54 protein-coding genes are annotated in these 57671 nt (G+C 53.3%); 30 read left to right on the top strand and 24 right to left on the bottom strand.

What is annotated here, in order from left to right:
- The first annotated feature begins 233 nt into the window (after window positions 1-233).
- From rimP to pnp, 7 genes are all read left to right on the top strand, one after another.
- Window positions 234-695 (top strand): ribosome maturation factor RimP, encoded by a 462-nt coding sequence (rimP, locus tag ACSV5M_RS15770; RefSeq protein ID WP_439177256.1) that lies wholly within the window; start codon window positions 234-236, stop codon window positions 693-695.
- A gap of 134 nt (window positions 696-829) precedes the next feature.
- The gene (nusA, locus tag ACSV5M_RS15765) at window positions 830-2311 is read left to right on the top strand and encodes a transcription termination factor NusA (RefSeq protein WP_439177255.1); all 1482 of its coding nucleotides are present in this window, start codon (window positions 830-832) and stop codon (window positions 2309-2311) included.
- 53 nt (window positions 2312-2364) lie between these two features.
- A complete protein-coding gene (infB, locus tag ACSV5M_RS15760) occupies window positions 2365-5091 on the top strand; it encodes a translation initiation factor IF-2 (protein ID WP_439177253.1) in 2727 nt (908 codons plus the stop codon).
- 108 nt (window positions 5092-5199) lie between these two features.
- Entirely contained in the window at window positions 5200-5619 is a 420-nt protein-coding gene (rbfA, locus tag ACSV5M_RS15755; RefSeq protein WP_439177252.1) for a 30S ribosome-binding factor RbfA, read from the top strand.
- Window positions 5619-6581: a tRNA pseudouridine(55) synthase TruB gene (gene truB / locus ACSV5M_RS15750; protein ID WP_439177250.1), complete on the top strand. Its 963-nt coding sequence runs from the start codon at window positions 5619-5621 to the stop codon at window positions 6579-6581. The genes rbfA and truB overlap by 1 nt, the downstream gene beginning before the upstream one ends.
- Window positions 6582-6731: 150 nt before the next feature.
- The gene (rpsO, locus tag ACSV5M_RS15745; protein ID WP_439177248.1) at window positions 6732-7001 is read left to right on the top strand and encodes a 30S ribosomal protein S15; all 270 of its coding nucleotides are present in this window, start codon (window positions 6732-6734) and stop codon (window positions 6999-7001) included.
- 190 nt (window positions 7002-7191) lie between these two features.
- The gene (pnp, locus tag ACSV5M_RS15740) at window positions 7192-9318 is read left to right on the top strand and encodes a polyribonucleotide nucleotidyltransferase (RefSeq protein WP_439177246.1); all 2127 of its coding nucleotides are present in this window, start codon (window positions 7192-7194) and stop codon (window positions 9316-9318) included.
- 76 nt (window positions 9319-9394) lie between these two features.
- On the opposite strand, the gene ACSV5M_RS15735 is transcribed toward pnp, so the two are convergent.
- Both ACSV5M_RS15735 and ACSV5M_RS15730 read right to left on the bottom strand, forming a co-directional pair.
- Window positions 9395-10066, bottom strand: a complete 672-nt coding sequence (locus ACSV5M_RS15735) for a ChrR family anti-sigma-E factor (RefSeq protein ID WP_439177244.1) — start codon at window positions 10064-10066, stop codon at window positions 9395-9397.
- On the bottom strand, window positions 10063-10644 hold the full coding sequence (locus tag ACSV5M_RS15730; RefSeq protein WP_439177242.1) for a sigma-70 family RNA polymerase sigma factor: 582 nt from the start codon (window positions 10642-10644) through the stop codon (window positions 10063-10065). Before ACSV5M_RS15730 ends, ACSV5M_RS15735 begins: the two co-directional genes overlap by 4 nt.
- A gap of 328 nt (window positions 10645-10972) precedes the next feature.
- On the opposite strand from ACSV5M_RS15730, the gene ACSV5M_RS15725 reads away from it, so the two are divergent.
- From ACSV5M_RS15725 to ACSV5M_RS15700, 6 genes are all read left to right on the top strand, one after another.
- The gene (locus ACSV5M_RS15725; protein ID WP_439177241.1) at window positions 10973-13792 is read left to right on the top strand and encodes a DUF4397 domain-containing protein; all 2820 of its coding nucleotides are present in this window, start codon (window positions 10973-10975) and stop codon (window positions 13790-13792) included.
- 170 nt (window positions 13793-13962) lie between these two features.
- On the top strand, window positions 13963-14802 hold the full coding sequence (locus tag ACSV5M_RS15720; protein WP_439177240.1) for a lysostaphin resistance A-like protein: 840 nt from the start codon (window positions 13963-13965) through the stop codon (window positions 14800-14802).
- A 15-nt stretch (window positions 14803-14817) separates the two neighbouring features.
- Window positions 14818-15219, top strand: a complete 402-nt coding sequence (locus ACSV5M_RS15715) for a GntR family transcriptional regulator (protein WP_439177239.1) — start codon at window positions 14818-14820, stop codon at window positions 15217-15219.
- On the top strand, window positions 15210-16721 hold the full coding sequence (locus tag ACSV5M_RS15710; RefSeq protein ID WP_439177237.1) for an alpha/beta fold hydrolase: 1512 nt from the start codon (window positions 15210-15212) through the stop codon (window positions 16719-16721). The genes ACSV5M_RS15715 and ACSV5M_RS15710 overlap by 10 nt, the downstream gene beginning before the upstream one ends.
- Complete coding sequence (locus ACSV5M_RS15705) at window positions 16718-17461, top strand: ABC transporter ATP-binding protein (RefSeq protein WP_439177235.1); 744 nt, start codon at window positions 16718-16720, stop codon at window positions 17459-17461. Before ACSV5M_RS15710 ends, ACSV5M_RS15705 begins: the two co-directional genes overlap by 4 nt.
- Window positions 17451-18647, top strand: a complete 1197-nt coding sequence (locus tag ACSV5M_RS15700; protein WP_439177234.1) for an ABC transporter permease — start codon at window positions 17451-17453, stop codon at window positions 18645-18647. Before ACSV5M_RS15705 ends, ACSV5M_RS15700 begins: the two co-directional genes overlap by 11 nt.
- Window positions 18648-18662: 15 nt before the next feature.
- Here the strand turns inward: ACSV5M_RS15700 and ACSV5M_RS15695 are convergent, their stop codons facing one another.
- Window positions 18663-19220, bottom strand: coding sequence for a glutathione S-transferase family protein (locus tag ACSV5M_RS15695; protein ID WP_439177232.1), 558 nt, complete (start codon window positions 19218-19220; stop codon window positions 18663-18665).
- A 125-nt stretch (window positions 19221-19345) separates the two neighbouring features.
- On the bottom strand, window positions 19346-19768 hold the full coding sequence (locus ACSV5M_RS15690) for a nuclear transport factor 2 family protein (RefSeq protein ID WP_439177230.1): 423 nt from the start codon (window positions 19766-19768) through the stop codon (window positions 19346-19348).
- Window positions 19769-19978: 210 nt separating this feature from the next.
- Between ACSV5M_RS15690 and ACSV5M_RS15685 the strand changes: the two genes are divergently transcribed.
- Both ACSV5M_RS15685 and ACSV5M_RS15680 read left to right on the top strand, forming a co-directional pair.
- Window positions 19979-20497 (top strand): hypothetical protein, encoded by a 519-nt coding sequence (locus ACSV5M_RS15685; RefSeq protein WP_439177228.1) that lies wholly within the window; start codon window positions 19979-19981, stop codon window positions 20495-20497.
- Between the two features lie 77 nt (window positions 20498-20574).
- The gene (locus tag ACSV5M_RS15680) at window positions 20575-21267 is read left to right on the top strand and encodes a YceH family protein (RefSeq protein ID WP_439177226.1); all 693 of its coding nucleotides are present in this window, start codon (window positions 20575-20577) and stop codon (window positions 21265-21267) included.
- Here the strand turns inward: ACSV5M_RS15680 and ACSV5M_RS15675 are convergent.
- Both ACSV5M_RS15675 and ACSV5M_RS15670 read right to left on the bottom strand, forming a co-directional pair.
- A complete protein-coding gene (locus ACSV5M_RS15675; RefSeq protein WP_439177224.1) occupies window positions 21233-21754 on the bottom strand; it encodes an MOSC domain-containing protein in 522 nt (173 codons plus the stop codon). The genes ACSV5M_RS15680 and ACSV5M_RS15675 overlap by 35 nt on opposite strands.
- A gap of 50 nt (window positions 21755-21804) precedes the next feature.
- Window positions 21805-22341 carry a hypothetical protein gene (locus ACSV5M_RS15670; protein ID WP_439177222.1) on the bottom strand — a complete coding sequence of 179 codons (537 nt, stop codon included), beginning with the start codon at window positions 22339-22341 and terminating at the stop codon, window positions 21805-21807.
- Between the two features lie 990 nt (window positions 22342-23331).
- Between ACSV5M_RS15670 and ACSV5M_RS15665 the strand changes: the two genes are divergently transcribed.
- The 4 genes from ACSV5M_RS15665 (at window position 23332) to ACSV5M_RS15650 (ending at window position 28101) form a co-directional block, all read left to right on the top strand.
- The gene (locus tag ACSV5M_RS15665; RefSeq protein WP_439177220.1) at window positions 23332-24786 is read left to right on the top strand and encodes an undecaprenyl-phosphate glucose phosphotransferase; all 1455 of its coding nucleotides are present in this window, start codon (window positions 23332-23334) and stop codon (window positions 24784-24786) included.
- Window positions 24787-24803: 17 nt separating this feature from the next.
- The gene (locus ACSV5M_RS15660; RefSeq protein ID WP_439177219.1) at window positions 24804-25970 is read left to right on the top strand and encodes an outer membrane beta-barrel protein; all 1167 of its coding nucleotides are present in this window, start codon (window positions 24804-24806) and stop codon (window positions 25968-25970) included.
- 54 nt (window positions 25971-26024) lie between these two features.
- Entirely contained in the window at window positions 26025-26849 is an 825-nt protein-coding gene (locus ACSV5M_RS15655) for a polysaccharide pyruvyl transferase family protein (RefSeq protein ID WP_439177218.1), read from the top strand.
- A 64-nt stretch (window positions 26850-26913) separates the two neighbouring features.
- The gene (locus ACSV5M_RS15650; RefSeq protein WP_439177216.1) at window positions 26914-28101 is read left to right on the top strand and encodes a polysaccharide pyruvyl transferase family protein; all 1188 of its coding nucleotides are present in this window, start codon (window positions 26914-26916) and stop codon (window positions 28099-28101) included.
- Window positions 28102-28163: 62 nt separating this feature from the next.
- Here the strand turns inward: ACSV5M_RS15650 and ACSV5M_RS15645 are convergent, their stop codons facing one another.
- From ACSV5M_RS15645 to ACSV5M_RS15565, 17 genes are all read right to left on the bottom strand, one after another.
- Window positions 28164-29651: a lipopolysaccharide biosynthesis protein gene (locus tag ACSV5M_RS15645; protein ID WP_439177215.1), complete on the bottom strand. Its 1488-nt coding sequence runs from the start codon at window positions 29649-29651 to the stop codon at window positions 28164-28166.
- 48 nt (window positions 29652-29699) lie between these two features.
- A complete protein-coding gene (locus ACSV5M_RS15640) occupies window positions 29700-30791 on the bottom strand; it encodes a glycosyltransferase (RefSeq protein WP_439177213.1) in 1092 nt (363 codons plus the stop codon).
- A gap of 2 nt (window positions 30792-30793) precedes the next feature.
- Window positions 30794-31567 (bottom strand): WecB/TagA/CpsF family glycosyltransferase, encoded by a 774-nt coding sequence (locus ACSV5M_RS15635; protein WP_439177212.1) that lies wholly within the window; start codon window positions 31565-31567, stop codon window positions 30794-30796.
- Window positions 31564-32724, bottom strand: coding sequence for a GumK N-terminal domain-containing glycosyltransferase (locus ACSV5M_RS15630; RefSeq protein ID WP_439177210.1), 1161 nt, complete (start codon window positions 32722-32724; stop codon window positions 31564-31566). The genes ACSV5M_RS15635 and ACSV5M_RS15630 overlap by 4 nt, the downstream gene beginning before the upstream one ends.
- A 27-nt stretch (window positions 32725-32751) precedes the next feature.
- Complete coding sequence (locus ACSV5M_RS15625; RefSeq protein WP_439177208.1) at window positions 32752-33804, bottom strand: glycoside hydrolase family 5 protein; 1053 nt, start codon at window positions 33802-33804, stop codon at window positions 32752-32754.
- Window positions 33801-34937: a glycosyltransferase family 4 protein gene (locus tag ACSV5M_RS15620; protein ID WP_439177206.1), complete on the bottom strand. Its 1137-nt coding sequence runs from the start codon at window positions 34935-34937 to the stop codon at window positions 33801-33803. Before ACSV5M_RS15620 ends, ACSV5M_RS15625 begins: the two co-directional genes overlap by 4 nt.
- The gene (locus tag ACSV5M_RS15615) at window positions 34927-36291 is read right to left on the bottom strand and encodes a polysaccharide biosynthesis protein GumE (RefSeq protein WP_439177204.1); all 1365 of its coding nucleotides are present in this window, start codon (window positions 36289-36291) and stop codon (window positions 34927-34929) included. The genes ACSV5M_RS15620 and ACSV5M_RS15615 overlap by 11 nt, the downstream gene beginning before the upstream one ends.
- 22 nt (window positions 36292-36313) lie before the next feature.
- Window positions 36314-37213, bottom strand: a complete 900-nt coding sequence (locus ACSV5M_RS15610; RefSeq protein WP_439177202.1) for a chain-length determining protein — start codon at window positions 37211-37213, stop codon at window positions 36314-36316.
- Entirely contained in the window at window positions 37186-38565 is a 1380-nt protein-coding gene (gene epsF / locus ACSV5M_RS15605; RefSeq protein ID WP_439177200.1) for a chain length determinant protein EpsF, read from the bottom strand. Before epsF ends, ACSV5M_RS15610 begins: the two co-directional genes overlap by 28 nt.
- 12 nt (window positions 38566-38577) lie before the next feature.
- Window positions 38578-39378, bottom strand: coding sequence for an SLBB domain-containing protein (locus tag ACSV5M_RS15600; protein WP_439177198.1), 801 nt, complete (start codon window positions 39376-39378; stop codon window positions 38578-38580).
- 466 nt (window positions 39379-39844) lie between these two features.
- Window positions 39845-41776, bottom strand: coding sequence for a hybrid sensor histidine kinase/response regulator (locus tag ACSV5M_RS15595; RefSeq protein WP_439177197.1), 1932 nt, complete (start codon window positions 41774-41776; stop codon window positions 39845-39847).
- A complete protein-coding gene (locus ACSV5M_RS15590) occupies window positions 41773-42303 on the bottom strand; it encodes a YfiR family protein (protein WP_439177196.1) in 531 nt (176 codons plus the stop codon). The genes ACSV5M_RS15595 and ACSV5M_RS15590 overlap by 4 nt, the downstream gene beginning before the upstream one ends.
- An 82-nt stretch (window positions 42304-42385) precedes the next feature.
- Window positions 42386-44332: a TonB-dependent receptor plug domain-containing protein gene (locus tag ACSV5M_RS15585; RefSeq protein ID WP_439177194.1), complete on the bottom strand. Its 1947-nt coding sequence runs from the start codon at window positions 44330-44332 to the stop codon at window positions 42386-42388.
- A 917-nt stretch (window positions 44333-45249) separates the two neighbouring features.
- Window positions 45250-45744 (bottom strand): IS3 family transposase, encoded by a 495-nt coding sequence (locus ACSV5M_RS15580; protein WP_439177193.1) that lies wholly within the window; start codon window positions 45742-45744, stop codon window positions 45250-45252.
- Window positions 45745-46352: 608 nt separating this feature from the next.
- Window positions 46353-46712, bottom strand: coding sequence for a hypothetical protein (locus ACSV5M_RS15575; protein ID WP_439177191.1), 360 nt, complete (start codon window positions 46710-46712; stop codon window positions 46353-46355).
- A gap of 107 nt (window positions 46713-46819) precedes the next feature.
- The gene (locus ACSV5M_RS15570) at window positions 46820-47149 is read right to left on the bottom strand and encodes a hypothetical protein (RefSeq protein WP_439177190.1); all 330 of its coding nucleotides are present in this window, start codon (window positions 47147-47149) and stop codon (window positions 46820-46822) included.
- A 37-nt stretch (window positions 47150-47186) separates the two neighbouring features.
- The gene (locus ACSV5M_RS15565) at window positions 47187-47534 is read right to left on the bottom strand and encodes a hypothetical protein (protein WP_439177189.1); all 348 of its coding nucleotides are present in this window, start codon (window positions 47532-47534) and stop codon (window positions 47187-47189) included.
- A 508-nt stretch (window positions 47535-48042) separates the two neighbouring features.
- Between ACSV5M_RS15565 and ACSV5M_RS15560 the strand changes: the two genes are divergently transcribed.
- Window positions 48043-48327, top strand: coding sequence for a hypothetical protein (locus ACSV5M_RS15560; protein WP_439177187.1), 285 nt, complete (start codon window positions 48043-48045; stop codon window positions 48325-48327).
- Here the strand turns inward: ACSV5M_RS15560 and ACSV5M_RS15555 are convergent.
- Window positions 48322-48651, bottom strand: coding sequence for a hypothetical protein (locus tag ACSV5M_RS15555; RefSeq protein WP_439177185.1), 330 nt, complete (start codon window positions 48649-48651; stop codon window positions 48322-48324). The two genes, ACSV5M_RS15560 and ACSV5M_RS15555, sit on opposite strands and share 6 nt — an antisense overlap.
- A gap of 225 nt (window positions 48652-48876) precedes the next feature.
- On the opposite strand from ACSV5M_RS15555, the gene ACSV5M_RS15550 reads away from it, so the two are divergent.
- The 10 genes from ACSV5M_RS15550 (at window position 48877) to ACSV5M_RS15505 (ending at window position 57431) form a co-directional block, all read left to right on the top strand.
- Window positions 48877-49725: a ParA family protein gene (locus ACSV5M_RS15550; protein ID WP_439177184.1), complete on the top strand. Its 849-nt coding sequence runs from the start codon at window positions 48877-48879 to the stop codon at window positions 49723-49725.
- Window positions 49726-49964: 239 nt separating this feature from the next.
- Complete coding sequence (locus ACSV5M_RS15545) at window positions 49965-50393, top strand: hypothetical protein (protein WP_439177183.1); 429 nt, start codon at window positions 49965-49967, stop codon at window positions 50391-50393.
- Window positions 50390-52060, top strand: a complete 1671-nt coding sequence (locus ACSV5M_RS15540; protein ID WP_439177182.1) for a ParB family protein — start codon at window positions 50390-50392, stop codon at window positions 52058-52060. The genes ACSV5M_RS15545 and ACSV5M_RS15540 overlap by 4 nt, the downstream gene beginning before the upstream one ends.
- 39 nt (window positions 52061-52099) lie before the next feature.
- On the top strand, window positions 52100-52666 hold the full coding sequence (locus ACSV5M_RS15535; protein WP_439177181.1) for an STY4526/YPO1902 family pathogenicity island replication protein: 567 nt from the start codon (window positions 52100-52102) through the stop codon (window positions 52664-52666).
- Entirely contained in the window at window positions 52666-54036 is a 1371-nt protein-coding gene (locus tag ACSV5M_RS15530; RefSeq protein WP_439177179.1) for a hypothetical protein, read from the top strand. The genes ACSV5M_RS15535 and ACSV5M_RS15530 overlap by 1 nt, the downstream gene beginning before the upstream one ends.
- 410 nt (window positions 54037-54446) lie before the next feature.
- Window positions 54447-54920, top strand: coding sequence for a hypothetical protein (locus ACSV5M_RS15525; RefSeq protein WP_439177178.1), 474 nt, complete (start codon window positions 54447-54449; stop codon window positions 54918-54920).
- Window positions 54921-54978: 58 nt separating this feature from the next.
- The gene (locus ACSV5M_RS15520) at window positions 54979-55665 is read left to right on the top strand and encodes a DUF2786 domain-containing protein (RefSeq protein WP_439177176.1); all 687 of its coding nucleotides are present in this window, start codon (window positions 54979-54981) and stop codon (window positions 55663-55665) included.
- Window positions 55662-55931, top strand: coding sequence for a hypothetical protein (locus tag ACSV5M_RS15515; RefSeq protein ID WP_439177174.1), 270 nt, complete (start codon window positions 55662-55664; stop codon window positions 55929-55931). The genes ACSV5M_RS15520 and ACSV5M_RS15515 overlap by 4 nt, the downstream gene beginning before the upstream one ends.
- Window positions 55932-55961: 30 nt before the next feature.
- Window positions 55962-56789: a PFL_4669 family integrating conjugative element protein gene (locus tag ACSV5M_RS15510; RefSeq protein ID WP_439177173.1), complete on the top strand. Its 828-nt coding sequence runs from the start codon at window positions 55962-55964 to the stop codon at window positions 56787-56789.
- A gap of 165 nt (window positions 56790-56954) precedes the next feature.
- Complete coding sequence (locus ACSV5M_RS15505) at window positions 56955-57431, top strand: hypothetical protein (RefSeq protein WP_439177172.1); 477 nt, start codon at window positions 56955-56957, stop codon at window positions 57429-57431.
- Window positions 57432-57671 lie beyond the last annotated feature (240 nt).

Raw genomic sequence — 57671 nt, 5'->3', positions numbered from 1 at the left:
AAACCGACGCAGGCTTCTTCTCCAGCAGCCTCGTATCAGAGTCAAACAGGCAGCCGCAGAAGTTGCTTGTCATCGATAAGCCCCTATATGGGGCTTTTTTGTATTTGTTTTTTTGTCACAGGGGGCCGCCCCCAGCTACAGAGGCCTGTAGTGTTGCGAAGTTGTTGCGAATGGGCCTTGAGCCCATTTTTTATTTGTGGGCTTTCGCTCGCTGAGCACAAAAAGGTGTTGTCATGGCGTCCAAACAAGAACAGTTACACGCATTGATTGCCCCGGTTGCCGCGTCCTTGGGCTGCGAGCTCTGGGGGCTGGAGTATTTGACCCAGGGCCGCTACACCACGCTGCGAATTTATATTGATCGGCAAGAAGGCGGCGTGTCCCTGGAGGACTGTGAAAAAGTCAGTCGCCAGGTCAGCAGTGTGATGGACGTGGAAGACCCCATCGACGGTGAATATACGCTGGAAGTGTCCTCCCCCGGTATGGATCGTCCTTTATATACGCTGGAACAATATGCGCGCTACATCGGCGAGCAGATCAATGTTCGGCTGCGTATTGCGCGCGACGGGCGCCGCAAATTCAAGGGCACCATCCTGGCAGTAGAAGGCGATGAAGTGCGCCTTGGTGTCGATGACAAAGAATATGTTTTACACCTGGATGCTATCGACAAAGCGAATATCATTCCGCGCTTTGATTGAGTGTTCAGGCAGAGATTAGTGATTTAAACCACATAATGTGCGCACGGTGAAAATCAGTTGTGCGCAACCTGAGTTCCACGTTACCGGCGCAGTGGTTTGCGGTGTCGGGTTGAGGAGTTAACAGAGGCAAAGAGATGAACAAAGAAATTTTGCTGGTCGCTGATGCAGTTTCCAATGAGAAAGGTGTCGACAAGGAACTGATCTTCGAAGCCATTGAAACCGCGCTGGCTACGGCCACGAAAAAACGTTTTGACGAGGACTCAACCATTGATGTCATCATCAATCGCGCCACTGGCGACTATGAAACCTTCCGCACATGGGATGTGGTTGCTGATGATGTGGTCGCAGAGTTGGGTACGCAATTTACCCTCGAAGAAGCACATGAAAAAGACCCTGCCTTAAAGGCTGGCGATACCTATCGCGAAAAAATCGAGAATGTTGAGTTCGGCCGTATTGCCGCACAAACAGCCAAGCAAGTGATCGTACAAAAAGTGCGTGAAGCTGAGCGCGCGCAAATGGTGGAAGAATACCGGGACCGCATGGGCGAATTGATCAGCGGCAGCGTCAAGAAAGTGACCCGTGACAGCATTATTGTGGACCTGGGCAATAACGCAGAAGGGTTGTTGCCACGCGATCAATTGGTAGGCCGTGAAATTTTTCGTGTCGGTGATCGTATTCGCGCCTTGTTGTTGGATGTGCGTACCGAAGCGCGCGGGCCGCAATTGTTTTTGAGCCGTTCATGTCCGCAGATGTTGATTGAGTTGTTCAAGATCGAAGTGCCGGAGATTGCGGAAGAAGTTATTGAAATTAAAGGCGCAGCCCGCGACCCGGGCTCACGTGCGAAAATTGCCGTAAAAACCAATGATGGTCGTATTGATCCGGTAGGTGCCTGCGTCGGTATGCGCGGTTCGCGTGTGCAAGCGGTGTCCAACGAGTTGGGGAATGAGCGTGTTGATATCGTGTTGTGGGACGATAACCCGGCCCAATTCGTTATCAACGCCATGTCACCCGCCGAAATCGAATCCATCGTGGTGGATGAAGATGCAGGTTCAATGGATGTTGCGGTGAGCGAAGATAACCTCGCCATGGCCATCGGTCGCGGCGGCCAGAATGTGCGTTTGGCCTGTGAATTGACTGGCTGGGATATCAACGTGATGAGCGTGCCCGAGTGGCAAGCCAAGCAGCAAGCGGAATCCGGCAGTTACATCCAGGTGTTTATGAACGCGCTGGATGTGGATGAAGATGTAGCCGCCGTGCTGGTGGAAGAAGGCTTCACCACGTTGGAAGAAGTTGCCTATGTACCGCTGGAAGAAATGCTGGCAATTGATGGCTTCGATGAAGACATCGCGGAAGAATTGCGCGCGCGCGCCAAAGATGCGCTCCTCACCCAAGCCCTGGCATCGGAAGAGCGCCTGGAAGGTGCTGCTCCGGCAGAAGATCTGCTGACAATGGAGGGTATGGATGACACATTGGCTGCGAATCTGGCGCGCCGCGGCATTGTGACGATGGAAGATTTGGCCGAGCAAGCTATCGATGATCTTCTGGATATCGATGGTATGGACGAAACCCGTGCAGCTGCACTGATTATGAAAGCCCGCGAGCCCTGGTTTGCATGAGTGCTGCCAAGGTGTGAATCGTCGCGGGTAATGAACAGAACTGAGGAAAAGCAATGGCAGAAGTAACAGTAAGCGAACTCGCCAAGTCCGTGGGTGCCCCGGTTGAGCGACTGCTGAAACAAATGCAGGAAGCCGGGCTGAAACAAAAAACCGCTGACGCGGTGGTGTCTGATGAAGAAAAGCAGAAGCTGCTGGACTTTTTAAAGACCAGCCATGGCGAAGTGAGTGGCGAGCCAAAGAAGATTACCTTGCAGCGCAAGACCACAACCACGTTGAAGATGGGTTCTGGCAGCGCACGTAAAACCGTTAACGTCGAGGTGCGTAAAAAGCGTACCTACGTTAAACGTGAAGAAGTGGAAGAGCAGGCTGGCGCAGAGCTGGATGCTGTTCAGGACAACGAAGAACTGCAGGTACAGGAACCACAATCCGTGGTAGAAGTGCCGGCAGAAGAGCCGGCACCCGCTCCTGAGCCCGAGCCGGAAGTCATCGAAGACGCACCGGTGGTAGAAGCTGCTCAACCGGACGCGGAAGCGACAACGGGCCGCTCCTCCTTTACTGATGGTATTGAGGAGAAGCGCCGCGCTGCACAAGAACGACGTATGGCGGAAGAGGCTCAGCGCAAGGCGGAGGCCGCTGCGCGTGAGGAAGCCAAGCGTCTGGAGCAACAGGCACGCACAACAGAAGCGAAACCGGCCGCCAAGGCCGCAGAAGATGCTACTCGCCCTGCGCGACCCAAGCCGGCAGCAGCAACGGCAACGGCAGCAACGCCAGCCGCCGAGCGTGACGATAAACACGGTCGCAAGCGCGAAACCCGTCGTGAAGAAGATTTTGATGAAGAAGACAAGCACCGCAAGCGTGCCGGTAAAGCGACCAAGAAAGTAGGCTTGCCCAAGAAGGGCGCCAAGGTCGATCTGCTGGAGCTGGAAGGTGACGATGGTGAGGATCTGGATTTGTTAGCGCGCCGTCGCAGCGTGCGGGCAAACCACAAAGCGTCCAACAAACACGCCTTCAAAAAACCAACCACCAAGATTGTGCATCAGGTGGATGTGCCCGAAACCATCGTGGTATCCGAGCTGGCCCAACGTCTGACGGTCAAAGTGGGCGAGCTGATCAAGCGCCTCATGAAGATGGGTGTTATGGCATCCATGAACGAAGCTATTGATCAGGATACGGCGGTACTAATTGTGGAAGAGTTGGGGCACCAGGCTAACCTGGTCAGTGAGAACGATATCGAGCACGCGCTGGAGAAATCCCTGGAAACAGAGGGTGAGCTGTTACCTCGCGCACCGGTGGTGACCGTTATGGGTCACGTTGACCACGGTAAAACCTCGTTGCTTGACTATATTCGCGAAGCCAAGGTGGCTGCCGGAGAAGCGGGTGGTATTACCCAGCACATCGGTGCCTATCGCGTGGCCACCAGCCGTGGTGAAATCACCTTCCTGGATACGCCCGGTCACGCCGCGTTTACCGCGATGCGCGCCCGTGGTGCCAAGGCAACAGACGTGGTGATCCTGGTTGTTGCGGCCGATGACGGTGTCATGCCGCAGACCGAAGAGGCCATCATGCATGCCCGCGCAGCGGAAGTGCCTTTGGTTGTGGCCATCAACAAGTGCGATAAGCCCAGTGCTGATCCGGATCGCGTCAAGAACGAACTGGTAGCCAAAGGTGTGATTCCGGAAGCCTGGGGTGGTGATACCCAGTTTGTGGAAGTATCCGCCCACACTGGTCAAGGTATCGATGAACTGCTGGAAGCTATTTCGCTGCAAGCGGAAGTGCTGGAACTCACCGCAGTGGTGGATGCCGCCGCTAAAGGTGTGGTCATTGAATCCCGTATGGACAAAGGTCGTGGCGTTGTTGCTACCCTGCTGATCCAGCAGGGCACGCTCAAGCATGGCGACCTTGTACTGGCTGGCCAGAGCTATGGTCGCGTGCGGGCCATGAGTAACGAGCGCGGTCAGCAGGTAAAAGATGCTGGGCCGTCAACACCGGTGGAAATCCTGGGGCTGGATACCACGCCCAGTGCCGGTGATGACTTTGTTGTCCTGATGGACGAGCGCAAAGCTCGCGAAGTGGCGCAGTTCCGTGCCGAGAAAGAGCGGAAGGACAAGCTGGCCCGTCAACAGGCGTCCAAACTGGAGAATATGTTTGCCGGGATGGATGCCGGGCAGAAGAAGACCTTGTCTGTGGTTGTCAAAGCCGACGTGCGTGGCTCGTTGGAAGCGATCCTGTCTTCCCTGGCCGATATTGGTAACGAAGAAGTGCAGGTCAACGTGGTCTCGTCCGGTGTCGGCGGTATCACCGAGAATGATGTCAACCTGGCCTTGACCACCGGTGCCATCATCGTGGGCTTTAATGTCCGCGCTGACGCGGCGACCCGTCGGGTAGCCGAGACCGAAGGTGTGGACATTCGTTACTACAGCATCATTTACCAATTGCTGGATGAGATCAAAGCGGCCCTCAGCGGTATGCTTGATCCGGAGCGGGTTGAAACCATCGTGGGTATCGCCAACGTGCGCGAAGTCTTTACCTCACCGAAATTCGGCCAGGTGGCCGGTTGTATGGTGGTGGAAGGTACGGTCTACCGCAGCAAGCCGATCCGTGTACTGCGTGACAACGTGGTGATCTTCGAAGGCGAGCTGGAGTCTCTGCGTCGCTTTAAAGACGATGTCAACGAAGTGCGCAACGGTCTCGAATGCGGCATCGGCGTGAAGAACTACGATGTTAAAGTCGGCGACCAGATCGAAGTCTATGAAGTTAAAGAGGTGGCGCGTCAGCTGTAATAGCTGATTGCCTGCATCCGCCCCGAACAGCCATTCCGGTGTTCGGGGCGTTGTTATTTTTGTCGACCGCGTATTGGCGTAGGAATCGGCAAATGGAGGTTTAGGGCTATGCCTAGAGAATTTACGCGTTCCGACCGGGTGTCGGATGCTATCCAGCGGCTGCTGGGACAATTGATCCCGCAAGAGATCCGCGATCCCCGGGTGGGGATGGTCAATATCAATGGCGTGACCGTAACCCGTGATATGGCCTACGCCAAGGTGTATGTCACCTTCGTCGGCATGCAGGATGAGCAAGCCAGCCTTGATGCGGCGGCCGTGCTTAACAAGGCGTCGGGTTTTCTGCGTACGTTTCTGGCGAAAGAGCTGAGCATGCGCACGGTACCCAAGTTGCAATTTATCTATGACAAATCAGCGATTCGTGGACAGGAGTTGTCGTTCCTGATTGATCGGGCGATTGCCGAAGATCGTGAACATCATCAGGATGATGATGCTGCAGAACGTGACGATGATGAGGCCGGTAAGAACTGATGGCCCGTAGAAAAGGCCGTCCGGTGGATGGCGTATTGTTGTTGCATAAACCGGCGGGGATGACCTCCAATCGTGCCCTGCAGATTGCCAAACGCTTATATTTTGCCGAGAAGGCCGGCCATACGGGCAGTCTCGATCCGCTGGCCACCGGTGTGCTGCCGCTCTGTTTCGGCGAAGCAACCAAGTTTTCCCAGTTTTTATTGGATGCAGACAAAGGTTACCGCAGCACATTTCGCCTGGGGATTCGCACCACCACCAGTGATGCGGATGGCGAAGTTCTGGCAGAGGTGTCGACAGAAGGCATTAGTCGCGCCCAGGTAGAGCAGGCGCTGACAGCTTTTGTTGGCGACATCCAACAGATACCGTCGATGTACTCGGCGCTCAAACACGAAGGGCAACCACTGTACAAGATGGCGCGCCAGGGGGTAGAGATCGAGCGTCAACCGCGCCAGGTCAGAATCCATAGCCTGACCGTACTGGACTTCCGGCCTGGCCCGGCGGCCGAGGTTGATGTGGATGTACGTTGCAGCAAAGGCACTTATATCCGTTCCATTGCGGAAGACCTGGGCGTTGCTCTGGGCTGTGGAGCCCACGTGAAGACCTTGCATCGTTCGGCAGCGGGGCTTTTTGATGAAACGCGCACCCTGACACTGGAGGCGCTGGAGGCGGCGAGCGAGCAGGGCGGTTACCCTGCACTGGATGCTCTGTTGCTTCCGCCGGACGCACCGGTAGTCAGCTTGCCCGCGTTGGAATTGCCGCAGAACAGCGGTTATTACTTCTGCCAGGGCAACCCGGTGATGGACCCGCAGGTCTATCGCATAGGGGATCAAGGTGATATTGTACGCGTCTTTTTATCTGCTTCGGCGGAGTTGCCGGCCCGGTTTCTGGGGTTGGGCGAACTGACCGAAGACGGCCGCGTAGCGCCGAAACGTATTATTGCCAACCGCACAGCATCAGCCTGATGCGGATGGCGTGAAATTTGTCGAGGCGGTTATCGTCACGGCAAAACCAGCGGCACTGGAATGAATCTCGTCCCTGTTGCCATAGCCCACCTGTAAATATGCACGGGTGCGGCCGTAATATCTGTCGCATATTAATTTGAGGAAAACATCATGGCACTGAGTGCTGCTGAAAAAGCTGCTGTAGTAAAAGAGTATCAACAAGCTGAAGGTGATACCGGTTCACCGGAAGTGCAAGTAGCGCTGTTGACAGTCAACATCAACAAGCTGCAAGACCACTTTGCTGGTCACAAGCACGATCACCATTCCCGTCGTGGATTGATCCGCATGGTTAACCAGCGTCGTAAATTGTTGGACTACCTGAAGAGCAAGAACACTGATCGTTACTCAGCACTGATTCAAAAATTGGGTCTGCGCCGTTAAGTTTGTCCCGTGCCCGCCTAGTGCGGGCACTTTTTTATTTTTTTATTCAGTTCGCAGGACGCGGCGACAGCGGTATCCGGGTTTTGACATATCGCCTTGGCAGGGAGCAATGACACTACTGTGTATTTTTAAAAAGACATGTTTTTATTACAGGCGCGTGAAAAGTTAACGCAAAAGAAAGGATAGAAGAGTGAATCCGATTATTAAAAAATTCCAATACGGCAACCAAACTGTCACCCTGGAAACCGGCCGCGTCGCGCGTCAGGCTACTGGTGCGGTCGTGGTTACCATGGGAGAGACTGCCGTTTTATGTACCGTTGTGGGCGCAAAAGAAGCATCGCCCGGGCAGGATTTCTTCCCGTTATCCGTACACTATATTGAGAAAGCTTACGCCGCAGGAAAAATTCCCGGTGGTTTTTTCAAGCGCGAAGGCCGTCCCTCCGAAAAAGAAACTCTGACCTCTCGCTTGATCGACCGTCCTATCCGTCCGCTGTTTCCCGAAGGTTTTCTGAACGAAGTCCAGGTTGTTTGTACCGTTCTGTCCACTGACAAAGTCAGCGATCCGGACATTGCGGCCATGATCGGTACCTCTGCCGCTCTTACGGTGTCAGGCATTCCCTTTAATGGTCCCATCGGCGGCGCCCGCGTGGGTTACACCACTGAGCAAGGCTACCTGTTGAATCCTACCTATAAAGAGCTTGAAACCTCTGAATTGGACATGGTTGTGGCGGGCACTAAAGACGCGGTGTTGATGGTTGAATCCGAAGCAAAAGAATTGCCGGAAGACATCATGCTCGGCGCGGTGCTGTACGCACACCAGGAAATGCAAGTGGTGATCCAGGCGTGTGTGGAACTGGCGCGTGATGCAGGCAAGGCGCGTTGGGATTGGCAGGCACCGGTTGTGAATGCGGATTTGAAAGCGGCGGTAGAAAAGCATTTTGCGGATTCTATTGGTGTTGCTTACCGCATCACGGATAAAGCCAAGCGTTACGATCGTTTGTCAGAACTGCGCACCCAGGCTGTGGCAGAGCTGGTTAACGAAGAAGCCGGTGTATCCGCTGAAGATGTAAAAGATATGTTCGGTCGCGTAGAGTCGAATATTGTGCGTTCGCGCATCGTTGCCGGTGAGCCGCGTATTGATGGTCGCGACAACAAAACCGTTCGCCCGATTGAAGTGGAAGTCGGTGTGCTGCCGCGTGTTCACGGCTCCGCGCTGTTTACCCGTGGCGAAACCCAGGCGCTGGTTGTGGCAACCCTGGGCAATGCGCGCGATGTACAGATCATTGATGCTCTGGAAGGTGAACGTAAAGATCCTTTCATGTTGCACTACAACTTCCCGCCGTACTCGGTTGGTGAATGCGGGCGCATGGGCTCAACCGGTCGTCGTGAAATCGGCCACGGTCGTTTGGCGCGTCGCGGTGTTGCGGCTATGTTGCCAAGTCAGGAAAGTTTCCCTTACACCATTCGCGTGGTGAGTGAAATTACCGAATCCAACGGTTCCAGCTCTATGGCATCGGTGTGTGGTTCCAGCCTGGCGCTGATGGATGCCGGTGTACCCCTGAAGGCGCCGGTTGCCGGTATCGCCATGGGCCTGGTGAAAGAAGACAACGGCTTTGCCGTATTGACCGATATCCTCGGCGACGAAGATCACCTGGGTGATATGGACTTTAAAGTGGCCGGTACCACCAGCGGCGTTACCGCGTTGCAAATGGATATCAAGATCGAAGGGATCACCGAAGAGATCATGGAGATCGCCCTCGAGCAGGCATTGCATGCGCGTTTGCATATCCTGGCCGAGATGAACAAGGTTATCTCCAAGGCGCGTTCCAGCATCAGCGATACGGCCCCGCGTTTTGAAACCATCAAGATTCATCCGGACAAGATCCGCGACATCATCGGTAAGGGCGGTGCGACTATCCGTGCTATCACCGAAGAAACCGGCTCATCTATCGACATCGATGACGATGGTACCGTTAAGATTTATGCCGACAATGGTGACAACCTGAAAGCAGCGATCCTGCGTATCGAAAGCATCGTGGCGGAGGCAGAGATCGGTGCGATCTACGAAGGTACCGTTGTGCGTATCGTAGATTTCGGTGCATTCGTCAACTTCCTGCCGGGCAAAGATGGCCTGGTGCACATTTCGCAGATCGCCGACGAGCGTGTTAACAACGTCAGCGATTACCTGAAAGAAGGTCAGGTTGTGAAGGTGAAGTGTCTGGATGTGGATCAGCGCGGTCGTATCAAGTTGTCAATCAAGGAAGCCTTGGCTGACGAGAATGGTTCTGCATCAAACGCTGAAGAAGCTGCCGAGTAATTCGGTAGCTTTTGCAAGTGAAATAAAAACGCCCGCTGTTGCGGGCGTTTTTATTGGTGAGCCAGGTTAAAACGTTTTAATGCCACGCCATAAACGGATTAAAGATACGTTGCCAACCGGTAAACTTGATCGGCGCATCCAATATGGTCAGGCAAATACAATCTTCATTTTGCAGGGCAGTCGGGCTGTGTTTGTGGCTGCCGTCCCGCGCAATAAAATCACCCGCATGGTAAACCCCCAGCTCATCAGAAAAACCGCCGTGTAATATCACGGTCAACTCATGGCCTTTGTGGGTATGCACCGGCACCTTTGCGCCGGCAGCAATTTTTTGTAACGCCACTTGAAAGCCGCGGACGTTGATGATGCCGGTTAAATCGTATTTGCTGATTTCCCGCGTTTGCTGCTGCCAGGGCAGATTGTGTAGCGGGGCGGGCAGATAGGCCAACAGCGGATTGGTGATGTCTGTTTTCGCTTCTAATGACGGACTTTCTTTAACAGCGGTGGCTGTTTTTCCTTTAGTGTCATCGCTTTCCAGCTGCGCCATTAATTGATCAAAAGCGTCATCTTCCAGGCTGGCCGGTTTGGTGTTTTCCAGCAGCACGCCACCGATGCTGTTCAGCTTTTTCAGTTGATTGCGGCAGTGACTGCAAAAACACAGGTGGACGGATATGGCCAGCGCGTACGGTAGCGATAAACTACCGGCTGCATAATCCAGCAAAACCATATCGTCAGGGTGATGCGCGCTCATAACTCTGTTGCCTCTAACATAACGCGTAATTTTTTCAGCGAAAGGCGTAAACGGCCTTTCAATGTGCCCAAAGGTATATTCAGTTCTTCTGCCACCTCCTGATGGGTTTTTCCTTCGTAGTACACCTTGCGCACGGCAATCATTTGCTCTTCCGGCAAGGTGTCGATAGATTCGCGAATACATTTTTCCGTCGATGCATTCTGGATGGAACGTACGGTGGTGTCTTCCATCGGAATTTGCCACAACTCTTCCGTTTCGATCACGACTTCCGCTTTGGTACGGTTCATCTTGCGCAGCAGATCAATTCGCTGGTTGCGCGAGATGGTGAAGATCCAGGTGGAAACGGAGGCGAGGGATTCGCTGTACTTATCGGCATTGCGCCAGACGTTGGTCATCACTTCCTGGACTAATACCTCAGCGTGCTGACCGAAACCCTGGTTGATGGCGTAGGCTTTAATCCGTGGAGCAAAATAACTGTAAATCTTACGAAAGGCTTCTTTGTCCCCGTGTTGCGCGACCTGGGCGAGCAGGGCAGGCCAATCCTGGTCGTCGGCCTTGGTTGCATTCCTCTCGTTCATTGGCTTTGCCTTGATGGTTAACATGCAATGCCTCGATTATCGCTGATTGGTTGGAGTTAAACACCCGTTAAGGTCAATAAATAACTGCCTAGGTACGCATTGTCTTTCCTTATGGATCAATCAGCCGCCAGCAAAATCATGATTTTTTTGATTATCGGTTAAATTTTTACATAACGTTTTTTTTTACCTTCCTCTTTGTGATCTGCAAAAAAAACTGCACCGTAAATGGCCCAGTCAGTTAATCGGGATGCGCAGCCTGAAGTATTCCATCCCCCGTCTCCCCACCGATCAATGCACTTGTTGATCACCAGCACTTGAGGAAAGGAAAATGAACATAAGAGCGCTATTCAGTGTGTTGTTGATGTGCGTGTTCATGGTCGCCTGCTCCGGCGATGATGACCCACGCGTTAGAGTCAGTATTTCACCGACCACAGCTTCTGTGGTGACGGGCGGAACGCAAACCTTCACCGCATCTGTGACCGGTACCAGTAACCGTGCAGTAACCTGGTCTGTTAGAGAATCCGGCGGTGGCAGCATCTCCGCCAGCGGTGTGTATACCGCCCCAATGGCAGCCGGCACTTACACGGTTGTTGCAACCAGCGCGGCGGATGACAGACGCTCTGCCAGCGCAACCGTTACCGTGACAGCACCGCCGCCGGAAAACGCCATGGTGCGGGTATTCCATGCATCTTCCAATGCACCCAAGGTTAATATCTGGGTGAATGGCGAGGTGGCCGCCGAGATGGTCGACTATCAGGAATCCACCGGCTATCTGACCGTGCCGGAAGATACTTATGAAGTCGCCGTAGAGGGCATTATTCCCGGTGGCAACGCCGTTGTGATCGGCCCGGTTGATCTGGAGTTCATGGGCAGCACCGACTACGACATCATTGCAGTGAACAGTGTCGATGCCATCGAGCCGCTGGTATTAAGCGATACCGGCAGTCTGAGCGATGCGTCAATGGTACGGGTGCGCGTGGCACACCTGGCCTACGCCGCGCCGGAAGTGAAAGTCTTTGTCACTGCCCCGGATGCCGAGCTTGCCGGTGCGGACGCCTTGGGCAGTTTTATGTTCAAAGACGCCCTCGGCCCGGTTGAAGTCGCTGCCGGTGACTACCGTATCCGTGTAACGCTGATGGATGATACCTTGGTGTATGACTCAGGCACTGTGTCTCTGGCTGCAGGTAAAGACCTGTTGATCGGTGCAGTACCGAATGTTGGCACCGGTGATTCCCCCATTGAGCTGGCCGTGCTGGACGGCGGCGAAGTAGCGATACTGTCTGACGCCTCTGCCGGTGCTGACCTGCGTGTGGTCCACGCATCCGCCGATGCGCCTGCTGTCGATGTTACCGCCAATGATGGCGACACACCGGCTATCGCCAACCTGGCCTTCCCCAATACCACCAATTATCTGAATCTCCCTGGCGGTGATTACAACTTCAAGGTAACGCCCAATGCAGCATCCGAGCCGGTGGTTATCGATGCGGATCTCACCCTGGCGAACGGCGCTGCCTATACCCTGCTGGCGGTTGGTGCGCTGGCCGATATCGAACCCCTCGTGTTGACTGATGACAACCGCTCGGTGGCGACTGAAGCCAAGGTGCGCTTGGTACACGGCTCTACCTTGGCGGGCAATGTGGACATTTATGTCTTGCCGGAAGGCACACCTATTGGCACCAATGCACCGGCGTTTGCCAACGTACCTTTCAAGGCTGATACCGGTTATGTCTCCCTGGCAGCGGGTGCTTACGATGTGATCATCACGCCAGCTGGTGTGCCGGAAACCCAGGCCATCATGGCTACCCTGGATCTGGAAGCCGGTGGCGTTTACACCGCTGTGGCCCGTGATGGTGCTGGCTTGACCACGCCGCTGGATGTGATTGCTTTGGATGGGCTGGCACCCATGCAGGCGATGGTTCGGGTATTCCATGCCTCCGCCGATGCACCCATGGTCAACCTCTGGGTTGATGGCGCTGTCGCGGTAGAAGAACTGGATTACCAGGAATCTACCGGCTACCTCGCCCTGGATGAAGGCACCTACGAAATTGCTGTAGAAGGGATTATCCCCGGTGGCAATGCCGTGGTGATTGGCCCGGCCAATCTCGATTTCATGACCGACATGAACTACGACGTCATCGCGGTTAATACCGTGACGGATATCGAACCCCTGGTATTGGAAGATGACGGCAAGTTGATGGACGGCAGCAAAGTGCGCGTGCGAGTCGCTCACCTGGCCGCTGCCGCGCCGGAAGTGAAAGTCTTCGTGACCGCGCCTGGCGCTGACCTTGCCGGCGCGACCGAGCTGGGTAGCTTCGTCTTCAAGGAAACCCTTGGCCCGGTAGAGGTGGATGCAGGCACTTACCAGATCCGGGTCACCCTGGCGGACAACACTGTGGTGTTTGATTCCGGTGAGGTGCCCTTGATGGGCGGTAAGGACTTGTTGATTGGCGCGGTACCGAATGTCGGTACCGGTGACTCACCGATCCAACTGGCGGTATTGGATGGCGACGATGTAGCGATTCTTTCCGATGCCATGGCCGGTGCCGACCTGCGCGTAGTACATGCGTCAGCCGATGCGCCTGCGGTTGATGTGATCGTTAACGATGCCGGTTCAGCGGCTATCAGCAATCTGGCATTCCCGGATGCGACCGACTACGTCAACCTCGGTGCCGATACCTACAACTTCAAAGTGACTGCTACCGGCACCCTCACGCCGGCGGTAATCGATGCTGATGTGCCTCTGGCAAACGGCATGGCCTACAGCTTGTTGGCCATGGGTGCCCTGGCGGATATCGAGCCGCTGTTGCTGACCGATAACAACCGTTCCGTGGCTACCGAGGCACGCGTGCGTCTGGTTCACGGTTCTACCCTGGCCGGTAACGTGGATATTTATGTGGTGCCTGCCGGTACTGCTATTACCTCCGCCGAGCCGGCGTTTGCCGATGTGCCCTTCAAAGCCGAGACCGGTTATGTCTCCCTGGCCGCCGGTGAATATGATGTGGTGATTACACCCACCGGCACCACCACAGCGGCGATCAGCGCGACACTCGACTTTGCCGCCGGCGGTATCTACACCGCTATCGCTCGCGATGGTGCAGGGCTTACAGCACCGCTGGGGGTTATTGGCCTGGATGGTCTTGCGCCCTGATTTTTTCCTGGAATAACGTCTCCTCTTGGCCCGGCTTTATGCCGGGCTTTTTTATTTCGGGGCAAATAACATTTTGCATTACCCGCTTATGTGTATTAGTGTTCTGATACGCCTGAGCAGGCGTGATCGGTTAAGACCATTTCCAACCATAATTTGTCAGGGACTCGCTTATGAATGACTCATCGCTCGACATCATCAATCCAGACTCCACCTCTGCAAACGCCTCTGAACCTGCCCTTGCACCGCAAGCGCCGGCTTCTCCATCGGCGCCGCAACATTTGCCGCGTTTAGGGCCATCATTTGGCTGGCTGATGCTTTTTCTGGTGCTGTTTTTTGCTTCCGCCGTGTTTTATGTGGTGGGGTATGGCGCGGTGCTCGGTTACCAGTCTGCGGTGCAAGGTGTCGCTTTACCCGAACAGGCGCAAATCGAAGTGATGATCCAAAAACATCTGGGCGAGCCCGACGGTTTAGCGGGTTTGTATCTGTTGCAGTGCCTGATCCTCTTACCTGTTATCGCGGCTGTGGCCCACTTTCGCACGCAGCATTGGTCTGTCACCTTGGGCTTCAGACGCTTTGCCCTGCAAAGCCTGGCGGTATGGATGCTCGTCTGGCTTGCCTATCTCGCCATCACCTATGTGATCAATTTATTGGCGCAAGTGGACCCGGGCGATTTTATGCGTTCCCTCAATGGCAGCAAACATATAGGTGCGGCATTGGTATTAGTCATTGGTGCGCCGCTATTGGAAGAAGTAATCTTTCGCGGATATCTGTTTAAAGCCTGGCGCCACAGTCGCCTGGGGTTATCCGGCACACTCCTGTTAACCTCGCTACTATTTACCGCGTTGCACCTCAGCCAATACAACTGGACTTACCTTTCAATGATTTTCGCGCTGTCGCTTATCCTCGGTCTGGCGCGCGAGAAATCCGGCTCCATCTGGGTACCTCTGGCGATTCACGCCGCCAATAATCTGGTTGCTACTGTCACGATTATTTATTTGGGCATGCTCTGAGGCGGAACCACCATCATGTTCATCCTTGATCTGCAATCCGACATTCCGATTTATCGACAACTGGTCGAACAGATCAAGCGCATGATCGCCAGTGGACAGTTGCAAAAAGGCGATGCCTTGCCATCGGTGCGTGATCTTGCCGTCACGCACTCGGTAAATCCCATGACCATCTCCAAGGCTTATGGGGTATTGCAGCGCGACGGTTTGTTGGTACGGCAGCAGGGTAAACCTATGCAGGTTGCGGCGCTGAAAACCCGAGAGACCATCAGTAAGCGTATCGAACGTCTTGCACCGCAACTGGAACAACTCATTTTAGCGGCGCGACAATTGGAGGTATCTGACCACATGCTATTGGATGCGTTAAACAAACAACTTTTAAAATCATCATCAAAACACAAGGAAGGTTTATGCGAATAATACCTGCCGCCCTTTTGGGCATCCTGTTGGCGAGTTGCCATAATCAGTCAACCGAACAGACACCGGTAACGCAAGCGTTGCTGAATGCATGCCCGGATTTTTCGGAAGCCGGAAAACCGCCGATTGTGCAAAATGCACAGTGTGGTGTCTTGCACGTAAAAGAAAATCCTGCGGATGCAAACAGCCGCGAGATCGGCTTGAATATCCTGCGGTTACCCGCGATTAATCCCACGCCGCAACCTGATCCACTGTTTATCATTGCTGGCGGTCCCGGCCAGTCAGCAGTGGGTATTGCGGAACATATTTTCTACACCTTCAATGAGGTGAGAAAAAATCGCGATATTATTTTTGTCGATCAACGCGGAACGGGAAAATCCAACCCATTGGAATGCCCGTCGTTTGACGATGTGCATTACCAGTTATCGCTGCTTGAGCAGCAACAACGCCTGAAAGCAACAGTGCAGGATTGTGCAGAAAATCTGGGCGAGCAATTACAGTTTTACACCACGCCTTACGCCGTACAGGATCTTGACACGGTGCGACAGGCATTGGGTTATGAACGCATTAATCTGTGGGGCGTTTCCTACGGCACGCGCGTCGCCCTGGCGTATATGCGCCGTTATCCGGAAGCGACGCGCAGCAGTATCCTGGATGGTGTGGCGCCGGTAACGATTGCCTTGCCCTGGCATGGTGGAGAAGATGCGCTCGCGTCCTTGCGCTTGTTGAGCGAACAATGCACGGCGATGGAAGACTGCGTAAACGCTTACGGCAATATCTTGCAGAACGCACAAGCCATTGCGCAGCGATTGGCTGCCCAGCCGGTGGACGTCACGATTGCTCACCCGCGCACCCAGGTGCCGCTTACCTTGTCGATGAATCACCAGATCTTTGCTTCCATGATTCGCATGGCGTTATATACGCGCGATTTGTCTACACTCGTGCCCCTGGCGATTACGAATGCGCACCAGGGTGATTATGATTTGTTGGCATCGCTGATTGCTATGGCGGGCGAGCAAACGGAATTGATAGGTATCAGTTACGGTATGCATTTCTCGGTGTTGTGTAACGAAGATTATCCGCAATACCAGATGCGCACTGACGCCTCGGTGGATTTTTTATCGGCCAATCTGGCTACCGCGTTTGCTGATGTTTGTGAGATCTGGCCGCGTTATCCATTAAACGAGGATTATTTCGCACCGGTGGAAAGCGCTGTGCCTACCTTGATGTTGTCCGGCCGGCGCGACCCGGTTACGCCGCCGCGCTGGGCCGAGCAGGCCGGCGAGCATCTGTCACAGGCGCGCCATTTGATTGCGCCCGGCGGCCATCATTCCATTACCCACGACGGCTGTGTTGCACAACTGATTGCGCAATTTATCCAGCGCGCTGATGGAACAACGCTGGATGCCGCCTGTGTTCAGCACATCCAGCCACTTGCACCTTATCTTGCTTTTGACCCGGACACGGACGTGAACAGTGATGCATCAGGGGAGTCAGCACCATGATTCAGATCGAACATATCAGTAAACAATTTGGAACAATCAACGCCCTGAAAGACGTCAACTTCACCCTGAATGATGGCGAAATTACCGGCTTGCTCGGCGTCAATGGCGCGGGTAAGACAACGCTGATGCGTTTGATTTATGGCTTGCTGCAACCCAACGCCGGCCGCGTTCTGGTGGACGGCATCGACGTGTCGCGGGAGCCGGGTCTTGCGCGACAACGCCTGGGTGTTCTGCCGGACGACACCGGTTTATACAAACGACTGACAGCGCGCGAAAACATTCGTTACTTTGGCGAGCTGCACCATTTGTCACCGTCGGACTTGACCGCGCATTGCGAGGCATTAATTGAGCTGCTCGGCATGCACAATATTGCTGATCGTCGCGCGGAAGGTTTTTCGTTGGGTGAGCGCATGAAGACAGCCCTGGCGCGCGCCATTGTCCATCAACCGCAACACATCATGCTCGATGAACCCACCAACGGCCTGGATGTTATTACCACGCGCGCCGTGCGGCGCATGTTATATGCGCTGCGCGACCAGGGGCGCTGCGTGTTGTTCTCCAGCCATTTAATGCATGAAGTGACCGGCTTGTGTGATCGCATTATTATCATTGCCCAGGGCCGCATCGTGGCTGATGGTACGGTAGCGGCGGTCATCGAACAGACCCAAACAGCGTCACTGGAGGAAGCCTTTATTTATTTATCGGAATTGTCTGCACAGGAAGTTGCCCATGTTGAATAAATTATTCTGGCGCTCTGCTGCCATTGTCCTGCGTAAAGAAATTAAAGATGCCGTGCGCGATAAACGCACCATGCGCCTGGCATTTTTGCCCGCGCTGTATTTCGTCGGCATGTTTGCCGCGGGTGTGTTGTTTGCCATCAACATGCAAAAAGATCATCAACAGGATGGCTTGTTGAATGTGCCCGTCGCTATTTCCGGTGGGGAATATTTACCGGAGTTAACCCAATGGCTGACCGAGCGCGGCGCTGAACTTAAACCGGTAACCGGCGATGCCTACCAGCAAGTAAAAGATAAAACCCTGGATTCTGTGCTCATCATTCCACCCTCGGCGCAGGAAGAGCGCGCACAGGGAAAACCGGCAACTTTATGGCTGGTTTATGACGCGGCGAATCCCAAGGTGCATTCCGGTGTGGGTTTTGTGCGTGGCCAGATTCACGCCTGGAGTGCAAAAACCGGGAGCCTGCAATTAATGGCGCGCGGCGTATCGCCCGAGTTGCGCAACACGGTTAACCTGCGCGAAAGCAATGTGGCCAGCGATCAGAAGATGGGTGTGTATATCCTCGGCAGTTTGCCCATGTTGTTATTACTCAGCGCGTTTATAGGCAGCGTGGGATTTTCTGCCGATATGACCGCCGGTGAACGCGAACGCCGTTCGCTGGAATCGCTGCTCATTACACCGACGACGTCCATGGCCATCATGCTGGGCAAATGGTGTACGTCAGTGCTGATTACCATTGCGGTACTGTTGGTTACCATGTCGTTGCTGGGGGTGGCGTTAAATCTTTTACCGTTTAACCAGTTGGGGTTGAGGGTTGATGTCAGTGTGCTGGATATGGTCTACGTATTTTGCTGCTTGTTGCCAGTGATCTTTTTTGCGGTGGCCTTGCAATTGCTGGTGGCGGTTTTTGCGCGCTCATTCAAGGACGCACAGACCTACATCGGCCTGCTGGTGTTTTTGCCGATGGTGCCGATCCTGTACAGCATTTTTAATCCCGGTGTGTATTACGACTGGTTTTTATGGGTGCCGGTATTGGGCCAGCAGGTGGCGATCAAGGAATTATTTCTGGGGGGCGAGCTGGCGCCTTTCGCGCTGGTAAAATTTTGGCTGGTTGCCGCAGTGCTGTGGCTCATCTGCTTGCCGCTGGCCGCAAAACAATTGCGTCGTCCGCGCATTGTTTACGGCTAGGGCTGCAGTGCGAGGTTATCCGTGCGGAATCGTTTGAGTAAACGGTTGGTAAGCGCGTGCACCGGCGAGAAAGGCGGTGAGGTTAGGGTACTCGTCAAAGGTAAAGCGCTTGCGGAATAACACCCAGTCCAGGTAACACAGCAAGCGCAACTCTGCATCATTATAAGGACCGGCAGAAGGCCAGCGCATCTCATTGAGCGTCGCAAGACCCGATTGGATGCGCGCCACATGGCGTTGCAGATAAGCGCTCTGCGCGGGCAGGATGCCGTCTTTCTCCAACATAAATAAATTTACTGTGGCTTCGAGCAAGGTATTCACTAGACAGAAGCGATCGTATTCAATCGCTGTGAAGCAAAATGCCTGCATATTTTTTTCGCGCAGGTACTTCACAATGGAACAGGAATCGGTCAGGAATAATTCACCGTCTTCCAGAAAAGGCACTTTCTTGGTGGGCGACCTGGCCGCACTGGCGACGCCGTCGGTCACAATGAATTCACAGGGCAAACCGCTTTCCAATAATAAAATGCGACAGTGGCGCACGAAAGGTGAGGTGTAGCTGCCGTAAAGTTTCATTGTGTCTCCCGTTGATCATGCCCGGTTTCATACGTGGATGGTGAACCACCTGTCGGTGGTTCACCGGGTATTGTTAACCATAGGTCAAAAAAAGCGTACATACCTAATTGTTTGTTGTTCCGCTGTTACAACTTGAACGCCTGGCGCGCAAGCAGTTTCCATTCACCGTGTTGTTTTTGCCACACCATCATGACACCGATGCGAACGCTGCCGGCTTTGCCGCTGTCGTTGGTGTCGCCAGTCAGGATGTGGCGCACGATAGCGACATCATTAATCAGGCTGATCGTCTGGTCCTGCAGGTCAATGGTGACAAAATCCGAGGAGCCATTGGCCAGGTTAGCGATAAAGGTTTTCTGGTCTTCCACCCGCCCGCTGGAGTGGCCGTAGTTCAAGGCGGAGGCTGTCAGCGACAGCAGGGCTTTGGTGTCGGCATCGATCATGGCTTGACTCAAGGCATTGATGCGTTGTTCAAGCTCAGCGGCAGGTGAGTCGGCCAGCACGCCGTGTGATGCCCACAGAATAAAGAGGAATGACAGTATTTTTTTCATCGTGAGGGTTTCCAGATAACAGGTTGATAGGAAAGCGGGTTCCGTTGCTTTTTCATCAGGCTATCCCTGGTCACCCGGATTCTAACCTGTCCCCGTTATTTTCATAACCCGCACCAGGGATGTGAGGAAGTGTTAACTGGCGCTAATTCAGGTGGCATTCAGTTGATACGTCCTAATCTGGCGCCAGGATCTATTTTGGAGGTGCAGGTTATGAACAAGTTAGCACTCGGTCTGGTGATCATGGCGAGTCTCGTGATTGTGGGATGTGGCGGCGGCAGTAGTTCGGCAGCGCCTGACCCCTCCTATAACTACACGCCGGCTTTGGACAGCTACCACATATTCGACAGCTATGACACAGACACCGCCTATTCCAACGCGCCCCTGGCATTGAACCCTTACCTCTACTACGGACTGTTTGAAATTTACTGGGCCGCCAACAGCCTGGAAGACTATCGCGTGCGTGTATCGATCAATGACCGCCCAAGCTTGTCCGACAGCGTGGAGATTCACAACGAGCGCTGCGGCGCCGGCTTGCGGTGTGACCAGGGCGGTAGTCTGTTGTGCGAGTACGGTGCAGATTTAACGCTTTCCTGCGATACCAGTCTCGAGCCGGTGGACATCAGTTATCTTTTTTACACCATTCCTGAAGATCTTTATTTATTTCTGGAAGTCTGCGATATCGATTCGCCCTACTGCGAGTACGACTATTACCCGGTGACGATGGAATAAACCAGCGTCCGCAAAAGGGGATGCAATCTTCACACGGGAGGCATACTCTATGCCTCCCGCCAGTGTGGAGAATATGCATGAGCCAGATCGACCCCAATACTGAAACCGAGCAAACCGAACCCCTGTTAAACGAGGTGGAAGCGCGCATCCTGGGCGCACTGATGGAGAAGCAACTGGCTACGCCGGATGCTTATCCTTTGACGCTCAATAGCCTGGTGTTGGCCTGCAACCAAAAAACCAGCCGTGAGCCCATCACCCACCTGGAAGCCGGCGAAGTCCAGCGCTGCCTCAGCCAAATGCAAGACAGAAAACTGATCGAAGTGGATTACGGCTCCCGCGCCAATCGCTACGACCAACGCCTGACACGCGTGCTCGGTCTGGATAAAGCCACCCAGGCACTCCTGAATGTCATACTACTGCGCGGCCCGCAAACCCTGGTGGAATTGTTAACGCGCACGCAACGCATGTTTGACTTTGCCTCACCGGAAAACCTACAGGAAAAACTGGATCAACTCTGCGCAAAGACGCATCCCATCATTCTGCGGATTCCGCGGCAAGCGGGGCAACGGGAAGATCGCTACATGCACCTGTTGTGTGGCAAACCCGACCTTTCGACCATCGCCGCCATGGGCAGCAGTGCGAAAAAAACCGCTGCACCGGAATTGGAAGAGCGCATCGAAAAACTGGAGGCCCAGGTGGAACAACTGCATAAACTGGTGGAAAAATTGCTCGATCTCAACGGTGTAAGTCTTGAGGATCTTTGTCAATGAGTGGAACGCCTGACACGCGTACATTATCACCCACACGAATGACACCACTCTCAATAACGCGCGCCGTGATGCCACCGTGGCCGCGCACGGCGTTGTAACCACCAGGGCCAAAACGCGTTTCCATTTGTGAGCAGGGATGACACAAACCGGTGTACTCCAATAGCGCATCGCCAATAACAAATTGTTTATTCTTCAGTGCCAGTAAATTTAATCCGGCCACGACTATGTTGCGACGCAATAATTCCGGAGCAACGGCCTCCTGGCCGAGTAAGCTGCCAATGACGGCAAGATGTTCCCACTGGATCAAGGTGACCTGCCGTTTGCCGTTGCGGCTGGCGTAGCGATCACCGCGCAAACCTGCTCCGGCCACCGCGTCTACTTCTGCACGAATTTCCATCGCGGCACCGCGTGCCGGACGCGTTGCTATCCAGCGCACCGCGCCGATCTGGGGCAGGGTATCCAACAGGGTTTGCAGTGAATCGCTCATCGTGTCCGCTCGTTCATCAAATGACCGAGGATTTTAAAGACACGCCACGTTTATTGCCAGTCAGGCTCGCGTTTTCCCGCCATGCAATCGCGTACGTCGTCGTCAAGCAAGTTGTCGGGCTTAATGCATTCTTGCAGCGAGCGTTGACGCTGTGTGTTATGTGCAAGGTCGGGCGGATCACGTTGCGCATCGTCCAGTGCGCGGCACGCCGTATCGCGGTAGGTTTTATTCTCCGGCGATGGCTGGCGGTTGTAGCTGTTGATCCAGAAATTGCAGGTCGCCAACAATTTCTGCACGACCGGATGATCGCTTTCAACATTGCGCAATTTTTGCGTATCGGGTTTGCTGCGCTCGCGCGATGCGGTTCCGGTGGCCCGATGCATAACCGGTTGTCCACGCAGACATTCGCGATACCGCTCAGAATAGGTTTTGCGTTGTGCCTGCCAGCGATTCATTTGCTTGGCGCTACCGCCGGCGCGCTTCAATTGCGTGTAGCGGTCTACCTTGGCTTGCAGATGTTCACAGGCGTGGGATGTCAGGGGGATCAGCAGGCAGGCTGCCAGCCAACAGAGGGTGAGATAGCGCATAAATTCTTCCTTGAGTGGTGAATCCTTGATACTGGTGCTGGCAATACCTGCCGCAGCCGGTTCGTTTCCGAAGGCGAACCTTAAACCAGTCAGTAAAAAAATGCCAGACCTGCAAGAGCCCGGACTTTTTACTTTCGGCGTCTCGGAGATCATAGAGGCATTCAGGAAATAGCCCGCCAACTAAAAACCTGAACGAAAATTTTCTCACAAAGAATCTTTGGTGCCAGCGATTGTGACGCATATCCTGTTTTGCGTCACGGCAATTTGCATTAAAGCCGTTCATCAAAAAAGTCGAAGAAAAATAGTCACGCATTCATCAGTTGGACATGATTCAGCGTTTTAATCCGCTGTGCATCTGGTTCACAGATTAACTTTTCTCTTGCGTTAGTGAGTGGAAGCGAACAGAAGGCGCTAAGCCGTGAATGCAAGCTAGGCTCCACCAATCGATCTGGCGATCAGGTAAGCGCGGTGTAAAAAATACTGACGTTTTATTGAGGCGCCAAGCGCAAGAAAATAAGAAGTCCTTCCTGTGTTTTTTTGATGCTCATCGCGTCCATCTTCGCAAGGTTTGCTTTATTGGCAAAGGAGATGTTTGTGATTAAACACCAGATAAGGACATGCGATTGGTATCGAGATGTAAAAGGTTAACCTGATGACAAGTGGAGGTTGGCGCGTCAAATGTAGTAGAGGTTTCATTAAACAGGTCAGCAGTTTTAAACGTTATGGTTAACAACTCTAACAACAAAATTGAATTCGAATGGTTTCATTTTGTGGGCGTAGGGTCGTAAAAGTGCCTTAAAGTGGGGCGAACGACTTGCAGCGAAATCACTACGGTAAACGGTGGTGGCGGAAAAAGTATTTTGGAACAGTTTTTTTGGTCCCTTTTCCGCCGTCGACGAGACTTGTCTCACGCTGTTTGCATACATATCCATCTCTGGCTTGAAAAATGCAAGTCGGAAAGTTAAAGCAGTAACGCGCATGGAGGTAGTTATGGGTAGTCAACAAATACCAGGTATTTCGGGGGCCCCGGTTGTATCCAGTCAGCCACCAGTTATACGGCTTCATCATTCAAAAATCCTCGCACTGTTTCGTGCGCTGGATAGCTTTTTGATTGTGTTTATCCTCTGGGTGACGCTCAGCAGTATGGAGCTGGCCTGGACCAATTCCTACACCGCGTTGGGAATCAGTGCGGTCATCATCTTTGGTTTTTTTGCGGAAGGTAATGAAGTGTATTACCTGTGGCGCGGCCACTCTACTGAAAGCCTGGCGTATCGGTTGATGGGTGCCTGGGTGGGCACGGCATTGGCGGTCAGCCTGGCGGCCTTGACGATTTACATTTTTCGCGATGTCAATCTACAGGCCATCTTCACCTGGATGGTTGCCACGCCGGCTGTCATGATCGGTTTGCACTGGGCGCGTCGCGCACTGTTGACACGTTTGCGCTCAAAACCCACCGAGCCGCGTCGCGTTGCGATTGTCGGTGCGAATAATCTCGGCTCGCGGGTGGCGAAATCCATGCGCGGTATGCCGTGGATGGGTTATCGCGTCGTCGGCTATTACGATGATCGTCAAGGTACCGAGGATCCGACGCGTCGCCTCAACGAAAATGACACCACTATTCGTGGCGGTTTTGAACAGCTTTATGCCGATGCGCGCGATGGCAAGATTGATATTGTGTTTATTACGCTGCCGATGCGCGCTGAATTACGCACGCACTCATTAATTGCACGTCTTGCTGACACCACGGTTTCCGCCTATCTGATTCCGGATGTGTTCAACTTTGATTTGTTGCATTCGCGTTTGACCTGCCTGCAAGGGATCCCGGCCTTGAGCATCTACGACTCGCCCATGGTGGATAACGGTTGGGCGAAACGTATGGAAGATATCATTCTCGGCACCGGCTTGATGATCGCATTGGCCCTGCCGATGTTGATCATCGCACTGGGTGTGAAGTTATCGTCACCGGGGCCAGTGTTCTTCAAACAAACCCGTTACGGTATGCGTGGCGAGCGAATTAAAGTGTGGAAATTCCGTTCGATGACCGTGTGCGAAGATGGCGAAGATGTGCCACAGGCGCGCAAGCAGGATCCGCGAGTGACACCGTTCGGCGGATTTTTACGGCGCACATCCCTGGATGAATTGCCGCAACTCTTTAATGTGTTGTCCGGCAGTATGTCACTCGTCGGTCCGCGTCCGCACGCTGTGTCGCACAATGAATTTTATCGCAGCCAGATCAAAGGCTATATGTTGCGCCACAAGGTAAAACCTGGCATCACCGGCCTTGCGCAAATCAATGGTTTCCGCGGCGAAACAGAAACGCTCGACAAGATGTCCGGCCGCATTGCCTACGATCTGGAATACATTCGCAATTGGTCCTTGCTGATGGATTTAAGAATCCTGTGGATGACGGTATTCAAGGGCTTTGTTGGTCAACACGCCTATTGATATCGGGATATTGTTCAATGCGGGATTCATTAGCTTTTCGTGTTTTACCTTTATGTGTAGCGGTGGCGATGCCGGCGGCGGCACAAACTGATCTGTTCTCTGCCGGCGCTTCCGTGCGGCAATTGTGGGACAGCAATTATGCGCGCACACCCGAGGAAGATTCGGAACAAATCACCGTATCTTCAGCGTTTGTCGCGCTGGATAAAACCCTCAGCCGTCAGCGTTTTATCGCGCGTTGGCAAGTGTCGCAATACGATCACGCCGACCGTCCCGATCTGGATGCCACGCTCAACGAAGGGCGGGTAACCTGGCAGGGGCAATGGGGCAATCGTTTGAAGTCGCGTCTGGAATGGATGCGCGATTCATATCCAGTGGATCGCCTGGAATTCCAGGACAAGGACATCGTGAAGCGCGACGAAGCCCACGCGCTGATCAGCTATGGCGCCGGCCACCGTTTGACGTTGGGTATTGGCGGTCGCCAGGCAGAGCAAACCCACTCCAATGGTTTGCGCGAAGGCCTGGATTTTGATGAAGAAGAAGGTTATGTCGAAGCGGGTTATAAAACCGGCATTCAGTCTACGCTGTTCTTGCGCGTTCGGTACGGTGAGCGCACCTATCCGAATCAGGAGATTGGATTGCCGATTGATGATCCGGATACTCTTGAGCCATTTGAAGATCTGGATTTTGAATATCAGCAGGCGGAACTGGAAACGGTCTGGGAAACCTCTGCGAAAACCAATCTCACCGCAACACTCGCCTACTTTAACCGCGACGGTGTGGTGAACGATGGTACCGGTGTGCTCGCGATCCTGGAAGCAAACTGGGCGGCAACGGAAAAAACCGAATTTAATGGCGGTTACTCTTATCGCGAGCCAGCGGTGGGTGAAACGTCTGATTCTCCGGCAGGTACTCACACTTTATTCGCCGGTGTGCAATGGCAGTGGACGCCCAAGATTAACGTCGGTGCGGATGTCAATTACGTTCAACAAAAATATCAGGACGACAGCCCCGGCCCGGATCGCGATGAAAAGGTATACAGCGCATCACCCTTACAGATGACGTATCAGTTTTCTGACTATTTTTCTATTCGTCTGGATACGCGTTGGGTTGATCGGGATTCACCGCTCGCTTATCGCACCTACACCTCATCGCAGGCCATCCTGGGTTTATCCTTTCGATACTAGCGATAGGTCATTCATTATTTAACGCACGAATTATTTTTTCCATTGAGGTGAAACGTGTTAGCAAAGTTGTCCACACTGGCCAAAAATCTCACCCATTCATCGACGCCGTTAGCAGGGCGTTTGCCTTATCCGCATGTGGACCTGTTTCACTGGTCACCGAGCAATGGCAGCGTTAATTTCGGTGATCGATTATCCGATATTGTGACGCGCCAGATGCTGGCGTTCCACGGCTTGAGTCTTGATGACCAGGTGCGTGATCCGGCGCGCTTGCTGGCTATCGGTTCGATCTTGCATTTCGCCCAGAGCGGCGACAATGTATGGGGCTCCGGTTGGAACGGCAAGATCCCTGAAAAAGAATTCACAGCAACCGATCTGAAAGTGCACGCAGTGCGCGGTCCGCTAACGGCAGAATTCCTGCGCAAGCGCGGCATTGTCGTGCCGGACGTTTATGGCGATCCGGCACTGCTTTTACCTTACATTTTTAAAAACCGTTTTGCCGCTACCGCCGAAGACGATTATGTCGTCGTGCCCAACTTGCATGACCTGCCGCTGGTCAGTAACCACCCAAAGCTGGTGTCACCTTTATGGGGTTGGAATATCGTCATCAATAAAATTCTGAAAGCGAAGTTTGTGCTGGCGAGTTCGCTGCACGGTTTAATTATTGCGGAAGCCTTCGGTATTCCGGCGCGTTATGTTCGCTTGTCACAAACGGAAGATCTATTTAAATACAAGGATTACTACTTTGGCAGCGGGCGAACTGAAACGGAATTCAGTTTTGCGAATTCATTGGATGAAGGTTTGGAGATGGGTGGCGCTCCTGCTATCCGTTACGATCATACCGCCCTGATGTATGCATTTCCGTTGGAGTTGTGGAATTAATAAACCGTTGTACCGGCGTTAGTAATGCAGAAAAATCGGGAGACAACCTTTAAGGAGAGCAGTTATGGGTGCATTATCAGCAGCGATTGGACGTACACTGGCCAACTGGCGAACACAGGAAACCCTGACGCAAGGTGCCTTGATTATTCCACCCGCCATTCCCGGTAGCCTGGGGGATGCGGCGATGATATCCGCATCGGCAACATTCCTGCGCAATGCCGGTGTGTCTGGTGTCGATTTGCTCTACGGCAAAACCTGGATGCTGGATGAAAAAATTGATCGGCGTGTTCCCGGCGAACGTTTTTTCTATCGCCAGTCCCGTATTCAGGAAGCGTTACTGCTAGCACGCTTGCCGCGTTATGAAGCTTGCTATTTTATTGGTGCTGATGTCATTGACGGGGCCTACAATCCGCGCTCGGTAAATGCCCGCTTGTCTCTGGTGGCGGAGGCCGCCCGTTTAGGCAAAACGGCGACGGTACTCGGTGCCAGTTACAACACCCACCCTGAAAGCACCACCCGTGAGATGCTGCGCACCCTGCCTGCCTCTGTGACGGTTTGTGCGCGTGATCCTGTATCCAGGATGCGCATGGAGTCCATGCTCGAACGACCCATCCGGCAAGTCGCTGACCTTGCATTTTTACTGCCGCCGCGTCCTGAGCATCTGTTGGTACAACAAGCCCATGACTGGATCGAGCGACGTAAAGCCAAGGGCGACCAGGTCATCGGTGTGAATGCGAATTACCTGCACGCAGAAAAAGATGCGGGCATTCCGCCCGCGTTGAAAGTGTTTATCCAGCAGCTGTTGCGGCAACCCCTGTCGCTGGTGTTGATTCCCCACGATACCCGCTCAAAACGACCTGACCAAACATTACTGGAAGACGCAACCGCCGGCTTATCCGATGCGGAACGCGAACGTATTTTTATGCTGCCGCCGATCAGCCCTGGTGTAGTCCGGGCGGTCACGCCAGCATTGGATATGCTGGCGACCGGGCGGATGCATACGGCCATCCTCGGGTTAAGTGGCGGGACCGCACCGTTTAATTTTGCTTACCAGGATAAATTCGAAGGATTATTGCAATTCTTCAAGCTTGAGCAGTCGGGTTTATTGTCCACACCCAAAGAACTTGCCAGTGATCCGGTGAGAGTGGCGGAAAAATTTTTGCACGTGTTACACGAGAAGGAAACCTTTCAACAACACATTCAACAATATCTGCCGCAGGTATTGACACTGGCGCGCGCCAACTTCCTCTAACAAGCTTGCCAGGCCGCGGGGAATGGCAGGGTTCGCCATGACATTTTCAGCGGCCGATAACCTTAGAGCCGCAGCAGTTGGCGTACTTTAATAGCGGCGGGCCGTATCTTTTGCGGAATCATATCAATGCTTTCGCCAAAGAAATTTCGCGTCTCCGCGCGAAATACGGTGATCATCAATACCGCATAGATCAAGCCGCCGATGGCCGCCAGGCTGATCATACTCAGTGCCACCGGTAGCTCACTGATGGCTGTCAATTTGAGCCCCGCGACACTGACTAACATGATCAGCGATGCACAAAAGGACGCCGCGACGGATTTAATCACCCGCAGAATCGCTACACCAAACACCTTGCGGAAAAAGTACATGTTAAAAAATATCGTCAGGTAACTTCGCACTGCAAAACCGTAGGCGGCGGCGATCAAACCGAATGACACCGATGCCAGCCCCAGCCCGCAGTTAATCACAAAGACAATACTGGCCAGCGCCATAACCATGCGCGAGTTGCCACTGGCAGTGAGCGCGGCATTGATCTGAAAACCGATCACCAGTGGTGCAGTCCCCAGCGCGAGGATTGTCATCACCTGGCCGCTGAGCGCCCACTTTTCGCCAAACGCAAAGATAATAAATTCCGGCCCTATGGCCGCTGCGCCAAAAAATATCGGGAAGGTCAGGTAGGCGCTGATCTTGATCACCCGCAGCGTGCCTGCTGCCTGTTGGTCGCGCTCGGGAATGCGCGACAGCGCCGACAATACCGTCTGTTCAAAAGGTTTGAGCACAATCTCTTGCAAGATAAACAGCGCGCGCCCACCGACGCGGAAAAACCCCAGGGCGGCTGGCCCGATCATTACGCCTATCAGGACTTCAAAAATCTTGGAACTGATATTGCCGATCAGTTGTGCGGCCATCAGCGGCGAAGAAAATGTTAACAGCTGCTTACAATCTTCTTTGGAGAACACCAGGCGCGGTACCCAGCGCGATGCCACCAGTGTAAATAGCGTGATAACACTGTGATTGATCAGTTGTTGCCACACCAGGGCCCAGACACCGAAACCTTTTATCGCCAGATAAATACCCACCGCACCCGACAGCAAGCCCGCGACCACCATGCGAATGGCGATAACCTGAAAAGCAAACTCCCGCTTTAATTTTCCTTCGTGGACCGCCTTGGCGCCCTCAATAAAAAAAATCACCGACAGGACTTGCAGAATCGGCCCTGCATCGGGTTCATAATAGGCTTCAACCAGCGGCACACCGATAAAGAAAATCAGTGCGCTTATCAGTAAGGCGAAGACCATATTGAGGTGAAAGCAGGTTGAGGCGTAGACATCGTCCCATAATTGCCGCTGCACGATAGCCTGGGGAAAGCCGGCGTTGACGATAATTTTCCCTGCTTCTACTACAATCAATGCAAACGCGACCAGGCCGATTTCAGCCGGGGCGAGGATGCGTGAAAGGACGATGAAAATCAGAAAGCTGACGACGCTGTTACCACTGGCCGCCGCGCTCATCCAGACTGTACTGCGGCCCAAACGTTGTTTTAATGTCATGTAGATTTATCGATCAAAAAGAAATAAAAAAATAACACAGCGGGTCGCTTATAAACGCTGATACAACTTCACCGTCGCATCAGCCAAATGATCCCAATTGTATTCATCCAGCGGGCAGACTGCCGGGCGCTCAGCTGCTTCCAGTTGCGCAATCGCCTGTTGCAAGGTCGGCGCCTGGAATTCATCACGGTAACTGTGAATCCATTGCGTGCCCAGTTGTTTTTGTAACACCACCATCGCACCAATATGCGGTGCAATCACCGGTTTATCAAATGATAAAGCCAGGAGGAGTGCGCCGGAATTAAAGATCGCTTTATAAGGCAAAACCACAATGTCCGCTGCACTCAGGTAGGTGTGCAATTCGTTGTCCGGAATGAAGCGCAAGAATAGATGGACATCGGGATTTGCATCGGCCAGATGTTTGATGTCATTGGCCAATGCCGGCGTTTCCGGGCTGCCGGCTACCACCAGCGTGTAGCCGCTGAGCATGGCTTCATTGAAAACCCGAATAAGATTGGCGACATTTTTGTAAGGTTTGATCATGCCAAAAAACAGCAGCACTTTTTTGTCGGGCAATAATCCGAGGGCGGCCTTGGCTTGTTGTTGATCAATAGCGGCGGGGTAAGAGTTGCGATAGTGGCCGTGAGGAATGATTGCGTATTCAATAGTGTCTGGTGCCCGATATTGTTTAAAGAATGCGTTCTTGCTGTCTTCGCTCATAAAGATCAGGCCGTCGCAACGCCGGATAAACCAGTTCATAAAATGCTGGGACAAACGCGGACGAAAGGCATCGTGGGGCGCGACGTTGTGAGCGGTCCATACGATCCTGGTGCCTTTGAGTTTGAGCACTGTCATGATCAATACGAACAGCATAATCCGTTGCCAGGCTTTAACAAAACCGCGCTCATTCATATAACCGTCAGGCCAGTGAAAGTGCACAATGTCATACCGTCCCAACAGCGCTTTTTTGTGTGAGTATTCATCCACTGGTACGCCGGCTTTTTGCATCTCGCGATAGAGCAGGGCGTTGTAAGGATTCACCCTTTCATTGGAAAAGGCTGGCGAGGCCAGAATGCGCATCGCCGGGGTGGCACCGCTACGGGTCTTGCGACCATCTGCATAAACGTGAGAGGTTTCCATGCTTAATCCTGTAGCGGTACGCGGGCAGGTTGTTGTTTGCCGGCACGTAGGCACAGCGTCAGGAATATCGCAATATCAATGGTGTACCGACGCATCAGGCGTGCCGGTTCAAGGCACAAACGATACAACCACTCCAGGCGCAATCGTTGTACCAGGCGCGGTGCGCGAGGTTTATCCCCGGCGAGAAAATCCAGTAACGCACCGACGCCGATAAAGACCGTCGCCGTGGCGTGTTGACGATGCTCAAGAATCCACTGTTCCTGCATGGGGTTGCCCATAGCCACCAGCACAATATTGGCGTTGGCGGCGTTGATAGCGGTAATCACCCGTTCGGGATCGCGCCCCTGCTCATAACCGTCGCAGGTGCCGACCACGTCCACATCAAAATCTTGTTTCAAGGTATGCGCGGCCCGCTGCGCAATACCGGGTTTACCGCCGAATAAAAATACCCGCGCTTTGCCGCGTACGCTGTGTAAATACTGGGGTGTAAAATCGGTACCGTTGAGGTTCTGCGGAAACCCGCGGCGATGCACCAGCCAGGTGGCAATATCCACACCAATGCCGTCGTTAACAATCAGGGTGCGTGGTTCGTTCATGGCATCTTTCATCGGCTGGCATTTGACGATGAAGTTGGTGTTGGCAAAAAACAAGGTGTGCGTTTCACCGGTTTCCAGCGCACGTTGTAATTGCTGCGCGAGTTCGGTGGCTGTGGTGCGCAGCAACGGAAATCCGCCCAGTGCCAGGGTGTCCGGTGATGGGTTTACCGACATGTTCATGCAGTCATCTCCGTATCGCGAAAAAATTGCGGGGTCAGCAGGCGTTCGGTGACTTCGCCCCAACTCAGCACCGGTCGGGTGCTCAGTGGTTGTACCGGGCTCAGCGCGCGAGTGATGGCTTGCTCGATGGAATCGGCATTACCGATTTCATAACCGAAGCGCGTGGGATAATCCGCTGCAATAAAATTCGGACAGATGGCCGGCAATTTAAAAAATTCGTATTGGATTAATTTCAAGGAGGTATCGCGCAAGTAAGCCGGTAAATTCGTACTTGAGTAAGGCGCAATACCGATACGCGCATGTTTGATGTAACGCAGGGTCTGGGCGAATGGCATCTCACCGTACACCGTCACGTTATCGCCATACTCCGGGTGGCGTGGGTGACCCGAGCCGATGACATGAAAATGAATCTGCGGAAAACGTTGGGAGGCGAGAATAAAAAACGTGGGATCAAACAACATGGAGCCCACGGATACCGCGTGAAGGCCCTCGTCTTCATAAGGCGAGGGATCAGCTTGCTCGGCCACCGAATGATCAATACCGTGGGGCACAAAGATCAGGTTGTGGCGACTGGGAATACTTTCAGCCAGGGCTTTGGACGGCAGCGCAATGGTGTTGATACCGCTCGCGGCCCGCGCAAAGGCATCGTTCACATACTCAGCGACGTTGATGGCTTCCAGTGAGTCCGATGCGCGATACAAAATCTTTGCTGCCGGATTCAGTTGTTTAATCAAATCAAAAAACACCGGTGCCACCCCGCTTTCCAACAAGATAACCGTGGCTTCCCTGATCCACTGACGCAACACATTGTTGCGCCCCTGACTGTACCAGCGGTACATCGCACTCTCCGCCGGGCGCAACCAGCTGCGCCGGGTATTGAAAGGGTGAATCATGGTCTTCCATAAGTAGCACTCCACGCCTTGATGCGTGGCAATACGATTGGCTTGGTCGTCCAGCGACAGGCGTGGATCAGATGTGTAGCGCGAGAGCATGCTGTAACGCAGCGAAAAAAATCGTGTCGGCCCGCGCTTGGCCAGTTCATTGGTAATGAAATGAATACTCGCCTTGCGCGGAGAGCGATAGTCGTGCGCTGACAGCACCAGGAAGTTATCCGTCGCGGTGGACGGTTGTTCCATAACAGCGGCTTGCGAATTCATAAGCATGCTCCCATTGCGTGCAAAAAATTAATTCACCGGCTCCGGCGGATTGGGTGGATTCTCAATATAAAAATGATCTTTCAGCAGCTTCCACTGCAAAGACGGGGTGGTGGCGTTGGTGTTCAGCGCAAAGGGATAATCACCCCACCAGCCGCCTGCGGCCCAGTAGGTCCAGCCTTTCCACATCGGTCCTTTCATCAGCGACAGCATGCGCTCCAACACTTGCAGGCATTCTTCCGTAGTCGCCACACCAAATTCGCCCAGGAACAGTTGTTGGTTATGTTCTGCCGCCCAGGCACTGATACGTTCGAACCTGGGATCAAAATGGTCTGCAGGATGGCAATCAGTTTTGGTGCCGGAGTACCACTCGTCGGCGTACTGATGTACCTCCAGGGTGGTGCGTTTGAGCGGATCTTTCAGGTCGGCAAATTCTTCAGCATTGCTGGTTTCGCCTTTAGGTTTAAACCAGTCGTGCAGACCGCTCCAGCTGCCGCCGCCGACAAAGATGCGATTGGGCGCATCGGCGTCGCGCAAGGCTTTTACCGTGCGCTTGGCCAGGTCGGCCCATTGCTCGACAGGCATATGCGCCGGTTCATTCATCAGCCCGAAGATAGTTCGGGTCGGGTCGGTAAATTCTGCAGCGATACGTTTCCATAAATCGACAAACGCATTTTCCAGTGCGGGTTTTTCTTCAAAGGACTCGCCGTAATATTCGGCATAATTGTGTACATCAAGGATGACGCAGAGCCGTTGGGCGGCGGCTTTATTGACCGTATTCTTCAGCCGTTTCAGTTCATCCTCATTGAGCGGCTTGTTGGCCTCCGGCTGCAAGCGCTCCCAACGAAACGGCAGGCGAATAACATTGGCACCCTGGGTGGCGATATAGGCCAGTTCCGAGTCCTTGGGGTAGGTGTAATCCTTGAAGACCACCCCCGGCAACCGCTTCGAATTGAATTCCGCGCCGGCAACATTTACCCCGGTGAGGCGCGCGGCACTCAGGCAGGTGGTGGCATGGGCTACGGATACCGTGAGCAGTATCAGCAGCGGCAGGGAGAGAGCAAGATGGATAAGGGATTTCATGTCGGTCGACCTCCTAACTTGTCGTATAACTCCAGGTAGCGCTCGGCTACTCTGGGCCAGGCGTATTGCCGCGAGAAAGACATGGCAATGCGCCGCCGCGCAAGATAGGCATCCTGCCCCTCCGCATGAAGTTGCAGGAGACTGTCTATGGCGGTATCCAACGATGTGTTGTCGGTATTGATAGTGAAGCCCAGGCCGGAGCGCTTAGCCAAGCGCTGGAAGGGGGGAATATCACTCAGCACCGGTGTCAGGCCCGCGCTCATCCCTTCGATAGGCGCGATCCCGAAACCCTCGTGGCGCGACAGACAAAGAAAGTAACTGGCTTGCTGGAGCAGGCGGCGGATCTCCTCATCACTGGGATTGGCCACCAGTTGCACCTGCTGGCTAACCCCCAGTTCAGCCGCCCGCGCTTGCAACTCGGCCAGGCTGTGGTCGTATTCGCGCCCGGCGATGATCAACTGCCAGCGTGGGTCGCGCGCCTTGAGCCGGGCAATCAGGTGCAAGGATTCCAGCAGGCCCTTGTTCGAGGACCAGCGCCCGAAATACATCAGGGTCGGTTGCAGGCTCGGGGAGGCCTGGTCGCGGTATTTGTCCACATCCACGCCATTCTCAATCACCTTTAATTTCGGCTCGCTCATGATGCGGCTGAACAGGTGGCCATCGTTAGCGCTGGTGGCTACCACCTGGCTGTAGGCCTTGGCCGACAGGCGGGTGATGGTTTCAAAGTACGCCTGTTTGGCGCGGGAGGCAAAGCTGGTATGGAAGAAGCCACCGTGGGTGGACAGTACCAGCGGGCGACGATGCCACCATTTGGTGACCGCCAGAAAGTCGTAGAAGAAATCCACACCGTGGACATGCACCACATCCGTGGAGCCCAGCTGCCCGAGGATACTGGGACACAATGGATAGCGACTGGAGCCGTAGTAAGGCAGGCGCACCACTTCCACGCCGCCGATCTCCTCGCGCTGGGGTAGCCGCTGGCTAGTGTTGCGGAACAACCGGTCGAGAGTAATGATCCGGGTGCTTTGCTGACCCGAGCGCGCCTGATGCATGGCAATGTTACGCACCACTTCTTCCATGCCGCCGATGGACGGCAAATACTGGCGAACAATATGGGTGACGTTAATAGACATCCTTCCTCCGGGTGGCTGATGAGTGAGGAGCCTGGGAGGCCTGCTCACGGAATTGATTGACGCGGTTGATTAGCGGTTGGGATGAAGGGCTTGCCGGCGCCGGGTTGCGCAGGGTGCAGCCCACCAGGAACCACAGCATGGCCGCTGTCTTGAAGGCAAATAACGAAGTGCCGCTGACGCACAGGATCAGCGCGATATAAACCGACACAAAAGCGCGAAAGCGTTGCCCGCGTTCATCGGGAATATTGAGCAACCACAGGCTGAACCAGAGCAGCAGGCACAGTGGCAAACTGAAGGTGGAGAGCACGTAGGCATAGCCCATATCGGCAAAGTTTTCACCCGGCCCGGCGCCCAGGAGGGTTGCCACATCAAACTCCGCCAGCGCCCAGCCGCTGATGGCCAGGCGGCCGAGGAAGGTGTCGCCGATACGTTCATTGATCATAGCGCCAGCTATCATCACGATAGCGATGGCACCGAAGGGCGCTAGAATGGCGAGGTACAGGCCCTTGCCGCTGAGCACCAGCCGCATGGCCACCATCAGGGACACGGACATCAGCGCGAAGCGCGAATCCGCCAGCACCATCAACACGATCGCGGCACCAAAAAAGAAAATACCTTTGCGCCACTCGGCTTTATCGCGGCTCAGGCCCCAAGCGGCAGTAATGGCCGCGAAGTTGCCCAGGGAGACGGGTTCGAGGAACACCGAAGACACCCGATGACTGCCCAGTAAACCGGGAAATAACGTGCGGCCAATGCCTTCGGGGCGGATGCCGTTCATCTGCAATTTACTGTCGCGCACATATTCGGTGATGACTTGCAGATTCCCGATATTCACGTAGTACCCGAAGATGTTGAAAAACTGGGTATAGAGGTCGAGCAGGAAAAATTCGAACAGCCCCATCGCCACGACCACGCTGAATGCAAAGGCCAGGGCGCGGTCGGCCAGCTCGGGGCGGCCGATGTTGCAGCCGAGCCAGAAGAAGACCAGCGGGATCAATAAGTCGCGGAAGGCTTTGATTTCAATCTCGCCGCTCAGCAGGGTCAGCAGGCAGAGCAGGGCGCCCATCAGAGCCAGGATGACGATGACACCGGGTAGCAGGCGGCGCATGAGGATCGGCAAACAGGCCGCCAGTATCACAGCTTCAGCCAGACCGACCATGGCGCGGGAGACGGAAAAGACCTGGGTGTTGATCAGGCATAACAAGGCCTGGTAGGACACGGCGGCCACCAGAATTCCCAATACCAGACGCCGCTCGAACACCTGCTCGGCGCTTGCGTCTTTCATGGGCGAACCGTCCAGGGCGGGCGACGAAGCCAGCAGGCCGGGCGCTGAGTGATAGCGTGCAAATCCCATCTTGACCTCTATCGTAATGGGCCTATTGTCCCAGAGCCACGCCCACCAGACGCACGCCGACACCCCACAAACTGGCGCAGAGGTTTTCCAGGTCTTTCATCCGCGAGTTGTGTTGCCGGGCGATCAACAAGGCTGCGCCAGCATGGGCTGCCACTAACTGGGCATCGCGGTTGCGTGCCATGGGAGGGGTGCTGATCAGGGTCACATCGAACCGGTTGGCCAGTTCGCCCACATAGTCCCGGTAGTTCCGGCCCGACAGCAGTTCCTGGGGATTGGGCGCCTGGGTACCGGCGGGCAATAACCAGAGAGATTGCAGAGTCGTGACCGGCAGGGGCTGGATGCGCGCGCGGTCGGCGATCAGGTCGGACAAGCCCGGTTGGCGGCTGTCGATCCCGAATAATTTGTACAGCTGGGGCTCGCGCAGGTTGCTGTCGATCAGCAATGTGCGCAGCCCGAGCTGGGAAAAGACAATGGCCAGGTTGGCGGTGGTACGGGCGATGGTGTCGGCCTCGTCCGCACCCACCACTGCCAGGCTGAGATTTGGTGCAGTGTTGAAGTAGCGCAGCATGAGTTCACTACGCAGGCTGCGCAGGGCCTCCACCTCGCTGCTGTCCGGCTTGAACACCGCCGTCAGCGACGGCGCGAGCCGGCTGGCGGCATCGGGTACCGAGGTATAGGCAAACTGTCGGGCGAGCACGGAGCGGATATCTGCCGGGCTGACCAGCCCAAGGAGTAAGGCCGCCTCGCCGAAGCGGATGCCCCGCTCATTTTGCAAGGCGATGATGGCCTTGAGGTCGGCGGCGGTGATCTTGCCGTTATCCACCAGCATATGGCCCATCTTGACGCGGGTACTGGGGACTTGCAGGTCTTCAGCGGTAGCCTGTGCCAGGTTGTTCATCGCTTGATCTCCCTTTTGGACCAATTCCGTTCCAGAGGTATGTAAGCCAGCACGGGGATACCCAGGCTGGCTTCCAGTTCGTCACCGCTGCGGACCCGCCGGTCAATCCACTCCCAACACAGGGCGACGGCTGTGCCAAGCAACAGGCCGAGCATGGTGGCAATCACCAGGTTCAGGGCCGGCTTGGGTTCGGTGGGTTTGCTGGGCACCGCGGCGGTATTGAGGATGGCTACATCGGTCAAGGCGATACGGCTCTCCAGCTTGGTTTGTGAGGCGCGCGCCAGGGCGGCGTCGTAGGCGGCCTGGGCGTTATCCACTTCCTGGCGCAGCAGGGTGAGCTGGTTGCGGTTGCGGTTCAGTTGCAGCACATGTTCTTTTTGCGCGGCGACCTCGGCCTTTAACTGCTCCTCGCGACTCTGTGAGAGTTCTACCGAAGAGCGCAGGCTGCCGCCGACCAATTTAAGTGTGCGTTGCAATTGGCTTTGCAGTGCGGCCACTTCGCGTTGGGCCTGGCGATACTGGGGGTGATTGCTGCCGACCTGGGAGCCTATCTCGGCCATGCGGGCCTGGGCCTGGGACAGCTCGTCAGAGATCTTTTGTACCTGGGGATTGGTCAGCACATGTTCCGGCAGGGCACCGGGTTTGCTGCCATCCAGTTGTTTGCTGCGGCTTTGCTCATCGAGCCGCTGGCCTTGTACCACCAGCAGCATGGAGGAGAGTTCCGCGAGCTTGGCGCTTTCCAGGTCCAGCCGATCACTGGTAGCAATGATGTTGTGTTCTTCCTGATAGGCGGCCAGTGCATTTTGCCGATCCACCAGGTTTTCCCGCAGGGCTTCCAGTTGCAGGTCGTACCATTGGGTAATTTGTTTGGCCGGCTCAATGCGCAGCTCCAGGTTGGTCTGGATATAAGCCTGGGCAAAGGCATCGGCGATGCGCGCCGCCAATTCCGGATTGCGGGCTTTGAAGGAAATGCTCAGCACACTGCTGTCGCGCTGAGGAGTAACCGACAGCCCGGTCTTGAGGTAATAGAGCAGCCAGCCGCGCGAGGGCAGGGGTTCGGTGCTGGCCGCACGAAATTCGGGTTGCAGGGCCGGCTCTTCGATCAGGTTGAGTTGGTCGATCACCTTGTTGGCCACATTGCGGCTGCGGATGATATCGGCTTGGGTGGCAATATAGCCGGACAGCATCCGCGCCGGCAGGGACTCGCCACTGATAGGGTCTTGCCCCTTGCCGTCAATGATCAACTCCGTCGCTGCGGTGTAGGATTTAGGCGTCTGGAAGGTAACAATACCGGCCACCACCACCGCGATCAGGGTCATACCGGCGATGGTCAACCATCGCGCGCGCAAGATTCGTAAAAGTGCTGCCAGGTTCATACTGCTGACTCCCTAAAAAAGGCTTTCCTGAATAACCAACACATCACCGTCCACTACCGGCTGGTCGGGTTGAGCCCGCAACTCTTTGGTAGAACCATCAGGCTGCCGACGATACAGCTTGACCGCTTTGGCATTGGCGCGTGCGGTTGGGCCGCCGCCAACACCCAGGGCTTGCATCACGTTAAGTTTGCGGTCGAGTGGGTACATGCCTGGCGAGCGCACCTCACCACTCAGATAAAAGCGGCCGGCCACCGGAACGTAGATCGTGTCGCCGTTTTTCATCCACACCACCGGCTGGTCTTCTGCATCGTGATTCAGCAGTTGTTGCAGGTCGTATTCATAACGTTCCTGTTTGCCGTTTTTATCTGTGCGGATCAGGATCAGGTGTTCGCTACCGGTTTCGGCAACGCCACCGGCATAGGCCAGGGCATCGGTCAGTGACGTGGGGCCTTCCAATACGAGTTTGCCGGGATTGTTAACCTTGCCCAGAATCGCCACGGACTGGCTGCGGTATTTGGTGATCAGGATATTGACGTGAGCATCCTGTAAGAAATCACCGCGCACATAATGATCGGCGATCATCCGTGCGGCGTCGGCACTGCTGCGACCAGCGAGCTGCACGCTGCCGAGCAACGGAATTTCCAGGGTGCCATCACCACTGATTTGTCCCTCGGTGGTGAGATCAGGCTGGTTATAAACGGTCAGGCGAATTTCATCACCCGGTCCCATCAAGTAACGGTTTTGTGCGTGGGCGTTGGCAACTGCCATGCAGATCAGGACGCCCCATACTACTGTTCGAAAAAATTCCTTCATGGGTTTTCCTTTGTGGCGTTCATGGCCTTTCCCCGTATAACGACGAAGCTTGCGTAGCAATACCTATGCAAAAGAAAGGCCGCTTCGGGAGTGCTTGAGAAAAGGGGTGCCGGTTTACACCAATTGCGGAAGCACAATGTGAAAGAGTTACCACTCTTCGTGTCGTCCGCCGTCGTTTCCATCGATGTAACAGCACAGGTTTGAAGTTAGTGTGAGCCTTTTGTCTTACAGCCGTGTGTAAGCTACCGCTTCGGGTGAATTTACTTCCGTGCGTAAGCTAACACTTAACTGACGCATGATTTATTTTGTGCGCCAGGTCCGTGAGCCACGGGAGTGCGTGCGCACAAGGAATGTGCGTATTAATGAGAAAACAGCGAGGTGAAAGCGGCGTATGAACGCAGCGAGGGCGCAGGAAAAAACGCGCGATGAAATAAATAATTTTTGTCCGTTTTTTTGCACCGCACAACTAATGTGAATGATGTGTGCGCCGGTGCCCATCATCGGTATCGGTTACCAGGGCTGTCCCTTGTTCGAGGATCGCCAATATCTGGGCTAACTCTACCGGCTTGACCAGATGATGATTAAAACCGGCGCGGCGGGATAAATCGCGGTCTTTCTCCTGGCCCCAACCGGTCACAGCAACCAGGACGCATTGACGGGTTTCGGGAAATTGGCGTAGCAATCGCGCCAGATCGTAGCCATTCAAACCCGGCATACCAATATCAAGGAACGCAAACTCCGGCATAAAATTGCGCGCAATATGTTGCGCCGTTGAACCCTCGTGTGCTGTGCGTACATCATGGCCCAGCGCGCTTAGCAGTGTGGCCATGGTGGCCACGTAATCAACATTGTCATCCACCAATAAAATACGACGCAGGGAGCGGGTTTGCGCAATCGGTCCCGGCGATTGGTCAGCGTGCTTATCCGGCGCTGCGGCGCAGGTGAGGTACACGCGAAAACTGCTGCCCAAACCGGGGCCGCCGCTGTGGGCGACGAGTTGCCCGCCGTGGAGTTCGACCAGGCGTTTTGCCAAGGCCAGGCCAACACCTAAACCCGCGTGGGTGCGTTCGAGCGTCTGGTCGACCTGGGTGAACATATGGAAGATATTATCGAGCATATCCGCTGCCAGACCGATGCCATTGTCGGTAACTTCCACCACCACTTTATCGTCCAGCAACTGCCCGGTGAAATTAATCAAACCGCCGCGATTGGTGTACTTGGCGGCGTTGTTCAACAGGTTGGAAAACACCTGCGCAAGCCGGATTGGATCGGCATCGATATACAGCAACTCGTCGGGCATGGTGACATTGAGTTGATGGCCGCAGTTTTCAATAAATCCGCGGCTGGCTTCCACGGCGTCACGCATGATGGACTGCACATCAATACGGGTTTTGCTGATGGTTAATTTTCCTGTCGTGATGCGCGAGACATCCAGCAGATCGTCAACCAGGCGCACCATTTGTTTGAGCTGGCGCTCCATGACCGATTGCGCGTTGGCGGCGATGGCAGAGTTGGTATCCTTGGCGCGTAGGATATGTAAACCATTGATCAAGGGCGCCAGGGGATTGCGTAATTCGTGCGCAAGGGTTGCGAGGAATTCATCCTTGCGGCGGTCTGCCTGGCGCAGGGCATCTTCGGCGGCTTGCCGTTCACCCATCTCATGTTCCAGGGATTGATTAGAGGCTTCCAATGCCCTGGCTCGGCGTTCAACCTCGCTGAGCATATCGTTGAAAGCATCGACCAGCACACCGATTTCATCTTCGGTAAATTTTTGCGCGCGCAGGGAGAAGTCGCGACTCTGCATCACCTGGCGGGCAACATTGGTGACTGCGAAGATGGGTTTGGTAACCGCACCGCGCAACCAGGTTGCCACCAGCAACGCCAAGCCCAGGCTGGCTATCAGCACGCCGCAGAGGATAATGGCATAACCCGCCAGGCGCGCGCCCAGTTCGTAGCGCGCATGAATATACACCGCGCCCAGTGGCACCCCGTTTTTTGCGATCTGTTGCCACACGTGGATGCGATTGCCATCAATGATCTGTTGGTTGATGGTTTGCGGTCGCTGAGGTGTTGCGATCGCGAACTCCCCGTCATTTGAATACTCCGCAAAGACCGCGCCGTCGTCGGTGTAGAGCACTGCACGCAGAATCATCGGACGGGTGCGCAATAAATCCAGGTTCTCCTTACCGGTTACCGGGTCGTTGAATTCCAGTGCAGGCGTGCTCACTTCCGCAATAATATTGGCCTGGGTGGTGAGATCCTTGATGATGCTGTCGCGGTAAGTGGTCAGATCATAGGCGAGCATTACCATCGCATAAACCACCAGCGCCGTCAGCGTTGTGGCCATGATCACCAGCATCAGGCGATTGGATATGGAACGCTTGGCGATACGCATCATGGCAAGGTCTCCTGTTCAACCGTCGAAGCAACAGATAACAACCGGGCACTGAGTTTAAGGTTGTTGCGGCGGGCGCCAGAGAGTGACACATCGAAGCCGACGCGATCCTCCAGCAAACGAAGGTTGATGATGCTGCCGGGTACCAGCCCCTGTGAATTTTCCGTCACGATAAGAAACGCCTGTTGTTCAGCTAGTCTGGCCAGGTGAGGCAGGTGGTGCTCGGCATCGCGCCCCACAAAGACAATATGCGGATTCTCGATCCGTTCGACAAAACGGGTTTTGAAGACGCTGATGGCGCGACCCTTGATGTTGCGGTCACGCGTAATAGCGCGTAGTTCACTGCCCACCTCGTTCGCATCCAGCAGCCAGATACGGTAGGGCGATTGGGGCTCAGCAAACGCCGTTGCCGGCCATTCGGTGTAATCGAGGAACTTGAACAACATGGCTGCTTTGATTTGGGTTTCAGCGGCCTCGGCGACATTTTCAGCGCGGGTTGCGCTGATGGATCCGCATGTGATCAATGCCACGAGATAGGCGAGGCAGGTTAACCACCTCTGCCTGCGTGAGACGCCGTTTGTTTGATCGCACACCGCTAACATGATCAATGCCTTACAGCTCCCATATCAATTTGCCATAAAGTGCGCGCTCATATTCACTGCGACCCAGCGATGCGCCGAACTCGGGATGCGCCTGGTCAATAAGGTTTTGCCCCACCAGAGAAATTTCCAGATGGCGGCTGATCTCCCATGCTACACGGACATCCAGCGCAGTGTAAGCCGGGACCTGTGAGCCCTTGAGTTCATCTACATAACGCAGGGTTGAATCAAGGGTTACCTGCGGCGAGATATCATAAGACGAGCGCAGGGACGAGTAAAAATTCGGATCATCGCTGGCCATGGTATTAGCGATGTCGGTGCTGCCGGGCTTTAGATAAACATCAAATTCCTGGGCCACCAGGCTGGCATGTAATCGCCAGTTATGCAGCGGCTGCCAACTGCCCCAGAGTTCCACGCCGTAGGTATCCGCTGCTGCCCGGTTTTCAAACACAAAACCGGTTGCCGTATCGTTCAGTTCCAGGGTGGGCAACTTGTCGTACTCGCTATAAAACGCCGTAACCGACCACGATACCTGTGCCACAGGCTGCTGGCGATAACCCACTTCATACACATCGGCAACCTCGGAGACAAAATCGGGGCCGCCGGCAATCGCATACTGTGGCTCGCCGTTCACAAGGGGCGGATTGGCCGGGCTGTAAAAATCCCGATCAATACGGGAAGGCGTACGTACCGCGCGCGACACCTTACCCCACAACAATTGGTTGTGGCCGGGTGACCATGCCAACTGCGCACTGGGCATGGATTCCCAACCGGTGAAGGGGTTGTCTTCCCATTTGGCACCGAGCGTCAGGCGCAGGTCCGGGGTAACTTTGATCTCATCCTGAATAAACACGTTGCGCCATTGCATATTCAGGTCGTCGGGCAAGAAAGCAAAAAATGCGTCGTTGTCGATACGGTCTGCCAGGTAACGATAACCGCCGCCCCACATAAACATCTGCCGCTCGCCGATCAGGCACTCGTGCTGCAGCTCCAGATCGATGGTGTTCAGGTGCTGTACAAATGCATTCGGCTGATCGCGCTGCGTATGATCGACATAGCCCTGGAAGGTCAAACGGGAGCCCGGCGCAAATTCGCGGCTGGCGCGGCCGAGCATATTGGCCCCGCTGATTTTTATATCCTCGGTGCCGAATTGATGTAGCCGGCCACGATAAGCATCGCCCTGCAGCGTGAAATGATCATCGTAGCCTGCCCAGTCCGCACGAAAACCCGCCTGGCTTCGCTCCCAGCCGGTATAGGTCGATGCGCCAGCCGCGTTTTCGGTGTCGTCGTGACGGCTGTGCTTGGCGTAGATGCGATAAAACCCCTCGTTGGTCAGCTCACCGCCATGGCGCACTGCCGCCTGCTGCTCATGGACGCTGCCGCCCAGGGATACCAGCTCGCCCTGGGTATCTTCCGCAGAGCGCGTCACAATATTCACCACGCCATTCATGGCGTTCGTACCCCATAAGCTGCCGCCGGGACCGCTGATGACTTCAATGCGATCCAGATCCTCCAGTACAACATCCTGTGCATCCCAATACACACCGGAAAACAGCGGAGAATACACACTGCGTCCATCAATCAATACCAACAATTTATTGGCAAAAGGATTGTTGAACCCCCGCGCCGTTATCGCGTAATTCCGCGCATCTACCCGTGCTACTTGCAGGTTGGGCGCCAGGCGCAACGCCTCTGGCAAGGTGGTGGAACCGGTGCGGCGAATATCCTGCTCGGTGATAACAAAAACCGACGCCGGTTCATTCGCCCAAGGTTTAGGTTTTTTTGAAACAGACGTAACGCGCAAGCTTGCCAGCTCCTCAAGGGACAAATCAGCGAGCGCGTCAGATGCCTGCGACGATTGCGCCATCACCCCGCAGATCAGCGTCGCAACAAAAAATGTGTTATGAAAAATGCGACAGCAACCAAACACCGATTGTTGAAGTTGAGGATTAATTTTCATAGAAAAAGGTGCAGCCATGTTCCGTTAGGGATGTAGTTGGCGCTTTAATTTACAAGAAAGTCAGTCGTAAGCAGCGAAAAGGTTTTTTTCATTATCTATAGCCGTGTGATGATCATAGAACATTAGGCTCAGAGGTCAACGTTATGATAATAAAAGAAAAGTTGATAAACGAGCCCGCTATAGCGATTTTTTCTGCCAGTTTGATTTAATTTATTTGATTGGTGGGTGATTGAATAGCCCGTCTGTTGGAGTAGAGATGTCCATTAGAAACAAGTGTTTTAAAAAGAATACTACTGTGATGTTTAAAATTTTTGAGACTGTAATTAAATCTGTGTAACTGTTTATTATTAACTCTCCTAAAGGAAGGATAAACAGTATGGACCCGAATGGCCTCGAAACATTCGCCCGCGAGGCGGCAAAGTATCTAAAAGCCGAAAAAGATCTGAGTAACTTTACCTAGATGCTGACCAAAGTCGCCGTTGAGGTCGCTATCAATGGCGAGCTTGATGCTCACCTCGGCTACGAGAAGCACAGGAAATCCACCACTACCAATAGCTTAAAGACTTCTTCTTCGGTCTTGTTGTAAAGCCTTTGCTTCTCGCATTTGTCGCTGAGGGCAATTTTTAAGTCCTTGCTGGTGTCTCCTTCCTCGGCTTTATCTTCTTTAGGTAAGCCATGGTCTGTTGGCGGGGCGTAGCAGGTGTAGTGGTCAACAAAAACCGGACAAAAAATTAAGCACACTTTTCAAATTCAATTGGGCTTTTGTAGCTCAGGGTTGAGTGTGGTCTTCGCGAGTTTTACCAAGTCACAATATAAGCTCGCACATCCCGAATCGCATCTTCCCGCCGGCGATATAAATTATCCCTGATCCACCCCCGTTTTAGGTTGCTAAAAAAGCGCTCCACAACAGCATTGTCTCAATAATTTCCCTTGCGGCTCATGGAGCACACCATGCCGTGTTGCTTCAATGAAGCCTGATACTTCAGGCTCGCATATTGCGAACCACGATCCGAGTGATGGATGAGTCCCGCTGATGGTGTGCGCATATTCACCGCCATCATCAATGCGCGAATCATCAGCGACCAGCCAACAACCCGCCTCGAATACAAGTCAATCACCACCGCCAGGTACAGCCATCCTTCCGCTGTCCAAATATAAGTAATGCCAGTCGCCCAAGCTTGATTCGGTGTAACCGGATTAAACTGCCGATCAAGTATATTCTCTGCTACCGGCAATTTATGGTTACTGTTGGTGGTAATGCGAAACTTACGCTTCTGTTTAACTACCAACCCCAGCTTTTTCATCAGTCGTCGTACCCGATACCTTCCTGCCGCAAAACCTTGCGCCTGTAATCGCCGCGCCATGCGTCTGCTGCCCATGCTGCTGTTGGATTCACCAAACAGGGCGCGCATGCAGGTTTCAAGCCTCTACCGCTCCGGATCAGGCTTATCCTGTTGCTGTCCCAGCCACTCGTAATAACGACTGCGACTGACGATTAGAATGCGACACATGTGTTTTACCGGGCAGCGTAAAGCATATTCTCGGATAAACGCAAATCTCACCGCATATTCTTCGCGAAGTAGCTGCTTGTGGATTCAACCGGTCGATGCCTCACCTATACTAAATTCCTGATCGCAAACCAGGGCGATGGCTTCAGATTTGTATTCAGGTGTATTTCTTTCGCGTTTTCTTGGTCATAGGACACCCTAGTGTTTTACGGTATTATCCGCTTTACTTGGTGCCTGGTCTAATTAGACCATTTCAAGGCGTGAGCCGGCTTCCATGGCTCTTCTACTTTTGGGGTAATTTTTTTCCACGTTCCGTATTTTTTTGAGTTTTCCTTTTCTTTGGATTTAATAAGGTGGATATTATAATTAATGCTATGCCGACAACGAACCAGATTTCCATTGAAATACTTCCGCTTTTTCTAGCCGTGGTGTTCTTGCCGTATCTTCATTTTTTAGCTTTCTACGGCATCCATGCGTTTTTACGGCCGGTGTATAATTTGATAGTCTGAGTTTTAATTTAGTATCCCAGGATAGTAGCCGCAAATAGGAAACGTAGTATCGCTTCCTGTAACTTTGCTGCATTGATTATCCTGTACGTAGCATCTAAATCTTTTCCCAGCCGCCAACGCTGTTAATGCGAAATTTACACCTGCTTTGGCTGATTCATTTGAATCGAGTAGGACAACGCCTTCTCCACTAGAGCAAGATGTGGTGACCGGCCTGTCCAGCTTGATGTAATGCAAGTGAAGTTGTCCATAGTCCGACTTCATTACCATTACAGGTATCCCCTCCACGAACCCTTCTGCTAAAAGCTTCCCAGAAAAAAATATGCTGATAATTGCCGCCACATAATTTGCATATCTAAATTTCATCAGTTCTCATTCCTGGTTCAGTTTTCTAATGTTTTGATGAGTAATAACGCTAAAATTAATGCTCGTAGAATTTCTGCTGTTTTCAGAGTAATCTCTGGGTGTCAGGTTTAGAAATTAACGTCGACTCGATACACCTTTGGATGATCTGCGAAACAATCTGCTATGCCCAGTGTGACGGTCTTTTGTGCTATCGCTGCCGCCATTGCTAAAGAATACATTTTACTCCTATCCACCGTTCCGTCTTGAAATTCTATGATTGCTCGACTTTTTGATGGGAGGCAACCTGCTTGCGAGTGAGTAAACGGTGGGTTGATGTAGAGAACGGCATAGTCGCGATAAGTACTCATTTTTGTGATGATGACTTGGTGTGTTGTTTCATTAGCTGCTTGGGTGGTGAGGCATAGTGGCAGCATCAATATTGGAATTAATTTTCTCATCAGTTGTGATTCCTTGAATAAAAATTGGTATAGAGATTTAAATTAGTATGGTGTAGCGGGGTTTTGTGTAAGACGGGCGGTTCTCACAGCTCGCGCCGTTGTCGCTATTTATATAAACGACAATACGTTTCTCTGCGATCTTCGCACTGAGTACTAACGATGATGCTGTATCGCTGTTATTGCACAGCCAGCTATCGGAACCGGAAATTTTAAAAGCGAGTTGCTTCTTCCCATTGTCATCTATGCAGTTGGCATGATCTCCCATGACCCAGGTTACATTGCCTGTGCAACTGATATCGGCGGCGTGACTATGAAGTGAGCCGGTTAGGCCTAATACAAAAAGTGCTTTCCTGATTTTCATTTTCTTTCCTGATGTGCTTAACATTGATCCTTCCTCCATCTGCGGGCTACCTTGCTTGATATCTTCATGCCTTGCTTTGTGTTCCTAATTCTTTTTTGGTGTAGTTAAATTCTGTTCTTTGGCTCGAGGCTCTCTGCTCGCAGCTTCAGTCGCTTGATTGCTTTTTTTTATTACGTGTCTTGATGATATAAACCTTACTGCTGCTGGCAGGTGCTTTTAAGCATTGTCTTTCTCTGTGTTCACGCATGGTTCATTGTGGCTCTGTAGGGTATAAAAACCAAGCTCTAAGCTCAAACCCACGGGGACCCTCTAGCGGGTGCTCAACTCATTTACACCGGTTCTAAAATAGACGGCATTCCGCCGTTCTATACGGATTTGTCTATAATCCATTGGCTGTTTAGGGGCTAGGGGTGAAGCTGGGCTTTGTCTCGCAATCGCAACGGTTGCATGTTACGACGAAGAACGGGCGTGTCCAGGGTCGGGGGGTCGTAAAGTCGGAATATCGGCTTACCTACGCTTGCTGGTGTTCCCAGTGGCAATCTTGTTCTCTCCCTGCAATGGTGCTTCTCGTAAAGCTGCCGGGCGTTCCGGGCTTGAACTGCCAGACGGCCAACTGCTGCGCATTCTACGGTACATCTTCGAAAGTTACTTCGTCATCAATGGCGGGAACATCCTCGCGCTACAACGCATCCTCGGGCATTCGGATTTGAGGGTCACTATGTGTGGCGCACACCTTGTTCCTGAAACATGGCAAGGGTTAGAGGGCTTCGCCTCTCTAACCGTTTTGTTCATCGCTAAAAAGTGGGTAACGTTATGACTTTGCAAGCGTTATATGTTTTATGGCCGGGATTCCTTCATGGCATCCGGATACAAATAAGCTTACCTTTTTGTTGGCGATCTGTGCGGAGAGTAATAGTGAGTAGATTTTTTCGGCATGCGGGTGGGTATTTGGCAATATGAACCAGTCTACTCTTCCGCAATTATCCGGGTCCGCAAGATGGTCATGCTTGATTAGTAGGCCACTATGGCCTGCATGGAAATATAAATTTCCGATTTCTCCAGTTGGGATTTGTCCATCTGCCTTGGTGGCCGCACTTAGAATAAGCAGATTCGCAAATAGAAGCTTCGAGACGATTTTCACCTGAATCCTTCCTGTTACTGTTGTGGTTAAGCGGGTGGTAAGCAATATAAATGGAATATGGGCGCTCAATAAAAAAGGTCAGTAGGCACTAACCTACTGACCCTTGTCGCATATGGTAGCTAGGGGCGGACTTGAACCGCCGACCCCAGCATTATGAGTGTTGGGGCCGGATTTTAGCGGTATTTCATCGCTGACTGTGATGTTAACGGTTGGAGGATGATCAACATGGCTAAAATCTATGCAGTAATCGGTACCAAAGGTGGTACGGGCAAAACCAGCACTACTGTCAATCTCGGATCAATTCTGGCGGACATGGGGAAAAGTGTCCTCCTCATTGACACAGACTTCGCTCAAGCTCTGAGCAAATACTTCAATATCCCCTTCCCGGCGAACGCCGGTCTTACTCAGCTGATCACCAGGGCAGACCCCGCTGGCTGCATCTCACAGACGGGTTTCCCAAGGCTGGACATTATCTTAAACGATGACTCGCTTGGCGATAAAGGCGGGCCAGTCCTGTCCTTCTTGCGCCAAAGTTCCAGTCACATGATCTATCTCAGCCTTGCCCTCCAAAAGCTCGCTGAAGCCTACGACTACATGTTTATCGACACCCAAGGTGCGAGCGGGTTAGTTCAAGAGGCCGCGATCTTAGCGGCGGATGAACTGATAAGCCCTGTCGTTCCTAACTATCTCGATAGTACCGAATTCATTACGGGGACGGTAGGTCTTTTGCGCAAGCTCCTGCCGGCACCTGGAATGAAAACGACGATTGCCGGTAAGCCCTTGGCTCCCTGTAATGTGGTGATCAATAAAATGGGCCGCACCCGGGACGCCAAGAACGTCGTAGACCATCTGCGCAAAGAGTTTGACGAGGCCGGCGATGGACTGGTGCGCGTGCTCAACACTGTCATCCCGGATTTGGCTGTTTATAACAAAGCCGCCGGTGCCTCAGAAGCAGCACATCATTTCGAGCCTGCTCGACCCACCTATTCCCCCAGCGCGAAAGAGACGATGGTCAATCTCGCTTACGAGCTTCAGCCGAAACTGACCGGTACCGAACCCGCGTGGGAGGTGTAAGCCGATGGCGCATCAACAGTTACCTATCAAGACGCTGGCAAGGCGTCACCGTCACGCAATGAACTTTTATCGACCCAAGGAACGAGGCACGTTTGCAAGAGCGTGTTTCTATTCCGCATATCGCTGCGCGCGCGTTCAGCTACAGGCGGGGATATTGGATGCAAATGACTCAACGTCCGGATTCTACGGAGAAGCGAGTCAGGCGCTAAAAAATCGCGGAACTATCCAGGAGGTCGCCAATGTTGAAGTTTAAAAAGTTTCCGAAAGGCGCTTATCGCGACCAGCGCTTCCAACAGTGGGCGACGCGATTTGATGAAAATCTCTATACCTGCGACTTCATGGAGTTTCGTCATGGCGACTCACTCGCGATTGTCGTGCCCATAGGTTTCCACACCTTGTATGCAGATGAATTCGCTGGCCTGCGTCCAGGCCTGTCCTTTGGTGGCAATCAATTTCGTGATCAGGCCGTGCAGCTCTCTATCACAAGCCGCTCTCAATCAGTTCCACTAACCCCGGCTCAGTTGGAGGCAACGATACGCCAGCTTTATGAACGGTGGATTTGTGAGGAGGCGGCTGAACTACAGAGACGAACTCAGGCGATCGGACTAAACATCAATAGCCGTAGCGTTCAGCGATTGAAAAACCAAATCGAGGGCGTTGCTGCATGAGTGACGAAAATCTAAAGGAAAAATCCATGACGTCTAAACGCAAAGCAAAAACCATTGATCTAAGCGAGCGCCTGAATCGTCAGGCACGACAAGCCGAAGTCGTAACGGGCGATCCTGCCGTAGCCACTCGTGTGACGGTCACAATCAAGGAGTTGATTGCTTATGACAAGAACCCTCGCCAGACCCGAAACCCGAAGTACGAAGAGATTAAAGAATCCATTCGTCACCGCGGACTTGATCATGCACCGAACATCACCCGGCGTAGTCCGGATGAACCATACATGATCAAGGATGGTGGTAATACTCGTCTGGAAATTCTGAATGAATTATATCAGGAGACGGGTGACGAAAAATTCTATCGCATCGATTGTATGTTCCATCCGTGGGTGGATGAAGAGGATGCGATTGCAGGGCACCTGGTGGAAAACGACATGCGTGGCGGCATGTTGTTGATTGAACGTGCACTGGCAGCGAAAACGTGGAAAGCCATGCTGGATGAGAAAGCGGGTGAACCTATCTCTCTGCGACAAACCGCTCAGTTAATGACTGAGCGTGGATGGAAAATGGACCCTGGAAATTTATCAGTTTTATTTTTTGCTGCTGAAACACTTTTACCGCTGGTTCCAGACGCACTTTGGGCAGGAGCTGGTAACTCAGTTGTGAAAAGGCTTCGATCAATCGAAAAATCCTATAAAGATTATTGGGAATCGATTGAGTCGATCAGTACCGAACAGCCGAAGGAACCTTGGCAAGATATTTGGTCTCGCACACTGGCCGAGTGCGATGACACCCAATTTGATTTCGATTCTTTTAGAGACCTTGTAGATCTGCGTATCGGCGATGCACTGGATGTCAGCTTCAACACCGTGCGTGCCGAAGTGGATGCGATCCTGGCGGGTGGAAAGCCCTCGGGTATTAAGCCAGCCAACCCCCTTTACGGACGAGATAGGCTTAGTGAAGCCAATCCTGGTGCAACTCAACATCTCAACAGTAACACTTTTGAGGATGAAGGCGGCTCAACAATCACTGCGCCCTCTCATGGTACGACGTTAACCTCAGGGAGAACGACTGACATCGACACGTCGACTCATCTTGGGGTGGACAAAAATCCGTCTCACATATCATCACAAGAAAAGAACCCGGAGGCACTCAAAACCAAGTCTGGAAAATCCAGCCCTACCCTTGAAAGTTATCGCGACCAGGCGTATCGCGCCGCATTGGAACTCATGACAAAGTTGGGGTTGGACCCGTTCATTGAAAAGATTGATGACGGACTGGGCTTTCTTGTTATGCCAGTGCACAACGCACAGATGCTCAAGGGTGCGCATCGTCGTTACTACGTTTACCTCGTGAACCTGTGTGTTATTACCAGCGGGAATTGTGTCGATCCTGTGGCGCGGGAGAAGGCCCAATCCTATCTGCCGTTTTCAACTGACGATTACCTCAGGCATGTTTACCACGAGCATGATCCGACGATTGGCGGACACACGGTGGAAATGATGATGAAGGATTTGTTCCTGCTGCAATGGATGCGATCGTCACCCCATGCGATTGGCAATCGCAATCATTCTGAAGCCATTCTTTTGTCGCTAATTTCACAGATCGAATTCGCCATCGCAGGCCTACGTTATTTAACGAACGACGATGTCAGCCAGTTATTTCAGTAAATGAAGAATTAAAGCGTAGTAATTCCGGGAGGTAAGACTGTGGGCCAACATGAAAATAGAACATCCATTAAAGTGCTGTACGCGCTGAACCGGGAAGCGATTTGCGTCGCTGCATCAGCTGCACAACGGTCAGATTTCAATCTGCTCCAACGACTCGGTATTGATGAGGATTGTATACCGTTATTGAAAAGTATCGGTATCCACGAACTGGATCGGCTACGGGATTTTCAGGCGAGTGTTGTCGACATCCATTTCAATTCACAAACGCTCACGCAATTGCTAAGTCATTTACAGCGCGAAACTCAGCAGGAAGCCCTGGTCGATCGTGCGATTCGCCTGGGCCTACGCCAACCCATGTTGCGCGCTCTGGCCGGTATATCGCGACGTGAGTTTGAGCAACGTCGCGCGATGCTGAAGATGCCTGCCGGTGAGCCAGGCAGGATCGAATCACTGAATGAGCGCGATGAATTACGGGTGTTAAACCTGTGGTTGTCACTGAAGAAGGATGAACCTCAACTCAACGACCTTGAGCGTTTGTGCCGCGTTGCTGAAGAAACGGCACTGTCCGCGGACCGTATCTGGAACGCTGTGATGGAAGGTATCTGATGGTGACGAAACAGATCTCCGACACATCGATAAACACGATGCAGCTCACCCGGCAAATTGATGTCGCCGAGCGCAATCTCCTCACACAACGCCGTCACCAGAAGGAGGCGCCTGCGTCTGATGCCACAGATCCGGGGATGGGCGTTATCTTCACGGGCAATTTTTCGCACTCGATTCCCCACAATTTGCTGTTTGATCCTGTATTGAACCCGGCCGATAAAACGCTGTGGATGATCATCCGCGCGAATATCGTCAACCCACAGGCTCCAGGATACGTTCCGTCTCGCGATGAGCTGGCGATTGCCATGGGTTGTGCTGCACCGACGGTGAGCCGCGCGCGGGCAACCTTGCGAATCGGTCGCTGGATGACATTCCTCCGAACGGTCCGAGACGACCAGAAACGATTTGTCGGTGACATCTATTTGTTGCATGAAGAGCCGCTCAGCCTGGCCGATACGCTGGCCCTGGATGAGGGGTACATTCGCTTTCTTGAAGACCAGGCGCGGGGATCGAGCAAATCCAAGAGCAATCGTCAGTTGGCCGCAAGCATGTTGTCGGACATCGACCGGCTGAAGTCCACGCCTGTCAGTCCAACGCAACGCGAAATGATGGAGCAACGGTTCTCGGTGGCCAGTAAGTTGCCATCTACGGAGCCTCGAAATTCGTTGTCGTTTGTTTTGGGCGAGGATGGCCTGCTTGAGGATATCGGGCCGAGCCAGAGCAAAAATTTTTCTCCGGCTTTTCGGTCATTCCGGGGCGAAAATGCTGAGGAAACCCCAATTTCGGGCGGCCACAGTAAGAATTTTGCTCCGGATAGCCCGACCCAGAGAAAAATTTTTGCTCTGGGTCAAAACAGTCCGGAAAAAATTTTTGCTCTGGACAGTAGTAGTGGTAGTAGTAGTTATATTAATAATAAATATATATCTACGCGCGCGCGTGAGGCGGACAGCAATTCAGCGGCCCAGGTTGCGCCACCACCGCGATCGCCTGGCGACCTTGCAAACCTCAGTCCGGCGGACGTACTGCAACGTCATCAGCTTGGCTTCCTCGTTACTCCCGAATCTCGTGCACAGATCTACGTCTGGGGTTTTCATCTCGTTCACATTCCCGTTATCGCTCGAAAAATCCTGCGGTTATCCCTCGCTGGGCAGTGCGATGTCGCCTACCAATTGTTTGGCCGTCTGGTTGCCAGTCAACACGGCAAGACCGACCCGATCCAGAACCTTGTCGGTTTCACGCATTCGCTGATTACGCGCTACGAAACCGGAACCTTTTCGCTCGACGAATGGGGCGTACAAGCCAGGGAGGTCATTGAAGATCGTATGCCGTGGTATTTGCTGAAAACTGAAGCGACCGATGCAATTCGGTAGCGGTAAGGTGGGCTGTTGTAGCCTACAACACTTCAGAAGGTTAACGAGTTGAGGGGAGTTCAATCAACTAGGACAGTGCATCAGGTGTTGTAGCCTACAACACTCAGGAAGTGGATTAGGTGGTGTCAATGGCAGCACTCGGGGAGTGAACCAGGTGTTGTAAGTTACAACACTCCGAAAAGCGCATGAGGTGCTGTCAGTATCAGCACTCAGGAAAGTGGATCAGGTGTGGGAAGTTACCACACTCCAGAAAGTGAAACAGGTGTGGGAAGTTACCACACTCCGGAAAGTGGATCAGGTGTTGTAAGTTACAACACTCAGGAAGTGGATCAGGTGCGGTTAGTAACCGCACTCAGGAAAGTGGTTCAGGTGCTGTAAGTTACAGCACTCAATGATTTGGAGACAACAGAATGCAAATCGATGATTTATCGGCAGAAGAAGTCGCTTTGATCGATACGCACCGAAAAGCTGAAGCGGCGAGGAAGACGGCAACGGATTTCCATCGCAAAGCGCTGTTTGTTGCGCACGAGTTTGAAGAGTGGTCTGTGCGCACCGGCGAAGGTCTGACCTTCTCAACATTCACTAACACCTTTGGGTATCAGGACAGAGATGGGCGGGAACTGTACGAGGCGGTGAAACGAATCAACGAGGCTGCATGGCCGTTGAAGTGCACCGTAAACAGCATTAAACGAGATCCGACGCTAGAGCTGTTTCCCATGCAGGGGGATAACTCCAATTTGGATCTGGCTGATCGCTTTGTAAAGGTTATTGAGTTGCTGGATGGACTCAGCAGAGAAGAAATATCTTGCCTATTGGCAAATATCAAAGATTGCTGGTGCAGCTACAGAAATCATGAGCGAGCTGCAAAGATTCACGCGATGTAAGTTACATCACTGTTAAATAATTGACATATCTGGCATTAGCAATACGGTGGAGGAAACCATGAAAAATGCGAATGAACGAATTCTTGAAAAGATTAAGAAATGCCTGCGCTTGGCTGCGTCGAGTGACGGCAATGAGGCAGCAACGGCATTGCGCCAAGCACAAGCATTGATGCGCGAGCATCAGTTGGATATCAACGCAGTTGAGTTATCCGACGTTGATTCGGTTTATGCGAAAGCCGGATGGGGTCAGGAGCCGCCGATGTATTTTTCTAACCTTGTGCAACTGATTCAGTTCGCGTTCGGTGTCGATGCGGTTTTTCACGTGAAACGTGGAAAGACGGATGAGGTGGAATACATCGGACTTGGAAGCCAGGCGGAGTTGGCCGCGTATGCCCACGATGTGCTTCGTCGTCAGCTGGTGCGAGATCGATCCGATTATTTGAAAACGCTCAAACGATTCAAGCGAGCAAACAAAACACGCCGCGCTGATTTATTTGCGGAGCAATGGGTTCGTTGCGTTCGCGACACGGTGGTCGCCTTCGCGCAAACCGACGAGCAAAAGCAATTGATCAGTCGATACAAGAAAACACGCTACGACAATTTGGAGGCGGCTAATCCTCGGACGCACGACTACCTGGAACGCGATTATGGCGCGGCACGCGCTGGTTATGCAGCCGGCAGAGATGTGCGTCTGCATCGCGCCGCCGGATACGATCAACGCGATTTGCTGGAGTGCAATGTATGAGTGCCGAGATAAAAAATAACGTGGCGCAGCCAGTCGTGAGTTTGCCGCGGCAGATGCGGGATATTGCGTTGGACCTGTCACAACAAACCTGCAACGCCAACGCGCAGTTTGCGCGTGGATATTGTCGCGGTGGTGCAGTAGCGTTGATGCTGGTGGCGGATATGCTTGATAGAAATGATGCAGATCTCTTCGATATTGAATCGCATTTTTTGACTGTACTCGCGAGTCCACGACTCCAACAAGAGATCTGCGACAGCGCATTTTAGACATTATTTATTGACACAGAGGAACCCGATATGAGCGAAGACATAAACGAGTATGGATCAGATTTACTGGATGACATGGATGAGGATGCGCCAGTCAATCGACTCGACAACTCCCACCCCGATGGAGCGGACACGATTGTCTCGCCGCGCGCGGTTCGTGAACGACCAGGCCGGCTCACAACAGAAGGCAAGATCACTCTGCACACCCGACAAGCGCACAAATTGTTTTATGGCCGTCGGGCAGACAAAGTGAAGAAGGTGTTTCCCGTTGTCGGCTTGGTGCGATTTGCATCCAACGTTGGTTCCATTTGGGCCGCCAGCGAGGCGGACGATCCCTATGCCGATTTGGCGTTGATTGACATTGAACATGAGTTTGAGGATGCGGAGAAAGTGCTCGCGCAATACGCGAAGACAATGGACGACTTGTTAGCGAACGATGTGGATGGCATTAATGTGTCTGTTATGCATTCTGCGAAGCCTGTTGTTCTGGATCTGCAATTCTTTTCGCCTTGGTCATATCAAGGTGCGCGCCTCTTAGCGAAGTACGACAAGCTGGTACTGAAATGTCTGACCGCGAAGCACGTTGGATTAATGTTTGATGAGGATTGGGAGCGTGTCGTGGTGCGAAGCGGTACACGGATACGAGCCATGTTTCAGCGCAGTCAATTCTGGCGGGCCACTGGTGTAACCAGGAATGATATTGCCGCAAACAACAAAGTGGCTCAACGTGCGGAAGAGATCTATGCGAAACATTTGCAGCAGATGTTAGTGATGCCCGATGATGTGTTGCGTGGTGAGAAACGTGCGCGGATGGCTCCAAAAGTGAAACTGGAACAGCCATTGGAACAACACGCGTGAGCATGGCGCAGACTGTTGCCGGACGTTCCGGCGTAAACGATTTGAAAACAGGACGGTAAGATGGCGGTCATTTCTTTAAAAGGCCTTTTAATGGATAAGTGCGCGCCGAGTGTGTCGCGGTGGCGGCGGACGGTCGTGGCGCAGATGGAGGCCACGGAAGAACTTATGCGAGCGGTGGCAGCAGACTTCAGTGAGACCTGTTCGTGTCCCTGGGTGCGGCTCAATGCTGTGAAAGTGCCGACGGCGTCCTACGCGATCAGCAGTACAGAGACTTTGAATTACCGAATTGATCTGCGCTGGCGACTGACAGCACAGGGTGGCGATGTGGCAGGACTCGCCGAATGGACGGCATGTGATTTGCTTGCGGATCGTGACGATGAACGCGGGCAGCAATTAAAAATTCTATGGGAGTTGATCGAACGAGAAACACCGACACTAGCGCAGCAACTGCGTGTCTATGATGCAATCCGGCAGCGGTTCCGGACCGAATATTTCGTGTACTGGCGAATCATCGTCGCGCTGAATGACATTGCTGAGAATGCGGCGTGGGTATTCAATGCGGAGTCTGAGCCAGTGATTTCGCAAGCGCGTTCCAAGTTGCAGAAGTTGGTCGAGCAGCATCGCATCGACCTTGAGATATAAGCGATTCAACCCGTGGATGTGTGGGAGATGATTGCTATCCTGGATACGTTAAACAGGCTCTGTACTGAGGTCGATAACCGGTACAGGTGTAACACAGAAAACCGGATGCAACCGTGTGTTGCATCGGTACAATACGTTCGACTGCTGTAGTTTCCCGGCTGCGGTAGTTCCCTCCCCAACAGCGGGGCCCAGGATGTTTTGGCCCCGCTATCTTTTTCAAACTGTCGCAACAATGTGTCA

This window comes from Cellvibrio sp. ARAG 10.3, from assembly GCF_051846955.1.
Classification (GTDB): Bacteria; Pseudomonadota; Gammaproteobacteria; order Pseudomonadales; family Cellvibrionaceae; genus Cellvibrio.
This window is presented reverse-complemented; position numbering and strand designations above follow the sequence as displayed.

Excerpts from the sequence above, each read along its gene's own strand:
- ACSV5M_RS15505 (WP_439177172.1), top strand. The coding sequence starts at position 56,955 with ATGCGAGCGGTGGCAGCAGACTTCAGTGAGACCTGTTCGTGTCCCTGG.
- ACSV5M_RS15665 (WP_439177220.1), top strand. The coding sequence starts at position 23,332 with ATGGGTAGTCAACAAATACCAGGTATTTCGGGGGCCCCGGTTGTATCC.
- ACSV5M_RS15715 (WP_439177239.1), top strand. The coding sequence starts at position 14,818 with ATGTTCATCCTTGATCTGCAATCCGACATTCCGATTTATCGACAACTG.
- ACSV5M_RS15685 (WP_439177228.1), top strand. The coding sequence starts at position 19,979 with ATGAACAAGTTAGCACTCGGTCTGGTGATCATGGCGAGTCTCGTGATT.
- ACSV5M_RS15575 (WP_439177191.1), bottom strand. The coding sequence starts at position 46,712 with ATGAAATTTAGATATGCAAATTATGTGGCGGCAATTATCAGCATATTT.
- ACSV5M_RS15625 (WP_439177208.1), bottom strand. The coding sequence starts at position 33,804 with ATGAAATCCCTTATCCATCTTGCTCTCTCCCTGCCGCTGCTGATACTG.
- ACSV5M_RS15710 (WP_439177237.1), top strand. The coding sequence starts at position 15,210 with ATGCGAATAATACCTGCCGCCCTTTTGGGCATCCTGTTGGCGAGTTGC.
- ACSV5M_RS15705 (WP_439177235.1), top strand. The coding sequence starts at position 16,718 with ATGATTCAGATCGAACATATCAGTAAACAATTTGGAACAATCAACGCC.
- ACSV5M_RS15725 (WP_439177241.1), top strand. The coding sequence starts at position 10,973 with ATGAACATAAGAGCGCTATTCAGTGTGTTGTTGATGTGCGTGTTCATG.
- ACSV5M_RS15645 (WP_439177215.1), bottom strand. The coding sequence starts at position 29,651 with ATGACATTAAAACAACGTTTGGGCCGCAGTACAGTCTGGATGAGCGCG.
- ACSV5M_RS15530 (WP_439177179.1), top strand. The coding sequence starts at position 52,666 with ATGGTGACGAAACAGATCTCCGACACATCGATAAACACGATGCAGCTC.
- ACSV5M_RS15565 (WP_439177189.1), bottom strand. The coding sequence starts at position 47,534 with ATGTTAAGCACATCAGGAAAGAAAATGAAAATCAGGAAAGCACTTTTT.
- rbfA (WP_439177252.1), top strand. The coding sequence starts at position 5,200 with ATGCCTAGAGAATTTACGCGTTCCGACCGGGTGTCGGATGCTATCCAG.
- ACSV5M_RS15630 (WP_439177210.1), bottom strand. The coding sequence starts at position 32,724 with ATGAATTCGCAAGCCGCTGTTATGGAACAACCGTCCACCGCGACGGAT.
- ACSV5M_RS15640 (WP_439177213.1), bottom strand. The coding sequence starts at position 30,791 with ATGGAAACCTCTCACGTTTATGCAGATGGTCGCAAGACCCGTAGCGGT.
- ACSV5M_RS15680 (WP_439177226.1), top strand. The coding sequence starts at position 20,575 with ATGAGCCAGATCGACCCCAATACTGAAACCGAGCAAACCGAACCCCTG.
- ACSV5M_RS15550 (WP_439177184.1), top strand. The coding sequence starts at position 48,877 with ATGGCTAAAATCTATGCAGTAATCGGTACCAAAGGTGGTACGGGCAAA.
- ACSV5M_RS15635 (WP_439177212.1), bottom strand. The coding sequence starts at position 31,567 with ATGAACATGTCGGTAAACCCATCACCGGACACCCTGGCACTGGGCGGA.
- ACSV5M_RS15615 (WP_439177204.1), bottom strand. The coding sequence starts at position 36,291 with ATGGGATTTGCACGCTATCACTCAGCGCCCGGCCTGCTGGCTTCGTCG.
- epsF (WP_439177200.1), bottom strand. The coding sequence starts at position 38,565 with ATGAACCTGGCAGCACTTTTACGAATCTTGCGCGCGCGATGGTTGACC.
- ACSV5M_RS15595 (WP_439177197.1), bottom strand. The coding sequence starts at position 41,776 with ATGATGCGTATCGCCAAGCGTTCCATATCCAATCGCCTGATGCTGGTG.
- ACSV5M_RS15700 (WP_439177234.1), top strand. The coding sequence starts at position 17,451 with ATGTTGAATAAATTATTCTGGCGCTCTGCTGCCATTGTCCTGCGTAAA.
- ACSV5M_RS15520 (WP_439177176.1), top strand. The coding sequence starts at position 54,979 with ATGAAAAATGCGAATGAACGAATTCTTGAAAAGATTAAGAAATGCCTG.
- ACSV5M_RS15545 (WP_439177183.1), top strand. The coding sequence starts at position 49,965 with ATGTTGAAGTTTAAAAAGTTTCCGAAAGGCGCTTATCGCGACCAGCGC.
- ACSV5M_RS15730 (WP_439177242.1), bottom strand. The coding sequence starts at position 10,644 with ATGAACGAGAGGAATGCAACCAAGGCCGACGACCAGGATTGGCCTGCC.
- rimP (WP_439177256.1), top strand. The coding sequence starts at position 234 with ATGGCGTCCAAACAAGAACAGTTACACGCATTGATTGCCCCGGTTGCC.
- ACSV5M_RS15580 (WP_439177193.1), bottom strand. The coding sequence starts at position 45,744 with ATGCGCGCCCTGTTTGGTGAATCCAACAGCAGCATGGGCAGCAGACGC.
- ACSV5M_RS15620 (WP_439177206.1), bottom strand. The coding sequence starts at position 34,937 with ATGTCTATTAACGTCACCCATATTGTTCGCCAGTATTTGCCGTCCATC.
- ACSV5M_RS15650 (WP_439177216.1), top strand. The coding sequence starts at position 26,914 with ATGGGTGCATTATCAGCAGCGATTGGACGTACACTGGCCAACTGGCGA.
- ACSV5M_RS15720 (WP_439177240.1), top strand. The coding sequence starts at position 13,963 with ATGAATGACTCATCGCTCGACATCATCAATCCAGACTCCACCTCTGCA.
- ACSV5M_RS15675 (WP_439177224.1), bottom strand. The coding sequence starts at position 21,754 with ATGAGCGATTCACTGCAAACCCTGTTGGATACCCTGCCCCAGATCGGC.
- ACSV5M_RS15735 (WP_439177244.1), bottom strand. The coding sequence starts at position 10,066 with ATGAGCGCGCATCACCCTGACGATATGGTTTTGCTGGATTATGCAGCC.
- ACSV5M_RS15690 (WP_439177230.1), bottom strand. The coding sequence starts at position 19,768 with ATGAAAAAAATACTGTCATTCCTCTTTATTCTGTGGGCATCACACGGC.
- nusA (WP_439177255.1), top strand. The coding sequence starts at position 830 with ATGAACAAAGAAATTTTGCTGGTCGCTGATGCAGTTTCCAATGAGAAA.
- ACSV5M_RS15585 (WP_439177194.1), bottom strand. The coding sequence starts at position 44,332 with ATGAAAATTAATCCTCAACTTCAACAATCGGTGTTTGGTTGCTGTCGC.
- ACSV5M_RS15695 (WP_439177232.1), bottom strand. The coding sequence starts at position 19,220 with ATGAAACTTTACGGCAGCTACACCTCACCTTTCGTGCGCCACTGTCGC.
- truB (WP_439177250.1), top strand. The coding sequence starts at position 5,619 with ATGGCCCGTAGAAAAGGCCGTCCGGTGGATGGCGTATTGTTGTTGCAT.
- ACSV5M_RS15540 (WP_439177182.1), top strand. The coding sequence starts at position 50,390 with ATGAGTGACGAAAATCTAAAGGAAAAATCCATGACGTCTAAACGCAAA.
- ACSV5M_RS15660 (WP_439177219.1), top strand. The coding sequence starts at position 24,804 with ATGCGGGATTCATTAGCTTTTCGTGTTTTACCTTTATGTGTAGCGGTG.
- ACSV5M_RS15670 (WP_439177222.1), bottom strand. The coding sequence starts at position 22,341 with ATGCGCTATCTCACCCTCTGTTGGCTGGCAGCCTGCCTGCTGATCCCC.
- ACSV5M_RS15515 (WP_439177174.1), top strand. The coding sequence starts at position 55,662 with ATGAGTGCCGAGATAAAAAATAACGTGGCGCAGCCAGTCGTGAGTTTG.
- ACSV5M_RS15510 (WP_439177173.1), top strand. The coding sequence starts at position 55,962 with ATGAGCGAAGACATAAACGAGTATGGATCAGATTTACTGGATGACATG.
- ACSV5M_RS15570 (WP_439177190.1), bottom strand. The coding sequence starts at position 47,149 with ATGAGAAAATTAATTCCAATATTGATGCTGCCACTATGCCTCACCACC.
- ACSV5M_RS15600 (WP_439177198.1), bottom strand. The coding sequence starts at position 39,378 with ATGAAGGAATTTTTTCGAACAGTAGTATGGGGCGTCCTGATCTGCATG.
- infB (WP_439177253.1), top strand. The coding sequence starts at position 2,365 with ATGGCAGAAGTAACAGTAAGCGAACTCGCCAAGTCCGTGGGTGCCCCG.
- rpsO (WP_439177248.1), top strand. The coding sequence starts at position 6,732 with ATGGCACTGAGTGCTGCTGAAAAAGCTGCTGTAGTAAAAGAGTATCAA.
- ACSV5M_RS15525 (WP_439177178.1), top strand. The coding sequence starts at position 54,447 with ATGCAAATCGATGATTTATCGGCAGAAGAAGTCGCTTTGATCGATACG.